We start from the raw sequence: 55521 nt of genomic DNA on the forward strand, positions 1-55521 counted from the left end.
TGGCGCCGACGGTCGGTGCCACCGCCGGCGCGGCGGCCATCGCCGCGGTCGCGGGCAGCCGCTTCGCGCCGGTGTGGTGGACCTGGTGGCAGGCCAGCGCGCTGGGTATGGCGCTACTGCTGCCGCTGATGCTGTCGATGACCGCGGTGCGCGTGCGCGCCGCCGCGGCGCGGCCGATGCTGGCGCCGCAGGCGGGCGCGCTGGCGCTGAGCCTGGCCATCGGCACCCTGGCGCAATGGCAGGGGCACGACCCGTTCGCCGCGATGTCGCTGCCGCTGGTGCTGCTGGCGCTGGCCGGCAACCCCTTTGCCACCGCGCTGCTGGCGCTGGTGGCCACGCTGTGCCTGCAGGCGCTGATGCTGCTGTCGCACCGCCATGAAGCGGTGCCGCTGTCGGCCGCGGTGATCATGGTGCTGCCGGTCTGCATCGCCTACCTGACCGAGCAGAACCGGCACGGCCGCGCCAGCCTGCGCAGCAGCGACAAGCGCTTTCGCCAGGCCATGGAGCATTCGGCCATCGGCATGGCGCTGGTCGACATGGACGGCCGCTGGCAGACCGTCAACCGCGCCATGATCGAGCTGCTTGGCTACAGCGCGGCCGAACTGCGCGAGCTGAGCTACCAGCAGCTGACCCATCCCGACGACCTGACCGGCGACCTGCGCCAGGTCGCCAACCTGTTGTCCGGCAAGGTCGAGGCCTATCGCCTGGAGAAGCGCTACCGCCACAAGGACGGCCACTACCGCTGGGTGCTGCTGGCGGTTTCGCTGGTGCGCGACGAACAGACCGGCGAGCCGCAGCACTTCATCACGCAGGTGGAAGACATCCACGCGCGCAAGCTGGCGCAGCAAGAGCTGGAACGGTTGTCGCGGCGCATCCAGCTGGCGGTCGAAGCCGGCGGCGTGGGCATCTGGGAATGGGACCTGGCCAGCGCCGGCATCACCTGGGATGCGCGCATGCATGCGCTGCACGGCACCGACCCGGCCGGCGGCGCGCCGCTGTCGGAGCAATGGATTGCGCTGCTGCACCCCGACGATGCCAGCCGCGTGCGTGGCGAGATGCGCCGCGCCATCCGCGGCGAGGCCGCGTTCGACACCGAATACCGCATCGTGCGCCCGGGCGGCGAGGTGCGCCACGTGCGCGCCATGGCGATGGTGGCCCGCGGCGCCGACGGCGCCGCCCACGCGCTGGTCGGCACCAACTGGGACACCACCGACCAGCGCCGGCTGACCGAGGCGCTGTTCGAGGAGAAGGAACGCCTGCATATCACGCTGCGCTCGATCGGCGATGCGGTGATCTGCACCGACGCCACCATGCACGTGACCTTCATGAACCCGATCGCGGAACAGCTGACCGGCTGGACCATGGCCGCCGCCACCGGGCTGCCGCTGGAACGGGTCTTCCGCATCCTCGACGAGAGCACCGGCGAGCCCATCCCGAGCCCGGTCGAGGCCTGCCTGCGCACGCTGACGCCGGCCTACCTGCAGGAGGGCGCGGTGCTGCAGAGCCTGACCGGCGAGCGCCACGACGTGCAGGACTCGGCCGCGCCGGTGCTGACCGCGCGCGGCGAGGTGCTGGGCGCGGTGCTGGTGTTCCAGGACATCACCGCAGCGCGCGCGCTGCAGCGCGAGCTGGCGCGCTCGGCCATGCACGATGCGCTGACCGGCCTGCCCAACCGCACCTGGTTCGAGAAGCGCCTGCGCGAGTCGTGCGACGCGGCGCGGCTGCATGGCCATCGCGCGGCGCTGTGCTTTATCGACCTGGACCGCTTCAAGATCGTCAACGACACCGCCGGCCACGGCGCCGGCGACGTGCTGCTGCGCGAGCTGGGCTACATGATCCGCAACCATGTGCGACCGGACGACGTGCTGGCGCGCCTGGGCGGCGACGAGTTCGCGCTGCTGCTCAAGGACTGCACCGTCGACCAGGCCGAGCAGGTCTGCCAGGGCGTGATCGACGCCATCCGCGGGCGCCGCTTCCCGTGGGAGGGGCGCGTGTACGACGTCGGCGCCAGCATCGGCATCGCCGCCATCGACCTCGACGTGCCGCCGGTCAGCGAGCTGATGAGCCGTGCCGACGTGGCCTGCTATGCGGCCAAGGCCGCGGGCCGCAGCCGGGTCTCGGTGTACCGCCGCGACGAGAGCGACGCGCGCCGCCACCACCGCGAGCTGGAAGTCGCCGCCGGCATCCATTCGGCGCTGGAAGCCAACCGCTTCCGCCTGTTCGCGCAGGAGATCCGCGCGCTGCAGCCGGAACCGGGCGAAGACGGCAGCGGCCATCGCCATATCGAGATCCTGGTGCGCATGGTCGACGAGCACGGCGAGCTGATCCTGCCCGGGGCCTTCATTCCCGCCGCCGAGCGCTACGATTTGATGGGCCATGTCGACCGCTGGGTCATCCGCAACGTGCTGCGCGGCTACGGCGAGCGGCTGCGCGCGGTGCCGGGGCTGTCGGTATCGATCAACCTGTCGGCCAACTCGCTGGGCGAGCCCTTCCTGCTGCCGTTCCTGCATGCCGAGCTCGAAGCCAGCGCGCTGCCCGCCGATCGCATCCGTCTGGAGATCACCGAAACCGCGCTGATCAACAACATGGCCGCGGCCAACCGCCTGGTGGCGGAGATGCGGCGCGCCGGCTGCACCGTGTCGCTGGACGACTTCGGCTCGGGCCTGTCGTCGTTCGCCTACCTGAAGCAGTTTCCGGTGGACTTCCTCAAGATCGACGGCAGCTTTATCCGGCAGCTCGCCGACAACGCGGTGGACCGCGAGATCGTAAGCTCGATCAACGACATCGGGCACCGGCTGGGCGTGCGCACGGTGGCGGAATGGGTCGAGGACGAACGCACCCTCGATGCGCTGCGCGCGATCGGCGTGGATTACGCGCAGGGCTATGCGATCGGGCGGCCGGTGGCGCTGGACGTATTCCTGGCCGGATACGCGCAGCGCAACGCGCAGGCCTCATAGCCCGCCGGACTGCCCACGCAGCGGCCGTGATACATTCGGCGCCTGTCCGCGTGGCCACCTGGCCGCCTGGCCGAAACCAAGGGGAACCCGTTGTCGCTCGTGTCCGACCCGATGCCGGCGCCGCTGTATGCGCGCGTCAAGCAGCACATCAGCAGCCGGATTGCTGACGGCAGCTGGCCGCCCCATCACCGCGTGCCGTCCGAGACCGAGCTGGTCGAGGCGCTCGGCGTCAGCCGCATGACCGTGCACCGCGCGCTGCGCGAGCTGACCGCCGAGGGCATGCTGGTGCGGCTGCAGGGCGTCGGCACCTTCGTTGCCGAACCCAAGCGGCGCACCGCGCTGTATGCGGTCAACAATATCGCCGACGACATCGCCGCGCGCGGGCACCGCCATCGCGCCCGCGTGGTCAGCCTGGCGGCCGAGCGCGCGGGTCCGGCGCAGGCCGCGGCACTGGAGGTCGCACTGGAGGCGCGGGTGTTCCATTCGGTGATCGTCCACTACGAGGACGACGTGGCGATCCAGCTGGAAGACCGCTATGTCAACGCCGCGGTCGCCCCGGACTACCTGGCGCAGGATTTCACCAGCGAAACCCCTTACCAGTACCTGTCGCGCATCGCCCCGCTGACCGAGGGCGAGCACGTGGTCGAGGCCGTGCTGGCGCTGGCGGAAGAGTGCGAACTGCTCGCCATCGAACGCGGCGAGCCGTGCCTGCTGATCCGCCGCCGCACCTGGTCCGCCGGCCGGGTGGTGACGTCGGTGCGGCTGGTGCATCCCGGTTCGCTGCATCGGCTGGAAGGCCGGTTCACGTCCTGATCCTTGCAGCGGCCGGCGCGCTGGCCCTTACGCTGCGCGGATCGTGATCACGACCACCGTCGCCGCGCTGCCTCTCGGGTCCAGGTAATCGAGCAGGCGGTTCTACGCCGACTGCCGCCGGTCGCGCGCGCATAAGCGCCTCAAACGACACAACTGCAACGAACGCCCTTCGGGAATACCCCGATTCAACCCAACTTGTATATACAGGAATATACATGCCTATGCGTTGACCCAAAGCGCGCGTTCCAGACCCGCAAGACCGAAGGAGTTTCCCGTGACCCAGACCCCCACCCAATCCACGCGTTTCCGCGACACCGAAATCCGCGCCCCGCGCGGCACCACGCTGACAGCGAAAAGCTGGCTGACCGAAGCGCCGCTGCGCATGCTGATGAACAACCTCGATCCCGAGGTCGCGGAGAACCCGAAGGAACTGGTGGTCTACGGCGGCATCGGCCGCGCCGCGCGCAACTGGGAATGCTATGACCGCATCGTCGAAGCCCTGACCCGCCTGGAAGACGACCAGACCCTGCTGGTGCAATCGGGCAAGCCGGTCGGCGTGTTCCGCACCCACCGCGACGCCCCCCGCGTGCTGATCGCCAACTCCAACCTGGTTCCCCACTGGGCCAACTGGGAACACTTCAACGAGCTCGACGCCAAGGGCCTGGCCATGTACGGCCAGATGACCGCCGGCAGCTGGATCTACATCGGCAGCCAGGGCATCGTCCAGGGCACGTATGAAACCTTCGTCGAAGCCGGCCGCCAGCACTACCACGGCGACCTGAAGGGCCGCTGGGTGCTGACCGCGGGCCTGGGCGGCATGGGCGGCGCGCAGCCGCTGGCCGCGACGCTGGCCGGCGCCTGCTCGCTCAATATCGAATGCCAGCAGAGCCGCATCGATTTCCGCCTGAAGACCCGCTACGTCGACGAACAGGCCACTGACCTGGACGACGCGCTGGCCCGCATCGACCGCTACACCTCGCAAGGCAAGGCGATCTCGATCGCGCTGTGCGCCAACGCCGCCGAAGTGCTGCCCGAACTGGTGCGCCGCGGCGTGCGCCCCGACATGGTCACCGACCAGACCAGCGCGCACGACCCGCTCAACGGCTACCTGCCCGCCGGCTGGAGCTGGGACGAATACCGCGAGCGCGCCCAGCGCGAGCCGGCCGTGGTGGTGAAGGCCGCCAAGGCCTCGATGGCCGCGCATGTGCAAGCCATGCTGGATTTCCAGAAGCTGGGCGTGCCGACCTTCGACTACGGCAACAACATCCGCCAGATGGCCAAGGAAGAAGGCGTGGCCAATGCCTTCGACTTCCCCGGCTTCGTGCCCGCGTATATCCGCCCGCTGTTCTGCCGCGGCATCGGCCCGTTCCGCTGGGCCGCGCTGTCGGGCGATCCGCAGGACATCTACAAGACCGACGCCAAGGTCAAGGAACTGATCCCCGATGACGAGCACCTGCACCGCTGGCTCGACATGGCGCGCGAGCGCATCAGCTTCCAGGGCCTGCCGGCGCGCATCTGCTGGGTCGGCCTGGGCCTGCGCGCCAAGCTGGGCCTGGCGTTCAACGAGATGGTCCGCAGCGGCGAGCTGTCGGCGCCGGTCGTGATCGGCCGCGACCACCTGGACTCGGGCTCGGTCGCCAGCCCCAACCGCGAGACCGAGGCCATGCAGGACGGCTCGGACGCCGTCTCCGACTGGCCGCTGCTGAACGCGCTGCTGAACACCGCCAGCGGCGCCACCTGGGTCTCGCTGCACCACGGCGGCGGCGTGGGCATGGGCTTCTCGCAGCATTCCGGCGTGGTGATCGTCTGCGACGGCACCGATGAAGCCGCCGCGCGCATCGCCCGCGTGCTGCACAACGACCCCGCCACCGGCGTGATGCGCCATGCCGACGCCGGCTACCAGATCGCCGTCGACTGCGCGCGCGAGCAGGGCCTGGACCTGCCGATGCTGCGCGGCTGACGAGCGTTCAAGAACCCAATGTTTGCTCCCCTCTCCCGCTTGCGGGAGAGGGGCAGGGGGTGAGGGGCGGCGTGCGCCAAGCATGATGACGCCCCACTTCGTGGAAACTCCCGCCCTCCCCCCCGCCCCTCTCCCACTTGCGTGGGAGAGGGGAGAAAACAAGCTGATTACACCAAGCCTCACCGGGAGACAATCCGCATGCCATCCAATACCACTGCGCCCGCCTACGATGGTGTAGCCGGCGCTCAGGCCGGCGCCCACAACCCAGCCCTGTCGCGCACCCGCGCCATTGCCGCCATCACCATCGGCAACGGCCTCGAGTTCTACGATTTCGTGGTCTACAGCTTCTTTGCCACGCTGATCGGCCGCCTGTACTTTCCCGTCGACAACCCCAGCGGCCAGCTGCTGATGTCGTTCGCCACCTTCGGCGTCGGCTTCCTGATGCGTCCGCTCGGCGGCCTGCTGATCGGCATGTATGCCGACCGTGCCGGGCGCAAGCCCGCGGTGGCGCTGACGCTGTGGCTGATGGGCCTGAGCTCGCTGATCTTCGTGGTCACGCCGCCGTACGCGCAGATTGGCATCCTGGCGCCGATCATGGTGGTGATCGCGCGGCTGGTGCAGGGCTTCGCCATCGGCGGCGAGATGGGAGCGTCGACCGCGCTGCTGCTGGAATACGCCGACGACCGCACGCGCGGCTTCTATACCGCCTGGCAGCCGTTCAGCCAGGGCCTGGCGGCGCTGCTGGGCGCCGTCACCGGGCTGGTGCTGAGCAACCTGCTGGCGCCGGCCGAGCTGGAATCCTGGGGCTGGCGCCTGGCCTTCCTGATCGGCATCCTGGTGATCCCGGTCGGCCTGCTGATCCGCCGCCGCCTGGAAGAGACCGCCACGCCCGCGCACCACGGCGAGCACGCCGCGCAATGGCCGCTGCTGCGCCAGCATGCGCGCGAGGTCTTTGCCAGCATCCTGCTGATGATCGGCCTGGCCTCTTCCACCTATATCGTCGTCTACTACCTCAGCAACTACGCCGTGAGCGTGCTGAAGATGCCGCTGTCGCTGGGCATCTGGGCGGGCTGCGTCGCCGCGGCGGTGCAGGTGGCGCTGTCGCCGTTCGCCGGCTGGCTGGCCGACCGCGTCGGCCGCAAGCCGGTGGTGCTGTGGTCGCGCGTGGCGCTGCTGGCGATGGTCTACCCGGCCTTTGTGCTGATCAATGCCGAACCCTCGCTGGCGCGGCTGCTGGTGGTGGTGGCATGCCTGTCGGTGCCGATGTCGATGACCGCGCCGGCATCGATGGTGCTGGTCAGCGAGGTGCTGCCCAAGCGCCTGCGCGCCACCGGCCTGTCGATCGCCTATTGCGTCGCCATCGCCATCTTCGGCGGTTTCGCGCAGTACTTCTCGACCCAGTTGATCCAGGCCACCGGCGACGCCAACGCCCCGGCGCTGTACGTGATCGGCTGCGGCCTGGTGTCGCTGCTCGGCCTGCTGATGGTGCCCGAAACGCTGGGGCGGCGGCTGAAATGAGCGACCTGGCAGACTTCGCGCCGGCCACCGACGCTGCCGCCGTCAGCGGCCACGAGATGGTCTGGCGCGGCCGCCGCGATACCGGCGAGGCCGGCGACACGCGCCGCCTGTTCGAGATCGTCGCCGGCCCCGCCACGCCGCGCACGCCCGGCGTGCCGGTGCTGCTGGGCTTCTGCTGCGACGCCGGCGTGGTGCGCAACCAGGGCCGGCCCGGCTCCGCCGCCGGCCCGCGCGAGATCCGCCGCGCGCTGGCCGGCGTGCCGGCGCACGGCATCGGCCGCCTGATCGACGGCGGCGACATCCACTGCGAAGGCGATGCGCTGGAGCCCGCGCAGCAGCGCCTGGGCCGCGCCGTGGCCGCCGAACTGGCGGTCGGCGCCTGGCCGCTGGTGCTGGGCGGCGGGCATGAAGTGGCCTGGGGCACGTGGCAGGGCCTGCGCCTGCACCTGGATGCGCGCGGCGACCGCGGCCGCGTGCTGATCGTCAACCTCGACGCGCATTTCGACCTGCGCGGCAGCCGCCCCGGCAGCTCGGGCACGCCGTTCGACCAGATCGCCGACGACTGCCGGCAACGCGGCCTGCCGTTCGACTACGCCTGCCTGGGCGTCAGCCGGCTGGCCAATACCGCCGCGCTGTTCGCGCGCGCGCACGCGCTGGGGGTGCGCCAGGTCGAGGACACCGACCTGCAGGAGCGCCACCTCGACGCGCGCCTGGCCGAACTGGAGCGCTGGGTCGCCGATGCCGACCACGTCTACCTGAGCATCGACCTCGACGTGCTGCCCGCCGCGGTCATGCCCGCCGTCTCGGCCCCGGCCGCCTACGGCGTGCCGCTGGCGGTGGTCGAGGCCATCGCCACGCTGCTGCGCGACAGCGGCAAGCTGCGCGTGGCGGACCTTGCCGAGTTCAACCCGCTGTACGACCGCGACGGCTGCGGCGCGCGGGTAGCGGCAAGACTGTGCTACCGGCTGCTGGGCGGCTGAACAAGCGGCACGGTCCTCGTCCCGCGACGGCTTACTCTCTCTTCCCTACCCACCGGCCCCTCCCCCCGGCCCCGCGCCCCCCCGGGGCGGGCGGGGGGGGAACCCCCGGGCCACCCACACCCCACCCCCCCAAAACCCCAGGGTTTACACCTAGAACGCCGTTCGGATTACCGAACGGGCTTCCGCCAGATCATCCGGTTTCCCGAACCGTGCGCCGGAATCACTTTATTTTCTCCTTTGCATTCAATGGCTTGCAGTGCTCCTGCGAGACCTCTGTGCTGGCACGGCGCGTGCAATATAGGCCGCCGCTCACAGCGCCAGACAGGTACGCCGGCACGCCCCCAGCGTCCCGGCCGATGCCGAAAAAACAAAGGAGGACACACCCATGACCGACCCCGCCTTGCCCACCCCCGTCGCCATCCCGGCGCACCCCCGGCACCTGTTGCCGCGCTGAACCCTGACACGGCCGGCCCGGCGCCCCGACGTCGCCCAGCCTTCCTGCAATACAGTCGCCCGTCCCTTCCCGGGAACGGTCGCACAGGCCTGATCCACGATGAAACTGAATCGACTGCCCACCCTGATCTTCATTGCGATGCTGCTAGGCGTGCTGGCCGGCACCGCCGCGCACAACCTGGCGCCGGATGCTGCCACCGCCAAATCGATTGCCAACCACCTGTCCATCCTGACCGACATCTTCCTGCGGATGATCAAGATGATCATCGGCCCGCTGGTGTTCGCGACGCTGGTGGCCGGCATCGCCAGCATGGGCGATGGCCGCGCCGTCGGCCGCATCGGCATGAAGGCGATGATGTGGTTCATCGGCGCCTCCGTCACCTCGCTGCTGCTCGGCCTGGTCATGGCCAACCTGCTGCAGCCCGGCCACGGCATGAACCTGGCGCTGCCGGCCGCGGACGCCAGCTCGAACCTGAAGACCGGGGCGCTGAACCTGCGCGACTTCATCGCGCACATGTTCCCCAAGAGCTTCGTCGAGGCGATGGCGAACAACGAGATCCTGCAGATCGTGGTGTTCTCGCTGTTCTTCGGCTTTGCGCTGGGCACCGTCAAGGACGGCGTCGGCAAGCCGGTGCTGCAGGGCATCGAGGGCCTGGCCGACGTGATGCTGAAGGTCACCAACTACGTGATGGCGTTCGCCCCGGTGGGTGTGTTCGGCGCGATCGCGGCGGTGATCACCGCGCAGGGCCTGGGCGTGCTGGTGGTCTACGCCAAGCTGCTGGGCAGCCTGTACCTGGCGCTGGCGCTGCTGTGGGTGGCGCTGATCGCCGGCGGCTACTTCTTCCTGGGCCGTGACGTGTTCCGCCTGCTCAAGCAGATGCGCGCGCCGCTGATGATCGGCTTCGCCACCGCCAGCAGCGAATCGGCCTACCCGAAGGTGATCGACCAGCTGACCCGTTTCGGCGTCAAGGAGCGCATCACCAACTTCGTGCTGCCGCTGGGCTACTCGTTCAACCTGGACGGCTCGATCATGTACACCTCGTTTGCCGCGCTGTTCGTGGCGCAGGTGTATGGCATCGAGCTGTCGCTGAGCCAGCAGATCACCATGCTGCTGGTCCTGCTTGTCACCAGCAAGGGCATCGCCGGCGTGCCGCGCGCCTCGCTGGTGGTGGTCGCCGCCGTGCTGCCGATGTTCGGCCTGCCCGAGGCCGGCATCCTGCTGGTGCTTGGCATCGACCACGTACTCGACATGGGTCGCACCGTGACCAATGTGCTCGGCAATGCGATTGCCACCGCCGTCGTCGCCAAAAGCGAAGGCGCCATCGGCGCGCCGGTAACGTCCGAGGAGGATGAACCCGCCGCGGATACCACCACCGGCCTGGCACCTGCCCAGGCCCTGGCGGCCAAGTAACACCGTCCGCCTGGCGTGCCAGGGGCCCGGTTGCCGATCAGGCAACCGGGCCTTTTTGCATTGCGGCGGCCGGCACCCCCCATTGGTGTGGTAAAAGTAGGCTCCCGCGCCCGGCTCCAGCCATTGCCGGCGCGGCGGCTATGCCACCTGCCTCGCCCAACACCTGATGACTGGCCCGTTACACCCTCCCGGCGATACCCCCCGCGCCCCCGCCGCCAGCCCTGCGGCTTCGGCGGCCTGCGCTGCCCCTGGCGCGGCCAACGGCGCGCGCCTGCCCCACGGCCTGCGCGGCGCCGCGCCGCTGCTGGCGCTGCTGGCGCTGGCCGTGCTGGTCGGACTGGCGGGCGCGCTCGGCTACCGCTACACCTATGACGGCGCGCTGGCGCGCCAGGCCGAACGCGGCCAGGTGCAACTGCGGCTGTACACGCAGGCACTGGAAAGCGAGCTGGCGCACTACGACTACGTGCCCGGCCTGCTGTCGCTGGACGAGCGCATCGCCGCGCTGCTGCTGCGCCCCGACGATGCCGCGCGCACCGCGCGCGCCAATGAATACCTGAGCGCGCTCAATACCCGCGCAGGCACGCGCGTGATCTATGTGCTGGATGCGCACGGCAAGGTGCTGGCCACCAGCAACTGGCAGCGCCCGGACAGCTATCTCGGCGAAGACCTGAGCTTCCGCCCGTATTTCCGCTCGGCCATGGAGGGCCAGCTGGGCCGCTTCTACGGCGTCGGCACCACGCGCAGCGAGTCCGGCTACTACCTGTCGGCGCCGCTGGGCGAGCGCGACAACCCGGTGGGCGTGGCGGTGGTCAAGATCGGCCTGGAGCCGCTGGAAAACCGCTGGCAGGGCGCCGACAGCCAGATGCTGCTGACCGACGAGAACGGCGTGGTGATCCTGGCCTCGGACCCGTCGTGGAAGCTGGCCGCGCTGCGCCCGCTGTCGGCCGAGGCGCGCGAGCGCCTGGCGCGCAGCCTGCAGTACAACCGGGCCCCGCTGCCGCAGCTGCCGCTGGCCCTGGTGCGCAAGCTCGACAACGGCAACGGCAGCAGCAGCGACGAGCTGGTGCGCCTGCGCCGCGGCCCGCCGATGCTGGCCCAGCATGCCGCGCTGCCCGGCACCGACTGGCAGTTGACGCTGCTGACCAATACCTCGCAGGCGCGCGTGGCCGCGCTCAACACCGCGGCGCTGGCCGGCGTGCTGACCGCCTTCGTGTTGCTGCTGGGCGCGGCCTGGAACGTGCGCCGGCGCATCATCAACGAACGCCTGGCGGCGCGCGCGGCGCTGGAGGCGGCCAACAGCGAACTCGAACGCAAGGTGGCCGAGCGCACCGCCGACCTGTCCACTACCAACCAGCGCCTGCAGGCCGAAGTCACCGAGCGCATCCGCGCCGAGACCGTGCTGCGCCAGACCCAGGACGGGCTGCTGCAGGCCGGCAAGCTAGCCGCGGTCGGGCAGATGTCGACCGGCATCGCGCACGAGCTGAACCAGCCGCTGGCGGCGCTGCGCACCATCTCCGGCAATACCGGCAAGTTCCTCGAGCGCGGCGACTACGCCACGGTGCGTGCCAACCTCGACACCATCATCGGTCTGGTCGAGCGCATGGGCCGCATCACCGGCGCACTCAAGTCGTTCGCGCGCAAGCCCGGCAACGGCAGGCGCCAGGCGAAACTCGCCGAGGCGGTGGACAACGCGCTGTTCCTGCTGCAGACCCGCGTCGAGGCGGTGCAGCCGGCGCTGCAGCGCGATGTCGACCCGGCGCTAACGGTAGTGTGCGACCCCAACCGGCTGGAACAGGTGCTGGTCAACCTGCTCGGCAACGCGCTCGACGCGGTGGCCGGCAGGCCTGGCCCGCGCATCGCGCTGCATGCGCACGTGGCCGGGGGCATGGTCCACCTGACCGTGCGCGACAACGGCGCCGGCCTGTCCGAGGAAGCCTTCGCGCGGCTGTTCGAACCGTTCTTCACCACCAAGCCCGCCGGGCAGGGGCTGGGGCTGGGGCTGACGCTGTCGGCCGGCATCCTCAACGAGAACGGCGGCAGCCTGTCCGCCACCAACCATCCGGACGGCGGCGCCTGCTTCACGCTGGTGCTGCCGCTGGCGCTGGAATCCCCTTCACAGGATGCCGAACATGCCGGCTGATCTGACCGTACTGGTCGTCGAGGACGATGCCGACGTGCGCCTGGGCTGCGAGCAGGCACTGCGCCTGGAAGGCATCGCCACGCGCGGCGTCGGCAGCGCCGAGGCCGCGCTGCGCGAGGCCGGTCCCGGCTACGCCGGCGTGGTGGTCAGCGACATCCGCCTGCCCGGCCAGGACGGCATGGCGCTGCTGGCGCAACTGCGCGCACGCGACCCCGCACTGCCGGTAATCATGATCACCGGTCACGGCGACGTCGGGCTGGCGGTGCAGGCGATGAAGCAAGGCGCCTACGACTTCCTGGAAAAGCCGTTCTCGCCCGAGCAACTGGTGGATGCCACCCGCCGCGCGCTGGAGCAGCGCCGGCTCGCGCTGGAAGTATCAGAACTGCGAGAACGGCTGGCCGGCCGCGAGAAACTCGAAACCCGCCTGATCGGCCATTCGCCCGCGGTCGAGCGGCTGCGGCGCCTGATCGCCGACCTGGCCGGCACCGACGCCAACGTGCTGATCCACGGCGAGACCGGCACCGGCAAGGAGCTGGTCGCGCGCTGCCTGCACGAGGCCAGCCAGCGCCATGCGCGCAACTTTGTCGCGATCAACTGCGGCGGCCTGCCCGAGCAGTTGTTCGAAAGCGAGATCTTCGGCCACGAGGCCGGCTCCTTCACCGGCGCCGCGCGCCGCCGCATCGGCAAGGTCGAGCATGCCGAAGGCGGCACGCTGTTTCTCGACGAGATCGAGAGCATGCCGATGCCGCTGCAGATCAAGCTGCTGCGGGTGCTGCAGGAACGCGTGGTGGAACGGCTGGGCTCGAACCAGCCGGTGCCGGTCAACACCCGCGTGGTGGCCGCCACCAAGGCCGACCTGCGCGCGCTGTCCGATGCCGGCCAGTTTCGCGCCGACCTGTACTACCGACTGAACGTGATCACGCTGGAACTGCCGCCGCTGCGCGAGCGGCGCGAGGACGTGCCGGCATTGTTTGAACATTTCGTCGCGCAGGCCGCGCTGCGCTTCGAGCGCGAAGCGGTGCCGGCCACGCCGGCGGAACTGTCGGCGCTGGTGGCCTACCCCTGGCCGGGCAACGTGCGCGAGCTGCGCAACCTCGCCGAGCGCCATGTGCTGGGCCTCGGCTGCAACCCCGGCCAGGGCGCCACCGCACCCGAGGCCATGCCGCTCGCGCAGGCCGTCGAGCAGTTCGAGCGCGCGCTGATTGCCGACGCCATGCGCCGCCACGACGGCAACCTGAGCCGCGCCAGCGAAGCGCTGGGCGTGGCCAAGACCACGCTGTTCGACAAGGTGCGCAAGCACGGATTGTGAAGCTGTGAAGCACCCGCTGAATTCAGCAAGCGCTGCAGACATTGCAGTCATGGGAACCATGACGATGCTGGCAGGTCTGCACTGACAACCTGATGTCATCACAACGCACTCAATGTGCGTTAAAAAACAAAAGCCCCGCAGATTTATGTTTTTTCCTACAGATACTTTGTCGTTTGCGGCATATTATTAGCTTCCAGCAAATCCAGCATCGAGACATCCAATACATTGGGATCGCGCTGCGCTTGCTGGAAATGCACAAAAGATCAAAACAACCACAAAAAGCAGCCTGGCCGGCGGGGGAGCGGGCCGGGCACACAGGGTCAGTCAACTGTTGGCAGTGACAAACGCGCGGCGCCAGTGCCAGGGGCCGCGTGCGCCATGAGGGCGCGACTGCCTATGGACTACGGGTGATGGGATGAAACTTGATCCGGCACTGGCTGAAAAGCCTTACTACAGCACGCGGACAGCGGCAAAACTGCTCAACGTCTCACTGGGCACCGTCCAGAAGATGGTCGAGCGCGGCGAACTGGGGGCCTGGAAGACCAACGGCGGCCATCGGCGCATCCATAAGGAAACCGTGCATCGCCTGCTGGCGACGCGCATCGGGCCCGAGTCGGCGTCGCCGCACGGGCTTGACCTGGTGGTGTTCCACCCCAACCACCAGGAGGCGCAGCGCATCCACGGCCAGCTCGCCAAATGGGGCCTTCCGCTCAAGAGCGTGGTGGTGGACGATGTGCTCGACACCGTCATCACCTCGGTCAGCGAGCATCCACGCGTGGTGCTCTACTACGTCGACGAGCTCAACGATGCCGAGTCGGCCACCGTCGAGAAGCTGCAGAACTTCTTTGCCAGCCAGCACGTCATCTTTGCCGTCATCACCAACCGCCAGGCCTATGACGGCGTGGCCGATGCCCTGCAGCACTGGGGCATCATGGTGTTCCTGAAGACGCCCTCGCTCGAAGAGGTCAAGGGCTTCCTGCGCGCGCAGCTGATGATGGGCCGCGCCGCCTGAAGCCCCGGGGCACGCCTCGGGTCACGCTTCAGGCCACGCTTCAGGCCACGCTTCAGGCCACGCTTCAGGCCACGGCCGCCGGCAGTGGCACTGGCCGGCCGGCGCCGCCGCCCTCCGCCTGCGCCAGCATCCAGCCGTACAGGTTGCGCGGGTCGGGCGGCATCGCCACCAGTTCCACCGCGGTGCCGGCGCGATGCGCCTGCGCCGCGGCATAGAGCCAGCGCAGCGCGGCATAGTCTTCCAGCGCAAACCCCACCGAATCGAATACGGTCACCTCGTCCGCCGCCGCGCGGCCCGGGGCGTGGCCCGCCAGCACCTGCCACAGCTCGGTCACGGGCGCGTTGGCGGGCAGTTGCTGGATCTCGCCCTCGATGCGGGTCTGCGGTTCGTACTCCACCACGATGCGGGCGCGGCGCAGGATATCGACATGCAGCTCGGTCTTGCCGGGGCAATCGCCGCCGACCGCGTTCAGGTGCATGCCGGGCCGCACCAGGTCCGGCGTCAGAATGGTGGCGCGGGTCTTGTCGGCGGTGACGGTGGAGACGATGTCGGCGCCGGCCAGCGCGGCCTCGATCGAATCGGCACGCCGGATCGCCAGGCCGGGCACGGCGGCAAGATTGCGCATCAGCCGCGCGCTGGCAGCGGGGTCGATGTCATAGGCGGCGATCTCGCGCACGCCCAGCATCGCATGGAAGGCCAGCACCTGGAATTCCGCCTGCGCGCCATTGCCGATCAGCGCCATGGTGGCCGCGCCCGGTCGCGCCATGGCGCGCGCCGCCAGCGCCGAGGTAGCCGCGGTGCGCAGCGCTGTGGCCAGCGTCAGGTCCGCCAGCATCAGCGGGAAGCCGGTTTCCACCTCGGCCAGCAGGCCGCACGCCATCACCGTGGGCATGCCGTGCTGGGCATTGCGGGGATGGCCGTTGACGTACTTGAAGGCATACTGGCTGCCGTCGCTGACCGGCATCAGCTCGATCACCCCGCGCGCCGAATGGCTGGCCAGCCGCGCGGACTTGTCGAAATCGGCCCAGCGCGCGAACGCCTGGCGCACCTGTACGGCCAGGTCGACGATGGCGGCCTGCGGGCCGATCGCGGCCACCAGCCGGGCGACGTCGGTGGCGTCGAGAAACAATGATCGGACGGTGTTCTTCATGACCCTCTCCCTGCGCTCAGGCGGCCGCCGCGGCGACGCCGCGACCGCTGCTGCGGTCCAGCCGCAAGGTCATGCAATAGGCGCCGCCGCCCGACAGCATGAACGGCGACAGGTCGACCTCATGCAACTGGTAGCCGCGCCGTCCCAGCTCGGTGCGCAGGTGCGGCGTGGTGCGGGTCATCACCACCTGGTCGTCCAGGTTGACCGCATTGACGCTGAAATGGCGCAGGTCGTCGGCGCTGGCCTCGATGCGCAGCCGCGCCGGCACGCGCGCGCGCAGCTCGCGCAGCGCCGCTGCGCTGAAGGCCGGCGGGTAGTACAGGACCTCGCCGCCCGACAGCGGGCAGAAGCACACGTCGAGGTGATAGCTCTGCTCGGTGGCCAGCTCCAGCGCCACCACGTCCTTGCCGAAATAGCGCGACACCACCTGCGCCGCCTCGTGCGACGAACGCGGTCCGAAGCCGGCCCAGAAATGGCCGCGCCCCGCGTCCCAGATGCAATCGCCGGCCCCTTCCTGGTAGCACCCTTCCGGCAGCAGCGCGACTTCGTCGAGCAGACCGCGCTCGCGCAGCTTGCCAAAGATGTCGGCAAACGGCGCTTCCTCGCCGCGGCGCTGCGGATAGCGGAAGCGCGCCAGCAACGCGCGCCCGTCCAGCACCACGGCGGCGTTGGCCGGGAACACCATGTCGGGCAGCCCCGGCGCGCCCGGCGCCAGCTCCACCGCGAAGCCCGCGCGCCCGAGCGCGTCGCGCAGCGCATGGAACGACTGCATCGCATTGCGGTGCATGCCGTGCGGATCGCGCGCCCACGCGGCCGGATCCATCCACGGGTTGATGCTGTAAGACACGTCGTAGAAGGTGGGCTCGACTAGCAAGATGGTCGGGGTCTGGATCACGGCGGCTCCTGGTTGGGGTGGCGGGGCGGGGGTTGCGTCTGGAAATCCATCGCTCGATTGAATTCTGGCGCAAGCCCGCGTTAGCCAAAAGCCAGCAAACTGCCCAGTTTGCGCCTACCATTAAGCAAAATGCCAGATGTCGCTGGCGCTTTGCCAATCACCCCCGCCCCGCCCCATGGATGCCACCGACCAGCAGCTGATTTCCCTCCTGCGCGACAACGCACGCACGCCGGTGACGGCACTGGCGCAGGCGCTGCGCGTGTCGCGCGCGACGGTGCAGAACCGCATCGACAAACTGGAACAGGAAGGGCTCATCGTCGGCTACACCGTGCGCCTGCGGCCCGAGGCCGAGGCGCACCGCATCCGCGCCTGGATGACGGTTGCCGTCGACGGCAACAAGACCCGCACCGTGCTGCAGGCGCTGCGCGGCGAGCCCAACGTGCAGGCGCTGCACACCACCAACGGCCGCTGGGACATCATCGCCGAGCTGCGCGCCGACACGCTCGAGGCCTTCGACCGCGCGCTCGACCGGATCCGGCTGATCGACGGCATCAGCGCCACCGAGACCAGCATCCTGCTGTCGACCTATAAATAGGGCCGCCGCGGCGCTACCTCTCGAGGGCGGGCTTGCCCTGCCGTGCCCTTGTGCGGTGCGGCATGCCCCATCAGCGGGATGCGCTGCACCAATGGCAACCCGATATATCACCCCGTGATATATTACGTGCACCATTCCAAAGCGCCCCCCGTTACAAGAATGCCAACCGCCCCCGTCTCCGCCCTGGCGCATAACGCCCGTGCCTGGCTGCGCACATTCGTTCCCTTGCCGGTCGCTGCCAGCCGCAAGGAGCGCCTCAAAAGTTGCTTCGGCGCGCTGCTGGGCCTGCTCTGCACCGAATGGATCAGCCACCAGACCCTGGGCGGCTTCAACCCCTGGTTTGTCGCGCCGATGGGCGCCTCGGCGGTGCTGCTGTTCGCGGTGCCGGCCTCACCGCTGGCGCAGCCGTGGTCGATCATCGGCGGCAACCTGATCGCCGGGGTGGTCGGCGTGGCCTGCGCGCGCTGGATCCCCGATCCCGGCCTGGCTGCCGCCGTCGCGGTCGCCGTCGCCATTGCCCTGATGTTCCAGTTCCATTGCGTGCATCCGCCCAGCGGCGCGGTGGCCATCACCGCCGTCTTCGGCGGGCCGGCGGTCAGTGCGCTGGGCTTCGGCTTCGTGGCCGTGCCGGTGCTGTTCAATTCGATGCTGATGCTGATGATGGCGCTGGCCTTCAACAACCTGTCGCGCCGGCGCTACCCGCATCGTCCGCCCGAACCCGCGGTTCAGCATGGCACCCGGGACTTACCGCCCACCCAGCGCGTCGGCGTGACCCGCGCGGACCTGGATGCGGCGCTGAAGGTGCGCGGCGAATTCCTGGATATCGAGGAAGACGACCTCGAGCAGATCCTGGTGGCGGCGCAGTTGCGCGCGTATCGCCGTCATTTCGGCAACGTGCTGTGCGGCGAAATCATGTCGCGCGACGTGATCACGGTGACGCCGGACCAGCCCGCGCATGAAGCCGGGCATCTGTTGTCGCGGCATCGCATCAAGGCCCTGCCGGTGGTGGACGCGACGCGCAAGCTGGTGGGGATCGTCACGCAAAGCGATTTTTTTGCGGCGCAGCGCGATACCGGGGCACGGCGTCTGGCCGGCACCGTGCGCAACCTGATGACGCATGCCGTGGTCACGGCGCGGCCCGAGCAGCCGATGGTGGAACTGGCGCAGGCGTTCTCCGACGGCGGGCTGCATCATGCGCCGGTGATCGATGATCAGCGGCGCGTGGTGGGGATGGTGACGCAGTCGGACCTGGTGGCGGCGTTGCTGAAGAGTGGGGTGATGGCGGTGCCGGATTAAGGGGTGGAGCGGCTTTTTGGCTTGCGGTAGGGCGTCGTGCTTGGCGGGCGCTGCTGTTTCGCCGGCGTAGCCGGCGAGTCACTTTTTGGCCGAGCGCCAAAAAGTAACCAAAAAGCGCGTCGCCTGTGCGGCTGGCAATCAATTTCACGGTGTTGGTGGCTCGGGCGGTGGTGCTTTCCGTTTGGGCGTGGGTGCCCGTTCGACCCTGCTACGCTATGTGAGTCAGGGATAGTGCCTGCGATCGCCCACTATTGGACAATCCCAATGAGGGTGTAGGCAGCCTGCTGCCGGCCGTATCGCGGGGACGCCTGCGGCTGCTGCGCAGGCTCGATTGCGCTGGCGGGTATTGGGCGTTTGCGCGAAGGCAGCCAAATGCGTCTGGCGATTCGCCAGCCAAGCTAACCGGCCGACAGCGCCAAGCGAGCGCAGCGATGCGTCCCGTGCCAGGGCCCACGCCGCGCGATAGGGCCGGCGCGCAGCGCAGCCGTAGGCGTTCCTACGGCAACGCCCGCAGCAGGGACCACCCACCGCTCTGGGCTCGTTCAACCTGCACTTCAACGCCCCTGCCACCGTGGTGCACCCCTGCGGCAGGCAGTCCCGCTATGCGAGGAAGCAAAGCCCCGTACGAAAACCCCCGGGCCCACTACGATAAGACATGCCGCCCGCAGGGCAGTAAACGCGCTTTTTGGTTACTTTTTGGCGCTCGGCCAAAAAGTGACCCGCCCAGCAGGGCGGAACCAGGCGGCCCAACAGCCGACAGCATGTCACCACCAGCACCACCCCCTTTCCCATCCCCCCACCCCCCATAAGCTATATTTACGCCGTCCCCGTCACACCCACCCCCCGGGGGACAGAACAGAGACCCCAACCATGAGCTCCGGCCAGTTAATCGAAAAAATCGCCGCCGTCTTCGCGCTGATCGTGCTGATCGGCGGCTCGCTGCTGGTCCTGGCGCCGTTCACCACCGCGCTGCTGTGGGGCGCGATCCTGGCGTTCAGCTCCTGGCACCCCTACACCGTGCTGTCGCGCTGGCTCGGCAACCGCCGCGGCCTGGCCGCGCTGATCTGCGTGCTGCTGGCCACGGTGATCGTGCTGGGCCCGTTCGTCTATGCTGGCGCCAGCTTCTCCGCGCACCTGGACGACCTCGCCGCGCTGGTCGACCGCTATATGGAGCAGGGGCTGCCGCAGCTGCCGCTGTGGCTGAGCAGCCTGCCCTATGTCGGCAGCTACCTGCAAAGCTCGTGGGACGGCCTGATCAATGCCGATTCCGAGATGGTCGCCAACCTGCGCAAGCTGATCGCGCCGGTCGGGCACGTGCTGCTGGGCGCGGGCCTGTCGATCGGGGCCGGGCTGGGGCAGCTGGCGCTGTCGATCATCCTGGCATTCTTCTTCTACACCGGCGGCGAGTTCGCCATTGCCTGGCTGCGCGCGGGCATGCGCCGCATCGCCGGCGAGCGCGCCGACCACCTGCTGGAGCTGGCGGGCAGCACCGTCAAGGGCGTGGTCTACGGCGTGCTGGGCACCGCCTTCATCCAGGCCGTGCTGGCCGGCATCGGCCTGTGGATCGCGGGCGTGCCGGGTGCCGCCATCCTCGGCTTCGTCACCTTCTTCCTGTCAGTGGTGCCGGTCGGCCCGCCGCTGGTGTGGCTGCCGGCCGCGCTGTGGCTGTACCACACCGGCGCCACCGGCTGGGCCATCTTCCTGGTGGTGTGGGGCGTGGGTGTGGTCAGCATGGCCGACAACATCGTCAAGCCGCTGCTGATCAGCAAGGGCACCGGCATGCCGCTGATCTGGATCATGCTGGGCGTGCTCGGCGGCGCGCTGGCGTTCGGCTTCCTGGGCGTGTTCATCGGCCCGACCCTGCTGGCGGTGGCCTATGCCCTGCTGCGCGACTGGACCATCGGCTCGCAGGGCGAGCTGCAGCGCGACCTGCAGCAGGGCGCGGCGCTGGCATCCGCGCCGGCACCGGCCGCTGCGTCCGCCCCGGCATCGGCCCCGGCCGTGGTCGACAACCCCGATGTGCCGCCGGCAGCCACCGGCAAGCGATCCGGCTGATGGCGGCACACGACGTACCCCCGGCCCCGCCGGAGACCACGCTGCCCGACACCTCGCCGGCCGCGCTGCACCGGCTGGTGGCTTGCGAATACTGCGACGCCGTCTACGAGCGCACGCCGATCGCACCGGGCGAGCGCGCGCTGTGCCTGCGCTGCGGCGGCCAGCTCTACCGCGAGAGCCGGCGCCACTACCACCGGCTGCTGCCGCTGGTGCTCACCGCGCTGATCTTGTTCCTGATCTCCAACGCCTACCCCATCGTCGAGATGGACCTGAAAGGGGTGCGCACCCAGACCACGCTGCTGGGCGCGGTGCAGGCGCTGTATGCGGACCAGATGGCGCTGGTGGCGGCACTGGTGTTCGCCACCACCATCCTGTTTCCGCTGTCCGAGCTGCTGATGATGACTTACCTGCTGGTGCCGATGGCACAGCACCGCATGCCGGCCGGCTTCGACCGCATCGTGCGCGGCATCCGCCAGACCCGGCCGTGGGGCATGATCGAGGTCTTCATGATCGGCGTGCTGGTGACGCTGGTGAAGCTCTCGACCATGGCGCGCGTGCTGCCCGGCATTGCGCTGTGGTCGTTCGCCGCGCTGGTGATCGTGCTGGCGGCGATGCTGTCGTTCGATCCGCGCGACCTGTGGCGCCACCTGGAAACGCCCGACGACAAGGCCGCGGCGGCCGACGGGGAGCGCCGATGACCCAGCCGCAGCGACCGCCACCGCCCGCCGGCCGCCTGGCCCGTCCGCGCCAGCTCGCGCGGGAGGTGGTGGCGGAACTGACCGACGACGACGAGAACACTCCGCTGCCGCAGGTGCCCACCGCCAGCCGGCTGGGCCTGGTGTCATGCCACGCCTGCGACCTGGTCAGCCCGCGCACGCTGGAAGGCTCGCCCTGCCCGCGCTGCGGCGCCAGCCTGCACCATCGCAAGCCCGACAGCCTGGCGCGCACCTGGGCCTTCCTGCTGGCCGCGTACATCCTCTATATTCCTGCCAACATGCTGCCGGTGATGGTGACCCAGTCCATCCTCGGCACGCAGCAGGACACCATCCTGTCGGGCGTGATCTACCTGTGGCTGTCCGGTTCGCACATGCTGGCCGTGCTGGTGCTGATCGCCAGCATCGTGGTGCCGCTGCTGAAGATGGTGATCCTGACCTTCCTGCTGCTGTCGGTGCATTTCCGCTCGAGCTGGCGGATCCGGCAGCAGACCCGGCTGTACGGCCTGGTGGAGGTGATCGGCCGCTGGTCGATGCTCGATATTTTCGTGGTGGCGCTGCTGGCCTCGCTGGTGCGGGCCGGGGCGCTGGCCACCATCATCCCCGGCGGCGGCGCGCTCGCCTTTGGCGCGGTCGTGGTACTGACCATGCTGGCCTCGCTCAGCTTCGATCCGCGCCTGCTGTGGGATTCGCTGGAACCTGACAATGCCCGACACTGACAACCAAGCCCCGGCGGGTGCCATGCCGCCCTCTCCGCCCTCTCCGCCTTCGCCACCCCCGTCCGGCCTGCCCCGGCCCGAACGGCGGCGCCGCGCGCGCTGGCTGCCCTCGCTGGTATGGCTGATCCCGATCGTCGCCGCGGTGGTCGGAATCTCGCTGCTGATACACACGCTGACTTCGCGCGGGCCGGAGATCACCGTCAGCTTCCGCACCGCCGAAGGCCTTACGCCGGGCAAGACCGCGGTGCGCTACAAGGACGTCGACATCGGCCTGGTCAAGTCGGTGCGCCTGGCGCGCGATCGCTCGCACGTGGTGGCGTCGATCGACCTGACCAAGGACGCCGAGAACTTCGCCGTCGCCGACACCCGCTTCTGGGTGGTGCGCCCGCGCTTCGCCGCCAGTGGCGTGTCGGGGCTGGAGACGCTGCTGTCCGGTGCCTATATCGGCGTCGACGCCGGCAAGTCGACGGACTCGGCGCGCGACTTCAAGGGCCTGGAAGTGCCGCCGGTGGTGACCACCGACGCCTCCGGCAAGCAGTTCGTGCTGCGCGCGTCCGAGCTGGGTTCGCTCGACATCGGCTCGCCGGTCTATTACCGGCGCGTGCTGGTCGGCCAGGTGGTGGCCTACCAGCTCGATCCCAACGGCCGCGACATCACGCTGCGCGTGTTCGTCAACAAGCCCTATGACAAGCTGGTCACCGCCGACACGCGCTTCTGGCATGCCAGCGGAGTCGACCTCAAGCTCGATGCCGGCGGGCTCAAGCTGTCGACGCAATCGCTGGTGACGGTGCTGCTTGGCGGCGTCGCCTTCCAGGCGCCGGACCACACCACCGCCACCGAGGCCGCCGCCGAGAACACCCAGTTCCTGCTGGCCGGCGACCAGGCCGAGGCGATGAAGGAGCCGGAAGAGCTGGCGCCGACGCTGGCGGTGCTCAATTTCGACCAGTCCGTGCGCGGCTTGTCGCCGGGTGCGCCGGTGGACTTCCGCGGCGTGATAGTGGGCCAGGTACGCTCGATCGGCATCGAATTCCAGCGCGAGAAGCGTGCCTTCCGCATGCCGGTGGTGGTCGAGCTGTACCCGTCGCGCATGGGCTTCCGCGAACGCGACGTCGAAGACCGCGAACGCGCGCGCAAGATCATCCAGGGGCTGATGCAGCGCGGCATGCGCGCGCAGCTGCGCACCGGCAACCTGCTCACCGGCCAGCTGTACGTGGCGCTCGACTTCTTCCCGAAGGCGGCGCCGGTCAAGGTCGACCTGGACGCGCCGATCCCGGAGTTCCCCACCACCCCCGGCGCCTTCGACCAGCTGCAGGCGCAGGTGGGCGACATCGTCAACCGCATCGACAAGGTGCCGTTCGACCAGATCGGCCAGGACCTGCGCACCACGGTGACGAGCCTGAACAAGACCCTGGCCACCGCCGACAAGCTGGTGCAGCAGCTCAACGGCGATGTCGCGCCGCAGGTGCTGGCCGCGCTGCAGGACGCGCGCAAGACCCTGACCGCGGCCAACGGCACGCTGGCGTCGGACGCGCCGCTGCAGCAGGATACGCGCCGCATGCTGCAGGAGCTGACGCGCACCGCCACGTCGCTGCGCACCCTGACCGATTACCTGGAACGCCACCCTGAAGCGCTGCTGCGCGGCAAGCCGGAGAAAGAATGATGAAGCGCCTTCCGCTCACGCTGGCCTGCGCCAGCTTCGCCGCGGCGGTACTGGCAGGCTGCGCCTCGCCCGAGCCGCGCTACTACACGTTGTCGCAAGGCCCCGCCGCCGTGGCGGCGCCAGCACCGGCAGCCGCACCGTCGACGGACACGCTGTGGCTGGAGGTAGCGCCGGTGCGCGTGCCGGAGCGCCTCAACCGGCCGCAACTGGTGGTGCGCGATGGCCAGAACGGAAGCGGCGGCGATGCCGGCGTGCGCCTGCTGGACCTGTCGCGCTGGTCCGCGCCGCTGCCGGACGAGCTGCGCGATGCGCTGTCGCAGCGACTGCAAGCCACGCTGGGCGCGGTCGACACCTACCAGCAGGGGCTGTCCGACGTGCAGCCGCTGTACCGCATCACCACTGAAGTGCTGCGCCTGGATGCCGACGTGGGCCAGCGTGCCGGCGCCACCATCAACTGGACCGTGCGCCGGCTGCCCGATGGCAAGGTGGTCAGCGGCAGGACCCAGGCCGAGCTGCCCGCGCCGGGCGCGGTCGACGGGGTGGTGGCGGCGTATCGCGAGATCGTCGCGAGCACCGCCAACGATATCGCGGCCGGCGTGCAGGCGCTGCGGCGCTAGCTGCCGCTGCGGACGGCCGCGTCGATGTCGTGCCGGGCGGCGGCCATGGCTGTCAGGCACTCGGCCGCGCCACCCCGCACCAGCCGCACCGGGCACGCCAGCATCAGGTTCTTGCCGAGCCCGAAGTCCTCGACGGTAAAGCCACGCGCATCCAGCGGCGTGCCGTCGGCATCGATGGCCATCGTGACGCGCTCGCGCAGCGTGCCGGTGTCGGCGCTGTAGCCCCACACGGGCTTTTGCAGCGCCACGGCAAAGCCGACCTCGAACGCCGTGCCGGAATCCGCTTCACCGGGGCCGCGGAAGTCATCCAGGTTGGCCATCACCAGGTCGGCGCGCCGCAGCAGCGCGATATTGGCGTTATAGATCCAGCGTGCGGTGTCGGGCCCGGACAGGCCTTCGGGCGCGGACTGGTCGAGCGGATACAGGCCGGTGAAGCCGTGCGTCGCGCACAGCGCCTTGAGATGCTCGCCCCAGGCGCGCGCGTCCTTGCGGAACACGTCAAAGCCGGCGAGGTAGATGGTGGTCATGGCACGTGGAAGCAGCGTGGCGCGGCGCTTGGCCGCGAGGCTTGCAGCATAACCCGCCGCCCGAACATCGCACAGCTTGCGCGCCCACGCCCGGCCGGGCGCCGGCGCGGGGCCGGCCCTTGCGCTAACATTGCCGGTCACGCCTCGACCTCCTCCTCCCCATGCCCGCTCCCCAGATCCTCCAGGTCGGCCCGCTCGCGCCGCCGGCCAATGCCACCCTGCAACAACAGTACGGCGCCGCGGCGCTGTGGCAGCAGGCCGATCCGCTGGCCTGGGCGCGCAGCGAGGGGCAGCAGGTGCGCGTGGTGGTGACCTCGGCGCGCCACGGCTGCAGTGCCGCGCTGATCGATGCGCTGCCGAGCCTCGAAGCCATCGTCAGCTTCGGCGTGGGCTATGACGCGATCGCGCTGGACGCAGCGCGTGCGCGCGGCATCCAGGTCAGCAACACGCCCGACGTGCTCAACGACTGCGTCGCCGACCTCGCCTTCGGGCTGCTGCTCGACGCGGCGCGCGGCATCGCCCATGGCGACCGCTTCGTGCGCGCCGGGCGCTGGCCGCAGGGCGGCTTCCCGCTGACCACGCGCGTCTCCGGCAAGAAGCTGGGCATCCTGGGCCTGGGCCGCATCGGCGAGATCGTCGCGCGGCGCGCGCAGGGCTTCGACATGGAGATCGCCTACCACAACCGCCGCCCGCGCCAAGGCGCGCCGTGGCGCTTCGAAGCGGACCTGAAGGCGCTGGCAACGTGGGCCGACTTCCTGGTGGTCGCCACCGTCGGCGGGCCTTCGACCGCGGGGCTGGTCTCGCGCGAGATCCTCGATGCGCTCGGCCCGCGCGGCATCCTGGTCAACGTCTCGCGCGGCAGCGTGGTCGACGAGGCGGCGCTGGTCGCGGCGCTGGCCGAAGGCCGGCTCGGCGGCGCGGGGCTCGATGTGTTCCAGGACGAGCCCAACGTGCCACCGGCGCTGCTGGCGATGGACCATGTCGTGCTGGCGCCGCACATGGCCAGCGGCACGCACGAGACGCGCGCCGCCATGACCGCGCTGACGCTGCAGAACCTCGACGCGTTCCTGGCCGGCGGCAAGGTGCTGACGCCGGTGCTCTAGGGCACCAACCGGCAAGGACCGCGTGCCTATACTGGAGGCACCGGCTCAGCCCACCCTGCGGGCCGGCGTCAGGAGGCATCATGGCACGCAAGTTTATCGATTGCCGCGAGTATCCGAGCGACACCCACTGCACGGTCGCGCTGAGCGCCGACAGCGAGGACGAACTGCTCGAAGCCGCGGTCCAGCATGCGGTGGCGGTGCACCAGCATCAGGACACGCCTGAGCTGCGCAGCCAGCTGAAATCCATGTTCAAGGAAGGCACGCCGCCGGCCTGAAGCCGGCAGGGCTGGCGCCGGGCAGGCGCCAGCCGTTTCCCTCCCCGGGGTTCATTCGCAGCCCCTGATACCGCACTTATGCCGGTTGGAATACCCCTGACACCCGTCATGGCGCATCATTGACGCCTCGCTATATACAGACGTATATTGCGCCTGACAGTCCACCCGCTCCGGCCTTGCCGCGCCAGCCCATGCATGCCGGCGGCCGCTTCCCGAGGATTCCGATGCCTGCCTTCCGTTCCCGCCGTCGCGGGCTGCTGCTGGCCGCCACGCTGGCGCTGGCCGCCCCGCCTGCCTTCGCCGCCGACCTGGTGGTGTCCGCCGCAGCCAGCCTGACCAACGCCTTCAAATCACTGGCCGAGTCCTACGAGCGCGCCCACCCCGGCACGCACGTGGTGCTGAACTTCGGCGCCTCCGACGTGCTGATGCAGCAGATCGTCAAGGGCGCGCCGGCCGATGTGTTCGCCTCGGCCGACCAGGAGGCGATGAACAAGGCCGAGGCCGAAAAGGTGATCGCGCCGGCCTCGCGGCGCAACTTCGCCGCCAACCAGGTGGTGCTGATCGTGCCGGCCGACAGCAAGCTGGCGATCGCCTCGCTGCAGGACCTGACGCGCCCGGAAGTCCGGCGCATCGCCTACGGCAATCCGGTCTCGGTGCCGGTGGGCCGCTACACCCGCGGCGCACTGGAAGCGGCCGGGCTGTGGGACGCGGTCGCCGCCAAGGGCGTGCCGGCGCAGAACGTGCGCCAGAGCCTGGACTACGTCGCGCGCGGCGAGGTCGAGGCCGGCTTCGTCTTCGCCACCGACGCCACCGTGATGCCCGACAAGGTCAAAGTGGCGGTGCGCGTGCCCAGCCGCACGCCGGTGACCTACCCGATCGCCGTCACCAGCCAGGCACGCCAGCCGAAGGAAGCCGTGCAGTTCGTCGACTATGTCGCCTCGCCGGAAGGCCAGGCCATCCTGTCGCGCTTCGGCTTCCACAAGCCCTGACGCCGCGCCGCGCACGCCATGGATGCCGTCTGGGTACCGCTGCTGCTGTCGCTGAAGGTGGCGGGCTGGGCCACCGCGCTGAACGCCGTGCTCGGCGTCGGCGCGGCCTGGGCGCTGGCGCGCTGGCGCTCGCCGCTGCGCGACGTGGTCGACGCGGTGCTGACGCTGCCGCTCGTGCTGCCGCCGACGGTGCTGGGCTATTACCTGCTGGTGCTGGTGGGACGCCGTGGCGTGTTCGGCGAGTGGCTGGCGCGGCTCGGCATCGAGCTGGTCTTCACCTGGCAGGGCGCGGTGCTGGCGTCGACCATCGTCGCCTTCCCGCTGGTGCTGAAGTCCGCGCGCGCCGCCTTCGAAGGCGTGGACCACCAGCTGGAGAACGCCGCGCGCGTGCTGGGCGTGCCCGAAGCCGGCATCTTCTTTCGCGTCACGCTGCCGCTGGCGGCGCGCGGCATCATCGCCGGCGTGCTGCTGGCGTTTGCGCGCGCGCTGGGCGAATTCGGCGCCACGCTGATGATCGCGGGCAACCTGCCCGGGCGTACCCAGACACTGTCGGTGGCCATCTATGAGGCGGTCCAGGCCGGCGACGACAACACCGCCAACCTGCTGGTGCTGGTGACCTCCGTCACCTGCGTGCTGCTGCTGGTGATTGCCGGACGCCTGGTGCCAGCGGCCGCGCGCCATCCCGCTGAACTCTACGAACGCCGGCGCTTGCGCCCGCGCGTCCGCTAACGCCAGCATCACGCATATCGCCATGAGCATGCACGTCAGCATCCGCAAGCAGATGGTCTCGGCCGACCGCCACTTCGGGCTCGATATCGAATTCGATTCGGCCAGCCGGCGCATTGCGCTGTTCGGCCCTTCGGGCGCCGGCAAGAGCCTGACGCTGCGCGCCATCGCCGGGCTGCTGACGCCGGACAGCGGCCGCATCGTGCTCAACGGCCGCACCCTGTTCGACGCCGACGCCGGCATCGACGTGCGTCCGCAGGAGCGCCGCGTGGCCTACCTGTTCCAGGAATATGCGCTGTTCCCGCACCTGACCGTGGGCCAGAACATCGGCTTCGGCCTGGCGCGCGGCTGGCGCAATCCGCGCCGCGGCGCCGCGCATCCGCAGGCGCAGCGCTGGATCGATGCCTTCGGCCTGGCCGACATCGCCGGCAACTACCCGGCGGAGATCTCCGGCGGCCAGAAGCAGCGCGTGGCGCTGGCGCGCGCACTGGTGGCGCAGCCCGACATCGTCCTGCTCGATGAACCGTTCTCGGCGCTGGATCCCGCGCTGCGCGCGCGCATGCGGGCGGAGCTGCGCACGCTGCAGGCCAGCCTGGACGTGCCGATGCTGGTGATCTCGCACGACCCGGCCGATGTCGAGGCGCTGGGCGACCACGTGCTGGAAATCCGCGAAGGCCGCATCTTCGGCAGCGGCACCAGCCGCCACCATCCGCCGGTCTACGCGCCGGTGCCGGCGCGCGTGGCCTGAGCCGCGCGCAGCAGGTCCACGTAGGTCGACATCCGCGCTCCTTTCGTTCAAGCCATCAGCAAACGCGCGGCAATCACCCACATGGTGATGCCGATCACCACCTCCAGCACCTGCCATGCCCGCGGCCGCGCGAACACCGGCCGCAGCAGTGCGGCGCCATAGCCCAGCGCGAAGAAGAACAGGAACGAGGCAGTCATAGCGCCTGCGGCGAATTCGCGCGCGTGGCCCGCGAACTGGGTCGACACCGAACCGATCAGCATCACCGTGTCGAGATACACATGCGGATTGAGCCAGGTGAAGGCCAGGCACACGGCCAGCGTCGGCGCCAGCGGCCGCGGCGCGGCATCGCTGGGATCCAGCACCGCGTTCGAGCGCCACGCCGCGACGAAGCTGCGCGCGCCATACCAGGCCAGGAAGGCCGCGCCGCCATAGCGCATGGCCTCGCCCAGCCACGGCAACGCGCGGATCATCACGGCAAAGCCCGACACGCCCAGCAGGATCAGCAGCGCATCCGACAGCGCGCACACCAGGCAGACCCAGAACACGTGCTCGCGCCGCAGGCCCTGCCGCAGCACGAAGGCATTCTGGGAACCGATGGCAAGAATCAGGGAAAGACCGAGGGAAAAGCCAGCCAGCGCGGCGTGCATTGCGAGGGAAACGACATGCTTTGGGGGCGGCTATTATTGCACGCCGCGGCACTCATCCCACTATGCCGAGGATCACGCTCGAGGCCTTGAAGATCGCCACCGCGGCCACGCCGGCCTGCAGTCCCAGCGCCTCGACGCTGCCGTTGGTGACGATCGCGGCCACCGTGCCGCCACCGTCGAGCTCGATCACCACCTCGGCGTTCACCGCACCAGGCATCACCCGCGCCACCACGCCCGCCAGCTGGTTGCGCGCCGACAGCCGCAGCCCCGGCTCGGGCAGCCCCACCAGCACCGACGATGCCTTGATCAGCGCAAACGCCTCGACGCCCTCGGCCAGCTCCAGCGTCTCGACGCTCTCGTGCGTGATGGTGGCGACGATGCGCTGCCCGCCGGCCAGCTCCAGCACCACCTCGTCGTTGACCGCGCCGCCCTTGACGCTGGCCACGCGCCCGAACAGCTTGTTGCGCGCACTGGTCTTGATCATCATTCGCCTCATCAGGTGGATATCGTCGGCCGCGCCCTCGCCCAGCCGCGACAACTGCGCGACAAAGCGCCGGTGCTCGTCCTCGAGCGCGCGATAGGTGCGGATCAGCTGTTCGCCGCGCGCGGTCAGGCGCGTGCCGCCGCCGCCCTTGCCGCCCGCGGCGCGCACCACCAGCGGCTCGCCGGCGCTGTTGTTCATCGCGTCGATGGCGTCCCACGCCGCCTTGTAGCTGATGCCGACGGCGCGCGCGGCGGCCGTGATCGAGCCGTGCGCGCCGATGGCGGCGAGCAGCGCGATGCGGTCCTTGCCGCCCCAGTCCTGCGAGCCGGAGCGGAACCAGATGGCTCCCTGGAGTTCAAGCATTGGGGGTCGGGCGCCGCTGGCCGGCACCGCAATTAAGTCCGAAACGCGGTTATGGTAATCCGATTTCGGGATCCGCCCCGCCAGTGAGCCGGTGATTCAGCCGGCCAGGTAGTGCGCGCGCAGCTGCGCGACGTCGACCTGCAGCGCGTCGCGCAGGTAGTTGCCGACGCTGCCCCAGCCCGCGTCGATGGCCTGCATCGACGCCTCGAGATAGCTGGCCCGGACTTCCAGCAGCGGCATCATCACCGCGGCATCGATGCCGAGCCCGCCCATCTGCGCCAGCGCGGCCGCATTGAACTGCGCGTTGCGCTGGTTCGATTCCAGGTAGTTGGCCAGGATGTCGTCCTGGCCGACACCCAGCGCGGCCAGCAACAGCAGCGCGGCAAAGCCGGTGCGGTCCTTGCCCGCGGTGCAGTGGAACAGCAGCGTCTGGCCGCCCTGCGCGGTCTGCATGAAGCCGGCGAAGGCGGCGCGGTAGCGCACCGGGAAATCGCGGTACACCTCGAGCATGAAGGCATCCATCTGCGCCGGCGTGCTGGCGCGCAGCCGCGGCATCAGCACATCCATCGCCATGCTGCCTTCCAGCACCGGCACCGCCTGCCAGCGGAAGCGCTGGCCGAAGGCCGCTTCGCCCGGCGACTTCTCGCCGGGCGAGCGGAAGTCCACCACCATGTCGAGCCCGAGCGCCTGCAGCCGCTCCAGGTCGCCATCGCTCGCCAGCGCCGGGTTGCCGCTGCGAAAGAGCCGGCCCTGGCGCACGCGGCGCCCTTGCGCGCCCACCAGTCCGCCCAGGTCGCGCGCGTTGCTGATGCGCTCGAATACCAGGTCCGGCACCTCCGGCATGTGCGGCACGGCGCCGGTCGCCGCCGGTGTTGGCGGCATGGCCGCGAAGGCATGCGGGCATGCCGCGCGTTGAAGCCACTTGAGCATTGTTCTTTCCAGTTTGTCGTTGCCGGGCGCGCCGGTGCCGCGTCGCTTCAGCGCTCGCGGTACGCCGGCACGTGCCAGCGCAGGATGCAGCCGGCGATATAGCGCCGGTCCAGCCGCGCCACCAGTTTCCAGACCGTCAGCGCGCCGGCGTCGATATCGACCCAGGCCCAGGGATGCCTGGGGTCGCCTTCCTGCACCAGTTCCACCGAACGGATCTTCGCATACCGTGCCAGCGCCTTGCGCAGCACCGCCGGGTCCAGCCCGGCCTTGAGACCGCGTACTAAAACCTTCATGGTCGGCTCCAATTATTTCAGATCACTCCGGCTCGTGTCTCGCGGAACCCGGAACGGCCCCGGTATCGGATCATGCGGACTGCCGCGCAGGCCTTGTGTGGCGAGCCTCTCACTGGTATGACGCGCGCGGCGGCCGGGGAATCCGGCGATCTGCCATCGCCTTGATCTTGCGCATGACGGGCGTAACTATCCAGCCTCGGTCCTCGACATCGCCCGCCGTCGGCCGGAGAATTTCAGATAGTCGAAACGACAAGGAGTGTCGGCGATGCGGCGCGTGCTGGCGCCGATCGGCGACAGCGTTACCAGCGCGATGCGCCGGTCTGCCTGGGCACCGAGACCTTCAACGGGCGGCAGTTCGCGCGCATCGGCATCCCGGTCACGGTCATCGGCTACGCCATGGTGCTGCTGTTCGCCGCGACCTACTGGCGCTGGCTTGGCTGGGTATAAGTAAAACCGCAAACCCGCGGGCTCGCGCGGGGCGCGCGGCGGCTGGCACAATACGCGCCATGAAAAGCCTCTGCTCCGCCCTGCTCAAGCTGCTATTGCTCGCCGCGATCGGCGGCGCGCTGCTGGCCGCCATCGCCCTCCTCGCCGCCAACCGGCAGTTGCCGTCGCTCGACGCGCTCACCGCCTTCCGCGATACGCCGGACTACGTGCCCATCGGCAAGATGCCGCGCGCGCTGACCGAGGCCGTGGTGGCGATCGAGGACGAACGCTTCTACCTGCATGACGGCATCGACTACGTCGGCGTGATCCGCGCGGGCGTCGCCAACCTGTCGGACGAGCTGTCGCAGGGAGCGTCGACCATCACCATGCAGGTCGCGCGCAATTTCTACCTGTCGCGGGAAAAGACCTACACGCGCAAGCTGTATGAGGTGCTGCTGTCGTACCGGATCGAGAAGGCCCTCAGCAAGGACGAGATCCTCGAGCTGTACCTGAACAAGATCTACCTGGGACAGGGCGCCTATGGCTTTGCCGATGCCGCGCGGACTTACTTCGGCAAGCGGCTGGACCAGCTGACGCTGGCTGAGTGCGCGATGCTGGCGGGCCTGCCGAAGGCGCCTTCGGCGAATAACCCGGTGGCCAATCCCCGGCGCGCGCGCCAGCGGCAGGTGTATATCCTGCAACGCATGCTGGAGCTGGGGCGGATCTCGCGCGGCGAGTATGACGGGGCGCTGCTGGAGCCGTTGCGGCTGCGCTGACCCGGGCCAGTCCGCCACGCGCCCCGGCTACTCCAGCATGCCCCGGTGCCGGCCCAGCGCCTCCCGCACAATTTCCAGCAGCCCGCTGCCGGCATCGGCATCGACATGCCCCAGCAAGGCCCGGCGCATGCGCGGCTCCCAGAAGCGCTTGATGTGCCCGGCAATATCCGCGACCGCCTCCTCGCGATCGGGCATGGCTTCGAAGAAGCTGCCGATCTGGTTGGCCATGGTGATGAGGTTGTCGATCTTCATGCCAGACTCACTTCGTGCTGCAGACGTTGGGGATGGGCGTACACCACGTGCGCGCCGGCGCGCACGAAGCCGGCCAGGGTGATGTCGGCTTGTTCGGCAAGCCGCACGGCCAGCGCCGTCGGTGCGGACACTGCTGCCAGCACGCCGGCGCCGATGGCGGCGGTCTTCAGTACCATTTCATAGCTTGCGCGGCTGGTCACCAGCACGGCGCCGCCGGAGATGTCCTCGCCGCTGCGGGCGAGCGCGCCCGCGAGCTTGTCCAGCGCGTTGTGGCGGCCCACGTCTTCGCGCACCAGTGATACATGGCCATCGGCACGCAGCCATGCGGCAGCGTGGGTCGCACCCGTGTGTTGCTGCAGCTCCTGCCGCAGTTGCAGTTGCACGAAGGCAGCCTGGATCACGTCGGTATGGAAGCTGGCATCGCTGCGCACCGGTGCCGGCAGGCGCATCACCTGTTCCAGCGATTCGGTGCCGCACAGCCCGCAGCCGGTGCGCCCGGCCAGCGAGCGGCGGCGGTCCTTGAGCCGCATGAAGGCTTCCGATGCGATCTCCAGCTGCACCGCGATGCCTTCCTCGCGCGTGTCGATTTCGATGTCATAGACATCGGCGGCACGGGTAACGATGCCTTCGCTAAGGCTGAACCCGAGCGCAAAGTCCTCCAGGTCGGCCGGCGTGGCCAGCATCACCGCGTGCGAGATGCCGTTGTACACCAGCGCGACCGGCACTTCCTCGGCCACTTCATCGGGGCTCAGCATCAGCTCGCCGCGGCGCCAGCGGCTGACCGCGAAGGTGCTGTGAGTGGCGGGCACGGCTTCTTCCGCCGCGGCCGGATCAACTTCCGGCGACTGCATGCAGCGCATCATCGCGTGGCCCTCCGCTCAGCCCGCGGCCTGCGCCGGGTCGGCGCTGGCCGCCTCCAGCAGCCGCAGCTGCGTGGCGTTGAAGTCCTGGTACTGGCGCTGCCATGCCGATGGCTGCGCCACCGGCAGCACCTGCACCGCGGTGACCTTGTACTCGGGGCAGTTGGTAGCCCAGTCCGAGTTGTCGGTAGTGATCACGTTGGCGCCCGACTCGGGGAAGTGGAAGGTGGTGTAGACCACGCCGGGTTGCATGCGCTCGCTGACGATGGCGCGCAGCACGGTGTCGCCGGCGCGGCTCTGCACCCCGACCCAGTCGCCGTCCTTGATGCCGCGCTCTTCGGCATCGTGCGGATGGATCTCGAGCCGGTCCTCGGCATGCCAGTGGACGTTGTCGGTGCGCCGCGTCTGCGCGCCGACGTTGTACTGCGACAGGATGCGCCCGGTGGTCAGGATCAGCGGGAAGGCGCGCGTGACCTTCTCGGTGGTGGGCACGTACCGGGTGATGATGAACTTGCCCTTGCCGCGCACGAAGGCATCGATATGCATGGTCGGCGTGCCTTCCGGCGCGTCGGCATTGCACGGCCACTGGATGCTGCCCAGCTGTTCCAGGCGCTGGTAGCTGACGCCGGCGAAGGTCGGCGTCAGCCGCGCGATCTCGTCCATGATCTCGGACGGATGCTGGTAGTCCATCGGGTAGCCGAGCGCATTGGCCAGCAGCATGGTGGCCTCCCAGTCGGCATAGCGCGCCTTGGGCGGCATCACCTTGCGCACGCGCGAGATGCGGCGCTCGGCGTTGGTGAAGGTGCCGTCCTTTTCCAGAAACGACGAGCCCGGCAGGAACACGTGCGCGTACTTGGCGGTCTCGTTCAGGAAGATGTCCTGCACCACGATGCATTCCATCGACGACAGCGCCTCGGACACGTGCTGGGTGTTCGGGTCCGACTGCACGATGTCCTCGCCCTGGCAGTACAGGCCCTTGAAGCTGCCCGCCAGCGCGGCCTCGAACATGTTGGGGATGCGCAGGCCCGGTTCAGGGCTGATCTCGACGTTCCAGGCGTCTTCGAACAGGCCGCGCACGGTCGAGTCCGACACGTGGCGATAGCCCGGCAGTTCATGCGGGAACGAGCCGATATCGCACGAACCCTGCACGTTGTTCTGCCCGCGCAGCGGGTTCACGCCCACGCCTTCGCGGCCGATATTGCCGGTGGCCATGGCGAGGTTGGCGATGCCCATCACGGTGGTGGAGCCTTGCGCATGCTCGGTCACGCCCAGGCCGTAGTAGATCGCGGCGTTGCCGCCGGTGGCGTACAGGCGCGCCGCGCCGCGCAGCTGGTCCGCGGGGATGCCGGTGACGCTTTCCATGGCTTCGGGCGAGTTCTCCGGCAGCGCGACAAAGTCGCGCCACTGCCCGAACGCGCGATCCTCGCAGCGCTCGGCGATAAAGGCTTCGTTGAGCAGGCCTTCGGTGACGATCACGTGCGCCAGCGAGGTCACCAGCGCGACGTTGGTGCCCGGGCGCAGCTGCAGGTGGAAGTCGGCGCGGATATGCGGCGAATCGACCAGGTCGATGCGGCGCGGATCGACCACGATCAGCTTCGCGCCGGCGCGCAGGCGCTTTTTCATGCGCGAGGCGAACACGGGGTGGCCATCGGTCGGGTTGGCGCCGATCACCATGATCACGTCGGCCTTCTCGACCGACTTGAAGGTCTGCGTGCCCGCCGATTCGCCCAGGGTCTGCTTCAGGCCGTAGCCGGTCGGCGAATGGCATACGCGCGCGCAGGTGTCGACGTTGTTGTTGCCGAACGCGGCGCGCACCAGCTTCTGCACCAGATAGCCCTCCTCGTTGGTGCAGCGCGACGACACGATGCCGCCGATCGAGTCCTTGCCGTGCTTTGCCTGGATCCGCTTGAACTCGGACGCGGCATAGTCGATCGCCTCTTCCCACGACACCTCGCGCCACGGATCGGTGATCCTGGACCGGATCATCGGCTTGAGGATGCGGTCCTTGTGCGTGGCGTAGCCCCAGGCGAAGCGGCCCTTGACGCAGGCGTGGCCCTCGTTGGCCTTGCCGTCCTTGTACGGCACCATGCGCACCACTTCATTGCCCTTCATCTCGGCCTTGAACGAGCAGCCCACGCCGCAATAGGCGCAGGTGGTCACGGTGCTGTGCGAAGGCTGGCCCAGCTTGATGATGGAAGTCTCGGTCAGCGTCGCGGTCGGGCACGCCTGCACGCAGGCGCCGCACGAGACGCAGTCCGACTCCATGAACGGCTGGCTGGTGCCGGGCGAGACGCGGGAATCGAAGCCGCGGCCGCTGATGGTCAGCGCGAAAGTGCCCTGGGTTTCCTCGCAGGCGCGCACGCAGCGGTTGCAGACGATGCACTTGGACGGGTCGTAGGTGAAGTAGGGATTGGACTCGTCCTTCTTCATCTGCGTGTGCGTGGCGATCGGGGCCGATTCCGGCCCGCCATCGTTGTAGCGCACCTCGCGCAGGCCGACCACGCCGGCCATGTCCTGCAGCTCGCAATTGCCGTTGGTGGGGCAGGTCAGGCAATCGAGCGGGTGGTCGGAGATATACAGCTCCATCACCCCGCGACGCAGGTCGGCAAGCTTGTCGCTCTGGGTCTTCACCTTCATGCCGGCTTCCACCGGCGTGGTGCACGAGGCCGGATAGCCGCGCCGCCCCTCGATCTCGACCAGGCACAGCCGGCACGAGCCGAAGGCTTCGAGGCTGTCGGTGGCGCACAGCTTGGGCACCGCGATCTGCGCCTCCATCGCGGCGCGCATCACCGACGTGCCGGCCGGCACGGTGACGCTGACGCCGTCGACCTCCAGGGTGACCATGTCGGTCGATGGGCTGGCGGGCGTGCCGAAATCAATCTCGTTGCGGGCGTTCATGGCGGTTTGTCTCCCGTGTCTCTGCCTGGCTCAGGCGGCCCTGGCCGGATTGGATGCGAGGCCGAAGTCCTCGGGGAATTCGTTCAGCGCGGACAGCACCGGGTACGGCGTCATGCCGCCCATCGCGCACAGCGAGCCGTTGAGCATGGTGTCGCACAGGTCGCGCACCAGCTGCACATGCCGGACCGGCTGTTCGCCGGCGATGATGCGGTCCATCACTTCGACGCCGCGGGTCGAGCCGATCCGGCACGGCGTGCATTTGCCGCACGATTCGATCGCGCAGAACTCCATTGCGTAGCGCGCCTGCTTCGCCATATCGACGGTCTCGTCGAACACCACGATGCCGCCGTGGCCGACCACGCCGCCGAACGCGGCATAGGCTTCATAGTCCAGCGGCACGTCGAAGCGCGACTCGGGCAGGTAGGCGCCCAGCGGCCCGCCCACCTGCACCGCGCGGATCGCGCGGCCGCTGCGGGTACCGCCGCCGTAATCGACCAGCAGCTCGCGCAGCGTGACGCCGAACGCCTTCTCCACCAGCCCGCCATGCCGGATGTTGCCGGCCAGCTGGAACGGCAGCGTGCCGCGCGAGCGGCCCATGCCGAAGTCGCGGTAGAACTGCGCGCCGCGCGCCAGGATCACCGGCACCGTGGCCAGCGAAATCACGTTGTTGATCACCGTGGGCTGGCCGAACAGCCCCTTCAGCGCCGGCAGCGGGGGCTTGGCGCGCACCACGCCGCGCCGGCCTTCCAGGCTTTCCAGCAGCGCGGTTTCCTCGCCGCAGACATAGGCGCCGGCGCCCTTGCGCACTTCGAGATGGAAGCGCCTGCCGCTGCCGCGGATGTCGTCGCCGAGCCAGCCCGCGGCGAGGGCGATGCCGATCGCGCTTTCCAGCACGGCGATCGCGTGCGGGTATTCGGAACGGCAGTAGATGTAGCCCTGCTCCGCGCCCACCGCCAGGCCGGCGATGGTCATGCCTTCGATCAGCATGAAGGGGTCGTCTTCCATCACCATGCGGTCGGAGAAGGTGCCCGAATCGCCTTCGTCGGCATTGCAGACGATGTACTTGATGGCGGACTGGGCGCCGAGCACCGTCTTCCACTTGATGCCGGTCGGGAACGCGGCGCCGCCACGGCCGCGCAGGCCGGAGTCGGTGACTTCCTGCACGATCTCGGCGGGCTGCATCGCCAGCGCGCGCTCCAGGCCGGCGTAGCCCTCGTGCGCGCGGTAGTCGTCCAGCGACAGCGGATCGGTGATGCCGACGCGGGCGAAGGTCAGGCGCTCCTGCCGTTGCAGGAACGGGATCTGCTCGGTCGGGCCGTGTGCCAGCGCGTGCGCGCCGCCCTGCAGCAGGCCGGCGGCGAACAGCCCCGGCACGTCGGCCGCGCCGACCGGGCCGTAGGCCACGCGGCCGGCATCGGTCTGCACCTCGACCAGCGGCTCGAGCCAGAACATGCCGCGCGAACCGTTGCGCACGATGCGCACCGTCTCGCCGCGCGCGGCGGCTTCGCTGGCGATGGCGCGCGCGACCTCGTCGGCGCCCAGCGCCAGCGCGGTCGAGTCGCGCGGCACAAAGAGAGTAGTGACCTTGCTCATGCCTGCGCCTCCGCTTCTGCCGGGGTCGACGGCGCGCGCAGCGCGCGCACCAGCGCGTCGAAGCGCGCCGCATCGACATAGCCGTGCAACTGCTCGCCCACCATTACCGCCGGGCCGCAGGCGCACTGGCCCAGGCAATAGACCGGCTCCAGCGTCACCTGCCCGTCCGCGCTGGTTTCATGGAAGCCGCAGCCCAGCGCGCGCTGCGCATGCTCGGCCAGCGCCTCGGCGCCCACGGCCTGGCACGCCTCGGCGCGGCATACCTGCACCACGTGGCGGCCGGCGGGCTGCTGGCGGAAGTGATGGTAGAAGGTGATCACGCCGTGCACCTCGGCGCGCGACAGGTTCAGCGCACGCGCGATCACGGGCACGGCGGTGTCGGGAATAAAGCCCTGGGTGTCCTGGATCTCGTGCAGGATCGGCAGCAGGGCGCCCGGCATGTGCTGGCGTGCCGCGACGATGGCGGCAATGTGCGCGGCATCGGCGGATGCCGGGGCACCGGGGGCACCGGGGGCACGGGGTGCGTGGGGGGCGATGTCTGGCATGGCGTCTCCTGTGAGGGCTCGCCAGGACCGGCCAAAGTGCCTGCCGGATCCCGCTTATATGCTATTTTTTTCCTATTTCCGGGCTATCGGATCGCCGTTTCGCCCGTTAGGCGGACTATATGAGAGTGACAGCGGCCCTTCAATAAGCTATTTTCTACATATGATCCGCATCTCGATCCAACCCCATCTGCAGATCCGGGACGACGCCCGGCCGGGCGCCGAGCCGCTGGACGTGTCCCGGCTGGTGGCCCTGCTCGGCCATATCGGCGACTCCGGCAGCATCAGCCAGTCGGCCCAGGCGGTGTCGCTGTCGTACCGCTATGCCTGGGGCATCCTGCGCGATGCCGAGGCGCTGTTCGGCGGCCCGCTGATCGACAAGACGCGCGGGCGCGGCAGCGCGCTGACGCCGCTGGCGCAGCAGCTGGTGTGGGCCAGCAAGCGGATCGGGGCGCGGCTGTCACCGACGCTGGACAGCCTCGCGTCCGAACTGGAGATCGAGCTGAAGAAGCTGATGGCGCAGCCGGAGGCGACGGCGCGGCTGCATGCCAGCCACGGCTTCGCGGTGGCGGCGCTGCGCGACTTCCTCGACGAGCAGCAGGTGCGGCACGACCTGAAGTACTGCGGCAGCGTCGAGGCCGTGGCCGCGCTGGCCGAGGGCGCCTGCGACATCGCCGGCTTCCATGTGCCGGTGGGCGAGTTCGAGCACGGCATGTGGCGCCACTTCACCACCTGGCTCAAGCCCGAGACCCACTGCCTGGTGCACCTGGCGGTGCGCAGCCAGGGACTGTTCGTGCGGCCGGGCAACCCGCTCGGCATCCACACGCTCGAGGACCTGACGCGGCGCGAAGTCCGCTTCGTCAACCGGCAGGTAGGCTCCGGCACGCGGCTGCTGCTGGACCTGATGCTGGCGGCGCGCGGCATCGACGGCGCGCGCATCGAGGGCTACAGCAATGGCGAATTCACCCACGCCGCGGTGGCGGCGTACATCGGCAGCGGCATGGCCGACGTGGGCTTCGGCGTGGAGACCGCGGCGCGGCGCTTCGGGCTGGCCTTCGTGCCGGTGATCAAGGAGCGCTACTTCTTTGCGATCGAGCGCGCCAAGCTGCGCAGCGCGGCGCTGGCCGGCGCGGTCGGGGCGCTGACCAGCGAGGCCTTCCGCCAGCGCGTCAACGCGCTGCCCGGCTATGACGGCACCCTGACCGGCACCGTGCAGACCTTGCCGGAAGCCTTCCCGGACTACCGCGACACGCCGCAGCGCTAGCGCCGCAGCAACGACAGGCGGTCAGGATGGCCGGCCCACTGCTCGTGGTCGGGCAGCGGTCCCTTCGCCTTCATCAGCGGCAGCCAGTCGGGCCGTCGCGACAGCTCGGCGTTGAGCGCCAGGAAATGGCGCTGGGCTTGCGGCAGGTCATGCTCGGAATAGATCGCGCCGACGGGGCACAACGGCACGCACATCGAGCAGTCGATGCATTGGTCGGGATCGATGGCAAGGAAGTTCGGCCCTTCGTGGAAGCACGACATCGGGCAGACTTCGACGCAGTCGGTATGGCGGCACTGGATGCAGGCATCCGTCACGACAAAGGTCATGGGGCAGTTACGGCACGGCAGGGAAACAGTGCGTGATGGTAAAGGCCGGCCGGGGCGCGTGGAGCACCCCGGCTTGTGCGACTTCTTCAAATCCGCTGAAGCGGCGGGGCGCCGCGCCCGCCCGGCACGCCGCGTCAGGCAGTCTCGCGCATCAGCTCTTCCTTGCGCGCGGCCATGGTCTGCGCCACATCGCGCAGGTCGACCTTTTCCTTGATCACGTTCTTGAACAGCTCGCCTTCCTCTTCCTCGACGTGGTGGGAAACATATTCCGACAGCACCGTGAAGCTGGCCTCGAGCATGTCGCCGGCGGGGTCTTCCTCGATCGCGGCGATCAGGTCCTTGGCGACCTGGTGCTCGACCTGGGCCTCGTCCAGCATGTCATCGATTTCTTCGCTGACGCCCCGCAACGCCGGGTAGAAAATTTCTTCCTCGATGGTGGCGTGCACCGTGAGCTGGTGGCACACGTCGAGCGCGATCGATTCCTTCTCGTCGCGGTCGTCGGTGTCCTTGAACGCCTTGAACTGCTTCTTGACCGCACGGTGGTCGTCCATCAAGGCACCGAGTGCCTCGGCCTGGTCTGCGGGGATCTTCGACTTGTCCACGGTTCTCTCCTGGTGGGGAGCCGGCACTCCGGCTTCGCCCCGCAAGGAAGGCAGATTCCGTGCCCGCGCCGCATCAGGCGCCGCGGCGCGCGCATGGCGGGCCGGCCTGCGTGTCATTGCAATTCCTGCGCGAAGCCTTGTAATTGTGCCCGCGACGGCGCGTGGGGCCGCGCATGGCATGCCCGCATCGCCTTTGCCCACGGGTATGGCGTTGCACCGCTTTGATGGAGAGGCGTGACGCGCGGCATGAAAGTTGCGGCAGCTACGGCAACCGTTGCGTTATCCCGCAACCAGCCGGAACAGAATCCTCTGCCCGGACCGCTCTCACCAGCGTGCGGCGCGCGCCGTCCGACACCATCATGCCGACCACCTTCCTCTACTCCAATTGCGCCGATGCAGCGTCGGCGGTCCAGGATGAACTGCAGGCCGCCAGCGCCGCCGGCTATGGCGTCGACCCGCAACACGTGTTCTGGGAGGCCGCCCCCGCCTCGGTGCCGGCACTGCAGCGCTCGCGCCTGCGCACGCTGCAGCAACAGGTGCAGCCGGGCGACGCGGTGGTTGCGCTGCGCCTGTGCAGCCTGGGCTGGAGCGTGCCCGAAGTGCTGGCCACGGTCCGGCGCTTCCGCCTGCTGGGCGTGGCGCTGTACTGCGTGCAGCTGTCGCGCGATGACCTCGCCAGCGCGACGCCGCCCGAAGCGGTCGAAGTATTGCGTGCGGTCGCGGCGCTCGAAGGTGCGACCCGCAGCGTGCGCGTGCGCGAAAGCCTGGCCGCGGCCAAGGCCATGGGGCGGCAGGTGGGCCGTCCGCCCAAACACACGCCCGAGCAGCGCCACGCGATCCTGAGCGCGCTGTCGGCAGGCTATTCGGTCAGCGAGACCGCGCGGCGCTTCAGCACCTCGCGCCAGACCGTGCTGCGCATCCGGGCGGCCGAGCCGCTGGCGCAGCGCGCGGCGGCCATCGCCCTGGCCGACGCCGAAGAATCCGCCACCGAAACGGCGACGGAATGAAACCCGCCGCCACAACGCGCGGCACGCTGGTGTCGCGCTCCGCTGCTTGCCCGGCCGCTTGCCCGGCTGCATTTGGCTGGCTGCCATGACCGACCTCCCGCCCAACGCCATCGACCTGCCCGCGGCACTGGTCGATGCCACCGCGCCGGCCGCGGCCACGCCCCTGCGCGCGCGCCTGGCAAGGCCTACCCTGCTGCTGGAAACGCTGCTGGCGACGCGGGTGGAACTGCTCAGCCGCGACCACGGCTGGCCGCCGCACACCCTGGCGCAGCGCCGCGCCGTGCTGATGCGGCTATGGGAGCAGCGCGCACCGGGACTGTTCGAGCAGGATGGCACCGCCGACAGCATCGAACGCTGCCTGCAGGCGGCGTTCGCCGAAGCGGCCGCCGGACGCCGGCTGGAAGCGGCGCTGCAGTTCAAGCGCGCCTACTACCTGGTGTGCTGCACGGCGTCGTCGGGCAGCCGCGCGAGGCTCCACGGCAACGGCGGCCCGGCCTGACTGCACGTGGCGCGGTCACGCGCAGACCGCGCGCAGCGTCTCGTCCCACTCCGCCACGAAGCGGCCGATGCCGAAGCGCTCGCGCGCCAGCCGGCAGCCGCGCTCGCCCCAGGCGCGCGCCAGTTCCGGATCGTCCAGCAGTTCGCGCATCACGCTGACCAGCACCTCGACGCGGGTATCGACATAGCCGTTGTTGCCGCTCTGGATCACCGTGGCCAGCTCGGTGGTGGCCAGGCCCACCACCGGCACCCCCAGCATCATCGCCTCCACCACGGCCAGGCCCAGGCTGGTGTAGCGGATCGGGTTGAAGAAGAAGCGGTAGCGCGCGACAAACGCCGCCAGTTCCGGGTTCGGTATTTCGCCCAGTCCCCCCGCCTCCTGCGCCGCCATCCCGACCAGGTCCAGAGGCACCTGCGCGCGCACGCGCGCGAACAGGTCGGCGCCGAGCCGGCGGCCGCGCCGCGACAGGTGGTTGACCACGCTGATGCCGCGCGCCAGTTCGCCGCTGTAGCGCACCGCCTCGTCGACCAGCACGCCGTGCTCGATCACGCGGCACGGCGTGACGCCGCTGTCCCACATCAGCGCGTTGAACGGCGTCACGTGCACCAGCAGCATCGACGCGTCCTGCACCGGATGGCGCGTGTTGGTCGGGTGTTCCTGCGGCGGATCGTGTTCCAGGTAGATCGCCGGCAGCGCGCGCTGCGCGGCGCTGAGCAGGTCTGCGCGGTCATGCTCGTAATGGTGGCGGTGCTGGTACAGCACGCAGTCGAAGCGGCCGGCCGGGACCGCGTCGTAAGGCACCTCGTGCACGTTGGCTCCCCACGGCAGCGCGCCGCCGGCGCCGGCATAGCCGGGGGTGCCGTCGGCGCGCGTGACCAGGTACAGCTCGTGCGGGATCTGCGACAGGTAATACAGGTAGTTCCCGTGCACGTGCCAGGTCAGGATGCGCAGCCGCCTAGCCATGGCCGCGCTCCTGGGCCGCCAGCGCCAGCGCGGCCTCCACCACGCTGGCCACGCTGATATTCGACGCGCACGGGTGCCCCGCGAGCGGGCAGCGCTGGTGCATGCACGGCCGGCATGCCGGCTGGTCGGCCAGCACGCGGTGCAGCGTGGTGTCGAGCGGCGCCCAGCGCGCGCTGTCGCTGCCGCACGAGACCACCACGCTGGGCGTGCCCACCGCCGCGGCGATATGCGAAGCACCGGTGTCATTGCACAGCAGCAGGCGCGCATCGCGGATCAGCGCGGCCAGCGTGCCCAGCGCGGTCTGCCCGCACAGGTTGACCACCGGCTTGCCCAGGCGCCGCGCCAGCTGCGCCACCAGCGCGGCCTCGTCGCGGCTGCCGGTCAGCACCACCTTCCAGTGGCGCCGCAGCGCGCGCCCGGCCTCGGCAAAGCGCTCCACCGGCCAGCGCCGCGACAGCATGCGCGCGCCCGCGTGCAGGCAGAAGTATTCGCCGGCAACCAGCCCATGCTCGGCGGCCAGCAGCCGCCAGCTGGCGTGGTCGAGCGGACGCAGCGGAAACGCCAGGCTGCGGTCCGCGCACGGATAGCCCAACGCCTGCATCAGCGCCAGCAGCCGCTCGACCTCGTTGCCCTGCGGCCACGGCACCAGCACGCCGGCGCGGCTGCAGCGCGCCGCGGCGGGGTCCGGACAGAAGCCGGCCATGCGCCGGGCGCCCAGGCGCTGCACCACGGCGTTGGTGAGCGCGCCGCTGCCGTGCAGCTGGATCGCCAGGTCGAAGCGCGCCGCGTGCGCGGCCGCGTAGAACGGGCCGGCCGCGGCTTCGGCGCAAGGTTGTTCCGGCATTCCCGGTGCGCCGGGAAATATCATCAGGTCATCCACCAGCGCACTGAAGCGCGACACGAACTCCTGTGCCCACGGCAGGCCGACCAGCGTGATGCGGGCCTCGGGCTCGCCCGCGCGCAGCGCCCGCAGCGCCGGCACCGCGCACAGCATGTCGCCGAGCTGGAGCGCGCGGAACACCGCGATGCGCCGCACGCGCGCCGGCGCCGCGCGACGTCGCGCCGCTTGCTGCGGGTGCCGCGCGAGGGGCAAGGCCGTGACCGGCTCGACGCGTGCGTTCATAGGAACACCACCCGGAACGCGAGCGCGCCGCGCAGCCGCCAGTACAGCGACAGCGGCGGTATCAGCATGGAGGTGAACGCCATCTCGGCCACATGGGCCGGCGTCAGCGCCGCGCCGCGCAGGCGCCGCGCGCACAATGCCGCGGTAAATCCGAACCACAGCAGGCCCGCCGCCGCGGCCACGGCCGGCGCGCCCGCCAGCCACGCGCTCGGCGCGGCCAGCAGCGCCAGCACCGTCACGTAGTAATGCCAGGGCGGCACGCGGCGAATGCGCTGCCGGTACAGGCGCGGATGCTTCTTGTACAGCAGCGCGTCGAAATACACCTTGGCCTGCGCCGCCACGCTGCTGCCCCATGCGGCCGGACGCACCGGATGCGCCACCACGGCCGCGGGCGCGCGCCCCACCGGGCAGACCTGCTCGATCAGCCGGAACTGCAGGTCCGAATCCTCGCGCCACGCGCGCGTGAAGCGCTCGTCGAAGCCGCCGATGCGCAGCAGCGCGTCGCGCCGGACGAAGCAATTGGCGGTGACGAACTCGGCGTGCGCAAGGCCGCCGGTATCGCGCTCGTGGTCGGTCGGCCGCGCCGGCAGCGGCACGTGCACGGTGCCGGCCACCGCGCAGCACTCCGGCTGCTCCGCCAGCGCCGCGCAGCCCGCTTCGAGCCAGCCCGGATCCGGCACGGTGTCGTCGTCGGTAAAGGCAATCACGGACGCGCGCGCGCGGCGCCAGCCCGCATTGCGCGCGCCCGACGGTCCCTGCGTGCCTGGCACCGGCACATAGCGCAGCGCATGGTGCGGATGCTGCGCGGCCATCAGCGCCACCAGCCGTTCGATGCGGGCCTCGCAGCCATCGTCGGCAACGATGATCTCGTACGCCTGCGCGGACAGGCGCTGCGCGCACAGCGCCTGCAGGCAGCGCGCCAGCAGCGCCGGCCGGCGCCAGGTGGGCACCACCACCGCAACCCTTGGCTCAGGCCTGTCCATGGGCGCCTCCCGTCTGTCCCTGGGCGCCTCCGGCGCCGGGTTTCTCCAGCAGGAACGGGCCGATCACCAGCGCGTCCAGCGGCGAGGTCCAGAAGCACTCGACCGCATCGCGCGGCGTGCATACGATGGGCTCGCCGCGCGTGTTGAACGAGGTGTTGACCAGGATCGGCACGCCGGTGCGGCGCTCGAACGCGGCCAGCAAATCGTAATAGGCCGGGTTCTGCTCGCGGCGCACGGTCTGCACGCGCGCGGTGCCGTCGACGTGGCAGACCGCCGGGATGCGCGCCGCCTGCTCCGGACGCACGTCGTAGATGAACAGCATGAACGGCGCTTCGCCGCGGCCGGGCTTGGCCGCGCTGAACCACTCCGGCGCGCGCTCCTGCATCACCACCGGCGCCACCGGGCGGAAGTCTTCGCGGTCCTTGATCTGGTTCAGCCGTTGCTGCATGCCGGGATCGATCGGCGAGGCCAGGATCGAGCGCGCGCCCAGCGCGCGCGGGCCGAACTCCATGCGGCCCTGGAACCAGCCGATGATCTTGTCCTGCGCCAGCAACTCGGCGGTCTGCCCGGCCAGGTCGTCGAGCCGGCGGTAAGGCAGCCTGGCCCAGTCGAGGAAGGCCGCGATCTCGTCCTCGCCATACGCCGGGCCCAGGTAGGCGTGCTCCATGGACCATTGCCGCGCCGGACGTCCGCGTTGCAGGAAGTCGATCCACAGCGCCGCGCCCAGCGCGGTGCCGGCATCGCCGGCGGCGGGCTGCACCCAGACCTCGTCGAACGGGCTCTGGTCACGCACGCGCGCATTCATCACGCAGTTCAGCGCCACCCCGCCGGCCATGGCCAGCTGCCGTTCGCCGGTGGCCTCGGCCAGCCAGGTGGTCATGCCGACCACGGTTTCCTCCAGCACCTCCTGCAGCGAGCGCGCGATATCGAAATGCGCGGCGCCGAAGTCCTCGCCGCGCTGGCGCGGCGGCCCCAGCAACGCTTCCAGGTCGGGCTGCGCCACGCGGTAACCGCCTTCGGCATCGCGCCGCACCATGTCGCGGAACACCCCAAGGTGCGCAGGCTTGCCGTAGGAGGCCAGCGCCATCACCTTGTACTCGTCCGACGAATGCAGGAAGCCCAGGTGGCGCGTGACGCGTTCGTACAGCAGGCCGAGCGAGTCCGGCAGGTCGATCTGCTTGATGCGCCGATACTCCTTGCCGTCGAACACGCCGTAGCTGGTGGTGGCGCGTTCGCCGCGGCCGTCCATGGTCAGCACCGCGCAGCGCGCGAACGGCGCCGCCAGGAAGGCGCTGGCTTCATGCCCCATGTGGTGCTCGACGAAATGCCAGCGGAACGGCCCGTCGTGGCGCACGCCGCGAAAGCGCGCGGCGAGGTGGTGCGGTGCGCCGCCGGCCAGTTGCCGCGGTGCGTTGACCACGTACGACAGGAACAGCGGATCCCACGGCGACTCGTGCCCGCTGGCAGCGCCGTGCGCTGACGGCTCCAGCGGCAGCGTCACGGTGGCGTCATGCCGGCGCGCGCCCAGCATCAGCGCGGGGTCGAACGCGTAGGCGACATGGTCGACCTCGCGCAGCGCGATGCCGGCCTCGCCCAGGCAATAGTCGATGGCGTGGAACGGCAGTTCCCATGCCGTGAACGGCACCGGGCGCTTGCCGTGCTTGATATGGGTGAAGCGTTCGTCTTCCGCCGCGGCGATGACCTCGCCATCGCGCACCAGGCAAGCGGCGGAGTCATGGTAGGCGGCGTTAATGCCAAGGGTGTACATGGTCGGCCTCGTCATGTGGGAGGTGGCGGGTTGCACTGTCGTCCGGCATCGCGGGCACGGCATCGAACTCGGCAGGCGCCGCTGCGGCCGCGCCCACGCCCGGCCACGGCAGTTCGACCGCGGGCATGCTGTCGGGATTGCCGCCCAGCAGCGCCAGCGCGGCCTGCACCGCGTGCGCGGCCGGCACGTCTTCCAGGCAGCGATGGTGTCCCTGCGGGCACATGCTCTTGTAGCAATAGCGGCACGGCACATCGGCAAACAGCGTGCGGTGCGGCACCTGCCACGGCGTGTGCTGCGGATTGGTCAGCGCGTAGAGGTCCACCACCGGCGTGCCCAGCGCGGCGGCCAGGTGGACCGGCCCGGTGTTGTTCGACACCAGCAGGTCGGCGGCTTCCAGCAATGCGCCCATTTCGCCCAGGCGCAAGGCGCCGGCGAGCGGCACCACGCGCGCGTGGCCGGCGGCGGCGCAGACCGCGCGCACGATGTCGTGCTCGGCGGCATCGCCGGTCACCAGCACGTGCGCGCCGGCCTTCACCGCCAGCGCGTGCGCCACCTGGGCAAAGCGCGCCGGCGGCCAGCGCCGCGACGGCGCGCTGGCGCCGGGATGCACCACCACCACCGGCCCGCTGCGGCCGCCGCGGATCGCGGCCAGGCGCCCGGCGAGCGCGGTGCGGTCCGCCGCCAGCACGCGAAAGCGCAGGCGCGTCTCGCGTGCGACGGCTCCCACCTGCGCCACCAGGTCGAGCTGGCGCTGCGCCTCGTGGCGCGGACGCTGGCCCGGCTGCGTGCCCGGCTCGGTGTCGGGGACCCAGTCGCTCAGCAGCGTGTAGGGGTTTTCGCGGCAGCAGGCCAGCCGCAACGGAATGCCCGCCAGCGCGCACAGTACCGCGGCGGGCAAGGGGCTCTGGCTGTAGACGGTAAAGATCACGGCCGCGTCGAAGCGAAAGCGCGCCAGCCAGCGCGCGCAGGCGGCAATCTCCGGCCCCGGCGCCGGTGCCGCCCGGGCCTCGGCATGCCTGGCCCAGGGCGCGTCCCAGGCCAGCACGCGGCCGACCATCGGCAGGTGCGGCGCCAGGGCCGCCGCGCTGTGCGAGGTCAGCAGCGTCAGCCGGCGCGCCGGCAGCGCATCGGCCAGGGCCTGCATCGCCGGCGTGCTCATCAGCACGTCGCCCATATTGTCGAGGCGCACGCACAGCACGCTGCGCGCGGATTGCCAGTTCATGGCGCCTCCGCACGGCATGGTGACGCGGCCGTCGATGCGGCGGCGCCGACAGGGTCCGCTGCGCGGGTGCGCGCAACCACCAGGCGCGCGGCGGCGTCGAGCGTGGGCACCACGTAGTCGGCCTGGCGCGCGGGCGAGAGCTGCCATTCGGTCTCGTTGCCGCAGTCGACCAGCACGGTGGCGCAGCCGGCACGGTTGCCGGCCTCGACGTCATTGAGGATGTCGCCGATCATCCAGGACCGCGCCAGGTCGAGCCGCCATGCCGCGGCCGCCTGCAGCAGCAGCCCGGGCATGGGCTTGCGACACAGGCACGCGCGCGCGTAGGGCGCCACCTGCCCTTCGGGATGATGCGGGCAATACAGGAAGCCGCTCAGCGCCGCGCCCTGCTCGGCAAACATGGCCGCCAGCCGTTCACGCACTGGCACCAGCTCGGCCTCGGTATGCAGGCCATGGGCCACGCCGGGCTGGTTCGTCACCACCACCAGCGGCAGACCCAGGCCGCCCAGCAGCCGCAGCGCGGCGGCGGCGCCTGGCGCAAGCCGCATGCGCGCCGGATCGACGTTGTAAGGGACGTCGTCCAGTACCGTGCCGTCCTTGTCCAGCAGCACGGCCGCGCGTAGCGGGGCGGCGAGGCTCATGGCCACGAGGTCTCCTTCATGGGCAGCACCATCACCTCGGGGATCACGGTTTCTTCCGGCTGCGTCAGCACGAAGCGCACCGCGTTGGCGACATTGGCCGGATCCTGCAGATTGCCCTGGTCGATGTCGGGAAAGCGGTCCAGCAGGAACGGCGTGCGCATGCCGCCCGCGACGATCGCCGAGACCTTGATCCCGTGCGGCCGCAGTTCCGCATGCAGCGCGTGCGAAAAGCCCAGCAACCCCCACTTGGTCGCGTGGTAGGCCGAGGCATTGGGCCACGCGCGCTTGGACGCGGTCGAGGCAATGTTGACGATATGCCCCCCGCCCTGCGCCTTCAGCACCGGCACGGCGGCATGCGCCATCAGGTAGGGGCCGTACAGGTTGACCATCAGCACTTTGCGCCAGGTCTCGGCATCGACCTCATCCACCGGCAGGGTGATGTCGATGGCGGCGTTGTTGACGATGCCGTCGAGGCGCGCGCCGCGCGCGCGCACGGCTTCGAAGGCGGCGCGCACGGACGCGGGGTCGGAGACATCCAGGTGCAGCGGCCACGCCTGCGCGCCGGCCTCGGCCAGCCCGCCGGCGCTGTCGCGCGCAAGCTTGTCGTCGATATCGGCCACGATCATGGCGGCGCCGGCCGCGCTCAGCGTGCGGCAGATGGCGGCGCCCAGGCCGCGGCCCGCGCCGCTGACGAGATAAGTGCGGTCCTGCAGCGGCATGGCGGCCTCGGTGTGCGCGGCGGGTCGTGGCGATTGCGAAGTTGGCATGGTGGTTCCCTGGCGATCGGTGTGGTGGACTGTGATTCGGACCACGAATCGGACCGAATCGGACAACGAATCGGACATCGGTGCTGGCACCTTGTCGGCTGCCGCATGCCGCGATCAGGACAGGCATGGCCAGGTGCGCAGGCTTGCTGCCAGTGCGAAATGTGTGCCAACAGTCCGGCGAACGCGGCTGCCGGATCAGCCGGCCGGCTGCGCGTGCATGCAAGCCCCTTGCGCCACCGCCCGCAGCAGCATCGCCACGCAGCCGGCAAAGGCCTCGTCGTACCACGCGTTGGCCCCGCTGACTGCGACCACGATGCCATCCACCACGGCGGCGCCGCCGAGCAGGGTGTCGTCGCTGCGCAGCCGGTGCGGGCTGCGGTGGACCACCTGCGCGCTGGCCATGCCGGTGCGCCAGCTCAGGCTGGCCTTGGCGCGCGCGTAGCGGCTGTAGTCGGCATCCCAGGCCTCGCGCGACGGCAGCGAATGCTCATAGAGGATCGCTTCCTCGAAGGCGCAATCGCCGGGCTGCAGCGTCGGATCCATCACGACCACATGCATGCAGCCGCTTTCGCCGACGGCCTTGTCGCGCAGCGAGGCCTGCAGCATTGGCAGCGCCAGCTCGAGCGCGCGCCGCGCCGCGGCGGGATCGCTGAACCGGCTGGCGCCGGCATGGGAGGCGCGGGGCGCCTGGCCCGCATCCGGGTTGGGTGGCATGGGCAGCTCCATCGATGGTTTGGGACGGCACGCCGCGCCGCCATCGCGTGCAGCGCGGCTTGCATCGGAGTCATCGACGCAGCAAACATCGGGCCGGTTGCAAGCCTGCTCTGGCTCGCGTCCAACCGCAAGGATCGGTAAGCGCAAATTACAAAGCGGCGGCGTAAGAATGACTAAACCGCGCGCGCACAGGCTGTCGTGCGTCTTCTTCGCAATGCGGTGAGCCTGGCTCCTCGAGAACCGCTATATCGCTTCTGCTTCGGTTCCCCGCCCGACGTGTTTATCGCCGGAATATTGCACAGGGGCGATGGCACGCTAGCTGCAAGGGCCACCACCTCCATACCGCCCGCGCTCGCGGTCACGGCGGCAAACCACCGGAGCCAACCATGCGCAAGATCGCGCTTATCAGCGAACATGCCTCGCCACTCGCCAGCGTTGGCAGCACCGACTGCGGCGGTCAGAACATCTATGTGGCGCATCTTGCAAGACAGCTTGGCAGCCGCGGCTACCAGGTCGATGTCTTCACGCGGCGCGACAAGGCGCTGCTGCCCGAGGTGGTGGCGTTCGCGCCCAACGTGCGCGTGATCCACGTCACGGCAGGGCCGCCGGTGCAGATCCCGAAAGAACAGCTGCTGCCCTATATGGAAGACTTCGGCGCGTTCCTGGCCGACTTCGTGCGCGGCGATGCCACCGGCTACGACGTGCTCCATGCCAACTTCTTCATGTCCGGGCTGGCCGCGCTGCGCGCGCGCCACACGCTCGGCATCCCGCTGGTGATGACCTTCCATGCGCTGGGCAAGGTGCGCAGGTTGCACCAGGGCAGCACCGACGGCTTTCCCGACGACCGCTTCGGCATCGAGGACACGCTGGTGCGCGAGGCCGACTGCGTGGTGGCGGAATGTCCGCAGGACCGAGACGACCTCGTCAATCTTTACAGCGCCGATCCCGCGCGCGTGCAGACCGTGCCGTGCGGCTTCGATGCGGCCGAGTTCGCGCCGGTGCCGCGCGACGCGGCGCGGCGCGCACTGGGCTGGCCGCTGCATGGCTTCCGCGTGCTGCAGCTGGGGCGGCTTGTGCCGCGCAAGGGCATCGACAACGTGATCCGCGCACTGGGCTGCCTGCGCCGCGACACCGGCCTCGACGCCACCCTGTACGTGGTCGGCGGCAACGCCGAGCAGCCGAGCGTGCAGGCCACGCCGGAAATCGGCCGGCTGCAGGACGTGGCCAGCGCCGAGGGTGTGGCCGAACGCGTGGTGTTTACCGGCCGGCGCGGGCGCGACACCCTGCGCCTGTTCTACAGCGCCGCCGATGTCTTCGTGACCACGCCGTGGTACGAGCCCTTCGGCATCACGCCGGTGGAGGCGATGGCGTGCGGCGCGCCGGTGATCGGCGCCGACGTCGGTGGCATCCGCTCCACCGTGGTGGATGGACACACCGGCTTCCTGGTGCCGCCCAAGGCGCCGGCGGCGCTGGCGGCGCGGCTGGCGCAGCTGGCCGCCAACCCCGCGCTGGCGCGCAAGCTGGGCGAAGCGGGCCGGCGCCGCGCGCAGGCGCATTTCACCTGGGCCGGCGTGGCCAGGCAGATGGAGGCGGTCTATGCGCACGTCTGCGCCGGGGTGCCGGCACTGCAGGCCGGGGCCCGCCGTGTCGCGGCCTGATGCGGACTCGACCGGCCGGCACGAGCAAGCAATGCAAGGAGAGCGGAAATGAAGGAAAGCGATCGCAAGCGCATCCTGGTCACCGGCGGCGCGGGATTTCTCGGCTCGCACTTGTGCGAGCGGCTGGTGCGCGCCGGGCAGGACGTGCTGTGCGTGGACAACTTCTACACCGGCACCAAGGAGAACATCGCGCATTTGCTGGGCCGGACCAATTTCGAGCTGCTGCGGCACGACGTCACCTTCCCGTTGTATGTGGAGGTCGACGAGATCTACAACCTCGCGTGCCCGGCCTCGCCGGTGCACTACCAGCACGACCCGGTGCAGACCACCAAGACCAGCGTCAACGGCGCCATCAACATGCTGGGACTGGCCAAGCGGCTCAGGGCGCGCATCCTGCAGGCCTCCACCAGCGAAGTCTATGGCGACCCCGAGCACCATCCGCAGCAGGAAGGGTACTGGGGCCACGTCAATCCGGTGGGCATCCGCTCCTGCTACGACGAAGGCAAGCGCTGCGCCGAGACCCTGTTCATGGACTACCACCGCCAGCATGGGCTGGACGTGCGCATCGCGCGCATCTTCAATACTTACGGGCCGCGCATGCACCCGGCCGACGGGCGCGTGGTCTCGAACTTCATCACCCAGGCGCTGGCGGGGCAGCCGCTGACGGTTTACGGCGACGGCGCGCAGACGCGTGCCTTCTGCTATGTCGACGACATGGTCGACGCGCTGGTCCGGCTGATGGAAGCCCCCGCCAGCGGCACGCCGGTCAACCTGGGCAACCCGCGCGAAAGCACCATGCTCGAGATCGCGCAGGCGGTGCTGCGCGCCACCGGCTCGCCGTCGCGCATCGAGATGCGGCCGCTGCCGGCCGACGACCCGCACCAGCGCTGCCCCGACATCACGCTGGCGCGCCAGCTGCTGGGCTGGGAGCCGCACACCGCGCTGGAAGACGGCCTGCGCCGCACCGTCGATTACTTTGCCGCGCGGCTGGCCGCGCAGGCGCATGCCGAAGGTGCGCCCGGCAACGTGGTGCCGGTGTCCGCCACCGCGCGCGAAGCGCGTGCCGCGCTCAGTTGACGGCGTACCGGGGCGCGCGAGGGGGCGGCATGGGCACGGCGATGGTGGTCGATCTCGCCGCTGCGGTGACCGTGATCTCGCCGCATCTGGACGATGCCGTGTTCAGTTGCGGCGGGCTGATCGCGGCCGCGCGCGCGGCGCGCGTGGTGACGGTGTTCGCGGGCGTGCCGCCGGCGGACATGCCGGCGCCCGACTGGGACCAGGCCGCCGGCTTCGCCAGCGCCGAGCAGGCGGTGCTGTCGCGCCGCCGCGAGGACAACCACGCGCTGACCATGCTGGGCGCGCACGCGGTGTGGCTGGAGTTCTGGGACAGCCAGTACGGGCGCCGCTATACCGCGCAACAGCTTGCCGACGCGCTGCACACCGTGCTGCTGATGCAGACCGAAGGCGTGGTGGTGGCTCCGCTCGGGCTGTTCCATTCCGACCATGCCCTGGTGCATGACGCCTGCCGGCTGCTGATGCTGGCCGCGCACGCGCGCGGCCCGGCATGGAACGGGCCGGCCGCCGCACCCGCCGCCGCGCCGCCGCCCGTGCAGTGGCTCTATTACGAGGACGCGATCTACCGCCGCATGCCGGGCCTGCTGCAGCAGCGGCTGGTGCAATGCCGGGACAGCGGCCTGTGCGCCACGCCCGTCAACCTGCCGGTGGCGCAGTACCTGACGCAGAAGAGCTACGCGCTCAACGCCTACCAGAGCCAGCTGCAGCTGTTCAGCGAAGACCGGCTGTGCGACCTGTGCGCCCCCGAGCGCTACTGGATGCTGCAGCCGGCCGGCCCCGCCCCTGAGCCTTGCCTGAGTCCTGCCTGAGTTCTGAGTTCTGCCAACAGCCATGCCGATACCAGCCACCGCTTCCGCTTCCCGCGCTACTCCGCGCACCCGCCCTTGCGACATCAGCGTGGTGGTGCTGACGCACAACCGGCGCGATTCGGTGCGCACCGCGCTGGCGCGCCTGAGCGCGCTGCCGGAACGCCCGCCCATCGCCGTGGTCGACAACGCCTCGGACGACGGCACCGCCGCCATGGTGCGCAACGAATTCCCGCACGCCGCGCTGCTGCGCAGCGCGCGCAACCTCGGCGCCGCAGGCCGCAACCTGGGCGCGGACTGGGCCCGCACCCGCTATGTCGCCTTCTGCGATGACGACTGCTGGTGGGCACCCGGATCGCTGTCGGCGGCGTGCGCCATGTTCGAGCGCCATCCGCGCGTGGCCGCGCTGACGGCGCGCATCCTGGTGGGCGAACACCGCGGCGAAGACCCGACCTGCGCGCGCATGGCGGCCAGCCCGCTGCCCTCGGCGATGCTGCCGGGCCGCGCGATCCTGGGCCTGATGGCGGGCGCCACCGCGTTCCGCACCGATGCCTTCCGCCAGGCCGGCGGCTACCATCCGCGCTTCTTCCTGGGCGGCGAGGAAACGCTGCTGGCGCTGGACCTGGCCGCGCATGGCTGGCAGCTGGTGTACGCGCCGCAGCTGGTGGTGCACCACCATCCCAGCCCGCTGCGCAACCCCGCGCAGCGCCGCTCGCTGCTGGCGCGCAATGCGATCTGGTCCGCCTGGCTGCGGCTGCCCTGGCAGGTGGCGCTGGGCGAGACCGCGGCGGCATTGCCGCAGCTGTGGCGCTGCCAGGGATGGCGCGGCCTGGTCGAGGTGCTGGGCGGCATGCCGTGGGTATGGCAGGAGCGCCGGGTGATCCCGGCGGAAGTGCTGAAGCTGCGCAGCCGCTTGCGCGAGCCGCGCGCCTGAGGCGCGGCCGCTGCGGTCAATGTGGCCGCGCTACGCTTCCTGCGCGTCCTGCGCGGAGCGCACCGCCAGCGAACGGATCGCCGCCACCAGCTCGCCCACCCGCACCGGCTTGGACAGGTGCAGCTGGAACCCCGCCATCAGCGCGCGCATGCGGTCCTGCGGCTCGGCGTGCCCGGACAGCGCGATCGCGGTCATGCGCTTGCCCAGCGGCACCTGCATCTGCGCCTCGAGCCGTCGCACCCGGCGCAGCACGGTGTAGCCGTCTTCCTCGTCGAGCGCGAGGTCGCACAGCAGCACCTGCGGCCATTGGCCGGGATGCGTACCCGCCAGCAGCGCGATCACGTCATCGCCACGCTGCTGCGCAATCGCATGGGCACCGTAGTCTTCCAGCGAGGCGCTCAGCACCTCGCGCGTGGGCTCGTCGTCGTCCAGCAGCAGCACGCGCAGGCCCTTGAGCGCCTGTGCATCGGGCGCCTCGGGTGCGGGCC

General features: G+C 70.0%; 52 protein-coding genes and 1 pseudogene (2 of these 53 cut by a window edge). 30 read left to right on the forward strand and 23 right to left on the reverse strand.

All coding sequences use genetic code 11. The features are described 5' to 3' along the window. The 9 genes from AC3FMM_RS04060 to AC3FMM_RS04100 form a co-directional block, all read left to right on the forward strand. Positions 1–2957, forward strand: partial view of a diguanylate cyclase gene (locus AC3FMM_RS04060; RefSeq protein ID WP_116313235.1) — the 3' portion only. Its footprint begins 427 nt before the window's first position; only the last 2957 of its 3384 coding nucleotides appear in the window; its start codon lies off the left edge, out of view; its stop codon occupies positions 2955–2957. Between the two features lie 111 nt (positions 2958–3068). After that, positions 3069–3770: a histidine utilization transcriptional repressor HutC gene (hutC, locus tag AC3FMM_RS04065; RefSeq protein WP_172581769.1), complete on the forward strand. Its 702-nt coding sequence runs from the start codon at positions 3069–3071 to the stop codon at positions 3768–3770. A gap of 274 nt (positions 3771–4044) precedes the next feature. Continuing rightward, positions 4045–5730, forward strand: coding sequence for a urocanate hydratase (gene hutU / locus AC3FMM_RS04070; protein WP_115679572.1), 1686 nt, complete (start codon positions 4045–4047; stop codon positions 5728–5730). A gap of 198 nt (positions 5731–5928) precedes the next feature. Continuing rightward, positions 5929–7248 (forward strand): MFS transporter, encoded by a 1320-nt coding sequence (locus AC3FMM_RS04075; protein ID WP_115708441.1) that lies wholly within the window; start codon positions 5929–5931, stop codon positions 7246–7248. Next, positions 7245–8228: a formimidoylglutamase gene (hutG, locus tag AC3FMM_RS04080; protein ID WP_473703885.1), complete on the forward strand. Its 984-nt coding sequence runs from the start codon at positions 7245–7247 to the stop codon at positions 8226–8228. Before AC3FMM_RS04075 ends, hutG begins: the two co-directional genes overlap by 4 nt. A 553-nt stretch (positions 8229–8781) precedes the next feature. Beyond that, complete coding sequence (locus tag AC3FMM_RS04085) at positions 8782–10092, forward strand: dicarboxylate/amino acid:cation symporter (protein ID WP_116312231.1); 1311 nt, start codon at positions 8782–8784, stop codon at positions 10090–10092. A gap of 166 nt (positions 10093–10258) precedes the next feature. Next, entirely contained in the window at positions 10259–12232 is a 1974-nt protein-coding gene (locus AC3FMM_RS04090) for a sensor histidine kinase (protein WP_488686151.1), read from the forward strand. Beyond that, positions 12222–13541 (forward strand): sigma-54-dependent transcriptional regulator, encoded by a 1320-nt coding sequence (locus AC3FMM_RS04095; protein WP_488686152.1) that lies wholly within the window; start codon positions 12222–12224, stop codon positions 13539–13541. The genes AC3FMM_RS04090 and AC3FMM_RS04095 overlap by 11 nt, the downstream gene beginning before the upstream one ends. Positions 13542–13956: 415 nt before the next feature. Continuing rightward, entirely contained in the window at positions 13957–14553 is a 597-nt protein-coding gene (locus AC3FMM_RS04100) for a helix-turn-helix domain-containing protein (protein ID WP_115679566.1), read from the forward strand. A gap of 64 nt (positions 14554–14617) precedes the next feature. Here the strand turns inward: AC3FMM_RS04100 and ocd are convergent, their stop codons facing one another. Beyond that, positions 14618–15703: an ornithine cyclodeaminase gene (gene ocd, locus AC3FMM_RS04105; protein WP_488686153.1), complete on the reverse strand. Its 1086-nt coding sequence runs from the start codon at positions 15701–15703 to the stop codon at positions 14618–14620. A gap of 16 nt (positions 15704–15719) precedes the next feature. After that, entirely contained in the window at positions 15720–16598 is an 879-nt protein-coding gene (locus tag AC3FMM_RS04110; protein WP_488686155.1) for a dimethylarginine dimethylaminohydrolase family protein, read from the reverse strand. A gap of 175 nt (positions 16599–16773) precedes the next feature. On the opposite strand from AC3FMM_RS04110, the gene AC3FMM_RS04115 reads away from it, so the two are divergent. From AC3FMM_RS04115 to AC3FMM_RS04145, 7 genes are all read left to right on the forward strand, one after another. Then, complete coding sequence (locus AC3FMM_RS04115) at positions 16774–17193, forward strand: Lrp/AsnC family transcriptional regulator (protein WP_115706124.1); 420 nt, start codon at positions 16774–16776, stop codon at positions 17191–17193. Between the two features lie 159 nt (positions 17194–17352). Then, on the forward strand, positions 17353–18489 hold the full coding sequence (locus tag AC3FMM_RS04120; protein ID WP_111518692.1) for an HPP family protein: 1137 nt from the start codon (positions 17353–17355) through the stop codon (positions 18487–18489). Between the two features lie 870 nt (positions 18490–19359). After that, positions 19360–20544, forward strand: a complete 1185-nt coding sequence (locus tag AC3FMM_RS04125) for an AI-2E family transporter (RefSeq protein WP_115708428.1) — start codon at positions 19360–19362, stop codon at positions 20542–20544. Next, positions 20544–21242, forward strand: coding sequence for a paraquat-inducible protein A (locus AC3FMM_RS04130; protein ID WP_115708426.1), 699 nt, complete (start codon positions 20544–20546; stop codon positions 21240–21242). The genes AC3FMM_RS04125 and AC3FMM_RS04130 overlap by 1 nt, the downstream gene beginning before the upstream one ends. Next, positions 21239–21976, forward strand: a complete 738-nt coding sequence (locus AC3FMM_RS04135) for a paraquat-inducible protein A (RefSeq protein WP_115708424.1) — start codon at positions 21239–21241, stop codon at positions 21974–21976. Before AC3FMM_RS04130 ends, AC3FMM_RS04135 begins: the two co-directional genes overlap by 4 nt. Further along, a complete protein-coding gene (locus AC3FMM_RS04140; RefSeq protein ID WP_115708422.1) occupies positions 21963–23636 on the forward strand; it encodes a PqiB family protein in 1674 nt (557 codons plus the stop codon). The genes AC3FMM_RS04135 and AC3FMM_RS04140 overlap by 14 nt, the downstream gene beginning before the upstream one ends. Then, entirely contained in the window at positions 23633–24253 is a 621-nt protein-coding gene (locus tag AC3FMM_RS04145; RefSeq protein WP_115708420.1) for a PqiC family protein, read from the forward strand. The genes AC3FMM_RS04140 and AC3FMM_RS04145 overlap by 4 nt, the downstream gene beginning before the upstream one ends. Here the strand turns inward: AC3FMM_RS04145 and AC3FMM_RS04150 are convergent. Continuing rightward, a complete protein-coding gene (locus AC3FMM_RS04150; protein WP_488686156.1) occupies positions 24250–24780 on the reverse strand; it encodes a nucleoside 2-deoxyribosyltransferase in 531 nt (176 codons plus the stop codon). The genes AC3FMM_RS04145 and AC3FMM_RS04150 overlap by 4 nt on opposite strands. Before the next feature lie 161 nt (positions 24781–24941). Here AC3FMM_RS04150 and AC3FMM_RS04155 point away from each other — a divergent pair, with 161 nt between their 5' ends. From AC3FMM_RS04155 to AC3FMM_RS04175, 5 genes are all read left to right on the forward strand, one after another. Further along, positions 24942–25883, forward strand: coding sequence for a 2-hydroxyacid dehydrogenase (locus tag AC3FMM_RS04155; RefSeq protein WP_115708419.1), 942 nt, complete (start codon positions 24942–24944; stop codon positions 25881–25883). 80 nt (positions 25884–25963) lie between these two features. Continuing rightward, on the forward strand, positions 25964–26158 hold the full coding sequence (locus AC3FMM_RS04160; protein ID WP_012351957.1) for a DUF1059 domain-containing protein: 195 nt from the start codon (positions 25964–25966) through the stop codon (positions 26156–26158). Positions 26159–26382: 224 nt separating this feature from the next. After that, on the forward strand, positions 26383–27147 hold the full coding sequence (gene modA / locus AC3FMM_RS04165; RefSeq protein WP_414249726.1) for a molybdate ABC transporter substrate-binding protein: 765 nt from the start codon (positions 26383–26385) through the stop codon (positions 27145–27147). 18 nt (positions 27148–27165) lie between these two features. Next, positions 27166–27876 (forward strand): molybdate ABC transporter permease subunit, encoded by a 711-nt coding sequence (modB, locus tag AC3FMM_RS04170; protein WP_115679551.1) that lies wholly within the window; start codon positions 27166–27168, stop codon positions 27874–27876. 22 nt (positions 27877–27898) lie between these two features. Next, on the forward strand, positions 27899–28621 hold the full coding sequence (locus tag AC3FMM_RS04175) for a sulfate/molybdate ABC transporter ATP-binding protein (protein WP_115679550.1): 723 nt from the start codon (positions 27899–27901) through the stop codon (positions 28619–28621). A 47-nt stretch (positions 28622–28668) separates the two neighbouring features. Here AC3FMM_RS04175 and AC3FMM_RS04180 read toward each other — a convergent pair whose 3' ends face one another. The 4 genes from AC3FMM_RS04180 to AC3FMM_RS04195 all read right to left on the reverse strand — a co-directional run bounded on the left by AC3FMM_RS04180 (position 28669) and on the right by AC3FMM_RS04195 (position 31338). Continuing rightward, on the reverse strand, positions 28669–29268 hold the full coding sequence (locus tag AC3FMM_RS04180) for a LysE/ArgO family amino acid transporter (protein WP_488686157.1): 600 nt from the start codon (positions 29266–29268) through the stop codon (positions 28669–28671). 52 nt (positions 29269–29320) lie between these two features. Then, positions 29321–30115: a TOBE domain-containing protein gene (locus AC3FMM_RS04185; protein ID WP_116312222.1), complete on the reverse strand. Its 795-nt coding sequence runs from the start codon at positions 30113–30115 to the stop codon at positions 29321–29323. Between the two features lie 96 nt (positions 30116–30211). Next, positions 30212–31045 (reverse strand): tyrosine-protein phosphatase, encoded by an 834-nt coding sequence (locus tag AC3FMM_RS04190; RefSeq protein ID WP_473703429.1) that lies wholly within the window; start codon positions 31043–31045, stop codon positions 30212–30214. A 47-nt stretch (positions 31046–31092) separates the two neighbouring features. Then, positions 31093–31338, reverse strand: coding sequence for an RNA-binding protein (locus AC3FMM_RS04195; RefSeq protein WP_326348616.1), 246 nt, complete (start codon positions 31336–31338; stop codon positions 31093–31095). A gap of 318 nt (positions 31339–31656) precedes the next feature. On the opposite strand from AC3FMM_RS04195, the pseudogene AC3FMM_RS04200 reads away from it, so the two are divergent. Both AC3FMM_RS04200 and AC3FMM_RS04205 read left to right on the forward strand, forming a co-directional pair. After that, positions 31657–31785: pseudogene (locus AC3FMM_RS04200) on the forward strand (anion permease); the annotation flags it as partial. Between the two features lie 59 nt (positions 31786–31844). Beyond that, entirely contained in the window at positions 31845–32540 is a 696-nt protein-coding gene (locus AC3FMM_RS04205; protein ID WP_116312220.1) for a transglycosylase domain-containing protein, read from the forward strand. A gap of 27 nt (positions 32541–32567) precedes the next feature. Here the strand turns inward: AC3FMM_RS04205 and AC3FMM_RS04210 are convergent, their stop codons facing one another. From AC3FMM_RS04210 to AC3FMM_RS04230, 5 genes are read right to left on the reverse strand one after another with little or no spacing between them, the layout of a single operon-like run. Then, positions 32568–32792 (reverse strand): formate dehydrogenase subunit delta, encoded by a 225-nt coding sequence (locus tag AC3FMM_RS04210; RefSeq protein WP_488686158.1) that lies wholly within the window; start codon positions 32790–32792, stop codon positions 32568–32570. Then, the gene (gene fdhD / locus AC3FMM_RS04215) at positions 32789–33655 is read right to left on the reverse strand and encodes a formate dehydrogenase accessory sulfurtransferase FdhD (RefSeq protein ID WP_116312219.1); all 867 of its coding nucleotides are present in this window, start codon (positions 33653–33655) and stop codon (positions 32789–32791) included. Before fdhD ends, AC3FMM_RS04210 begins: the two co-directional genes overlap by 4 nt. A 15-nt stretch (positions 33656–33670) precedes the next feature. Then, a complete protein-coding gene (fdhF, locus tag AC3FMM_RS04220; protein WP_115708370.1) occupies positions 33671–36550 on the reverse strand; it encodes a formate dehydrogenase subunit alpha in 2880 nt (959 codons plus the stop codon). Positions 36551–36580: 30 nt separating this feature from the next. Further along, positions 36581–38143, reverse strand: a complete 1563-nt coding sequence (locus AC3FMM_RS04225; protein WP_116312217.1) for a formate dehydrogenase beta subunit — start codon at positions 38141–38143, stop codon at positions 36581–36583. Further along, positions 38140–38688, reverse strand: coding sequence for a formate dehydrogenase subunit gamma (locus tag AC3FMM_RS04230; protein WP_116312216.1), 549 nt, complete (start codon positions 38686–38688; stop codon positions 38140–38142). The genes AC3FMM_RS04225 and AC3FMM_RS04230 overlap by 4 nt, the downstream gene beginning before the upstream one ends. A 160-nt stretch (positions 38689–38848) precedes the next feature. On the opposite strand from AC3FMM_RS04230, the gene AC3FMM_RS04235 reads away from it, so the two are divergent. After that, positions 38849–39949: a substrate-binding domain-containing protein gene (locus tag AC3FMM_RS04235; protein WP_115708364.1), complete on the forward strand. Its 1101-nt coding sequence runs from the start codon at positions 38849–38851 to the stop codon at positions 39947–39949. Here AC3FMM_RS04235 and fdxA read toward each other — a convergent pair. Further along, complete coding sequence (gene fdxA, locus AC3FMM_RS04240; protein WP_116312215.1) at positions 39946–40275, reverse strand: ferredoxin FdxA; 330 nt, start codon at positions 40273–40275, stop codon at positions 39946–39948. The genes AC3FMM_RS04235 and fdxA overlap by 4 nt on opposite strands. A gap of 134 nt (positions 40276–40409) precedes the next feature. Further along, on the reverse strand, positions 40410–40877 hold the full coding sequence (locus AC3FMM_RS04245) for a hemerythrin domain-containing protein (RefSeq protein WP_115708362.1): 468 nt from the start codon (positions 40875–40877) through the stop codon (positions 40410–40412). 359 nt (positions 40878–41236) lie between these two features. Here AC3FMM_RS04245 and AC3FMM_RS04250 point away from each other — a divergent pair, with 359 nt between their 5' ends. Further along, positions 41237–41884 carry a recombinase family protein gene (locus AC3FMM_RS04250; RefSeq protein ID WP_116313233.1) on the forward strand — a complete coding sequence of 216 codons (648 nt, stop codon included), beginning with the start codon at positions 41237–41239 and terminating at the stop codon, positions 41882–41884. 85 nt (positions 41885–41969) lie between these two features. Beyond that, positions 41970–42383, forward strand: coding sequence for a hypothetical protein (locus AC3FMM_RS04255; RefSeq protein WP_488686159.1), 414 nt, complete (start codon positions 41970–41972; stop codon positions 42381–42383). A 15-nt stretch (positions 42384–42398) separates the two neighbouring features. Here the strand turns inward: AC3FMM_RS04255 and AC3FMM_RS04260 are convergent, their stop codons facing one another. The 8 genes from AC3FMM_RS04260 to AC3FMM_RS04295 all read right to left on the reverse strand — a co-directional run bounded on the left by AC3FMM_RS04260 (position 42399) and on the right by AC3FMM_RS04295 (position 50561). Beyond that, positions 42399–43346, reverse strand: a complete 948-nt coding sequence (locus AC3FMM_RS04260; RefSeq protein WP_414249740.1) for a glycosyltransferase family 4 protein — start codon at positions 43344–43346, stop codon at positions 42399–42401. Beyond that, a complete protein-coding gene (locus AC3FMM_RS04265; RefSeq protein ID WP_414249847.1) occupies positions 43339–44340 on the reverse strand; it encodes a glycosyltransferase family 9 protein in 1002 nt (333 codons plus the stop codon). The genes AC3FMM_RS04260 and AC3FMM_RS04265 overlap by 8 nt, the downstream gene beginning before the upstream one ends. 125 nt (positions 44341–44465) lie before the next feature. After that, positions 44466–45452, reverse strand: coding sequence for a glycosyltransferase family 2 protein (locus AC3FMM_RS04270; RefSeq protein WP_116312213.1), 987 nt, complete (start codon positions 45450–45452; stop codon positions 44466–44468). Continuing rightward, positions 45439–47220, reverse strand: coding sequence for a carbamoyltransferase family protein (locus AC3FMM_RS04275; RefSeq protein WP_115708357.1), 1782 nt, complete (start codon positions 47218–47220; stop codon positions 45439–45441). Before AC3FMM_RS04275 ends, AC3FMM_RS04270 begins: the two co-directional genes overlap by 14 nt. Continuing rightward, positions 47201–48442 (reverse strand): glycosyltransferase family 9 protein, encoded by a 1242-nt coding sequence (locus tag AC3FMM_RS04280; protein WP_326348622.1) that lies wholly within the window; start codon positions 48440–48442, stop codon positions 47201–47203. The genes AC3FMM_RS04275 and AC3FMM_RS04280 overlap by 20 nt, the downstream gene beginning before the upstream one ends. Continuing rightward, positions 48439–49080, reverse strand: coding sequence for a D-glycero-alpha-D-manno-heptose-1,7-bisphosphate 7-phosphatase (locus AC3FMM_RS04285; RefSeq protein WP_326348623.1), 642 nt, complete (start codon positions 49078–49080; stop codon positions 48439–48441). Before AC3FMM_RS04285 ends, AC3FMM_RS04280 begins: the two co-directional genes overlap by 4 nt. Then, on the reverse strand, positions 49077–49847 hold the full coding sequence (locus AC3FMM_RS04290) for an SDR family oxidoreductase (protein WP_373429494.1): 771 nt from the start codon (positions 49845–49847) through the stop codon (positions 49077–49079). Before AC3FMM_RS04290 ends, AC3FMM_RS04285 begins: the two co-directional genes overlap by 4 nt. A 195-nt stretch (positions 49848–50042) precedes the next feature. Then, complete coding sequence (locus AC3FMM_RS04295) at positions 50043–50561, reverse strand: hypothetical protein (protein ID WP_414249741.1); 519 nt, start codon at positions 50559–50561, stop codon at positions 50043–50045. A gap of 386 nt (positions 50562–50947) precedes the next feature. Between AC3FMM_RS04295 and AC3FMM_RS04300 the strand changes: the two genes are divergently transcribed. The 4 genes from AC3FMM_RS04300 to AC3FMM_RS04315 are packed head-to-tail and all read left to right on the forward strand — an operon-like array spanning position 50948 to position 55033. Beyond that, a complete protein-coding gene (locus tag AC3FMM_RS04300) occupies positions 50948–52219 on the forward strand; it encodes a glycosyltransferase (protein WP_116312207.1) in 1272 nt (423 codons plus the stop codon). Between the two features lie 48 nt (positions 52220–52267). Then, positions 52268–53296 carry a UDP-glucuronic acid decarboxylase family protein gene (locus tag AC3FMM_RS04305; RefSeq protein WP_115679506.1) on the forward strand — a complete coding sequence of 343 codons (1029 nt, stop codon included), beginning with the start codon at positions 52268–52270 and terminating at the stop codon, positions 53294–53296. Positions 53297–53325: 29 nt separating this feature from the next. Continuing rightward, positions 53326–54102, forward strand: coding sequence for a PIG-L deacetylase family protein (locus tag AC3FMM_RS04310; RefSeq protein ID WP_326348625.1), 777 nt, complete (start codon positions 53326–53328; stop codon positions 54100–54102). A 22-nt stretch (positions 54103–54124) separates the two neighbouring features. Then, on the forward strand, positions 54125–55033 hold the full coding sequence (locus tag AC3FMM_RS04315) for a glycosyltransferase family 2 protein (RefSeq protein WP_116312205.1): 909 nt from the start codon (positions 54125–54127) through the stop codon (positions 55031–55033). A 30-nt stretch (positions 55034–55063) separates the two neighbouring features. On the opposite strand, the gene AC3FMM_RS04320 is transcribed toward AC3FMM_RS04315, so the two are convergent. Continuing rightward, on the reverse strand, positions 55064–55521 hold the 3' portion of the coding sequence (locus AC3FMM_RS04320) for an ABC transporter transmembrane domain-containing protein (RefSeq protein WP_115711553.1). Its footprint extends 2245 nt past the window's final position; 458 of the gene's 2703 nt are visible here — the last part of the coding sequence; its start codon lies off the right edge, out of view — the gene reads right to left on this strand; its stop codon occupies positions 55064–55066.

The organism is Cupriavidus sp. 207A1 (assembly GCF_057798955.1).

Excerpts from the sequence above, each read along its gene's own strand:
- hutC (WP_172581769.1), top strand. The coding sequence starts at position 3,069 with ATGCCGGCGCCGCTGTATGCGCGCGTCAAGCAGCACATCAGCAGCCGG.
- AC3FMM_RS04075 (WP_115708441.1), top strand. The coding sequence starts at position 5,929 with ATGCCATCCAATACCACTGCGCCCGCCTACGATGGTGTAGCCGGCGCT.
- hutG (WP_473703885.1), top strand. The coding sequence starts at position 7,245 with ATGAGCGACCTGGCAGACTTCGCGCCGGCCACCGACGCTGCCGCCGTC.
- AC3FMM_RS04085 (WP_116312231.1), top strand. The coding sequence starts at position 8,782 with ATGAAACTGAATCGACTGCCCACCCTGATCTTCATTGCGATGCTGCTA.
- AC3FMM_RS04090 (WP_488686151.1), top strand. The coding sequence starts at position 10,259 with ATGACTGGCCCGTTACACCCTCCCGGCGATACCCCCCGCGCCCCCGCC.
- AC3FMM_RS04095 (WP_488686152.1), top strand. The coding sequence starts at position 12,222 with ATGCCGGCTGATCTGACCGTACTGGTCGTCGAGGACGATGCCGACGTG.
- AC3FMM_RS04100 (WP_115679566.1), top strand. The coding sequence starts at position 13,957 with ATGAAACTTGATCCGGCACTGGCTGAAAAGCCTTACTACAGCACGCGG.
- ocd (WP_488686153.1), bottom strand. The coding sequence starts at position 15,703 with ATGAAGAACACCGTCCGATCATTGTTTCTCGACGCCACCGACGTCGCC.
- AC3FMM_RS04115 (WP_115706124.1), top strand. The coding sequence starts at position 16,774 with ATGGATGCCACCGACCAGCAGCTGATTTCCCTCCTGCGCGACAACGCA.
- AC3FMM_RS04120 (WP_111518692.1), top strand. The coding sequence starts at position 17,353 with ATGCCAACCGCCCCCGTCTCCGCCCTGGCGCATAACGCCCGTGCCTGG.
- AC3FMM_RS04125 (WP_115708428.1), top strand. The coding sequence starts at position 19,360 with ATGAGCTCCGGCCAGTTAATCGAAAAAATCGCCGCCGTCTTCGCGCTG.
- AC3FMM_RS04130 (WP_115708426.1), top strand. The coding sequence starts at position 20,544 with ATGGCGGCACACGACGTACCCCCGGCCCCGCCGGAGACCACGCTGCCC.
- AC3FMM_RS04135 (WP_115708424.1), top strand. The coding sequence starts at position 21,239 with ATGACCCAGCCGCAGCGACCGCCACCGCCCGCCGGCCGCCTGGCCCGT.
- AC3FMM_RS04140 (WP_115708422.1), top strand. The coding sequence starts at position 21,963 with ATGCCCGACACTGACAACCAAGCCCCGGCGGGTGCCATGCCGCCCTCT.
- AC3FMM_RS04145 (WP_115708420.1), top strand. The coding sequence starts at position 23,633 with ATGATGAAGCGCCTTCCGCTCACGCTGGCCTGCGCCAGCTTCGCCGCG.
- AC3FMM_RS04150 (WP_488686156.1), bottom strand. The coding sequence starts at position 24,780 with ATGACCACCATCTACCTCGCCGGCTTTGACGTGTTCCGCAAGGACGCG.
- AC3FMM_RS04155 (WP_115708419.1), top strand. The coding sequence starts at position 24,942 with ATGCCCGCTCCCCAGATCCTCCAGGTCGGCCCGCTCGCGCCGCCGGCC.
- AC3FMM_RS04160 (WP_012351957.1), top strand. The coding sequence starts at position 25,964 with ATGGCACGCAAGTTTATCGATTGCCGCGAGTATCCGAGCGACACCCAC.
- modA (WP_414249726.1), top strand. The coding sequence starts at position 26,383 with ATGCCTGCCTTCCGTTCCCGCCGTCGCGGGCTGCTGCTGGCCGCCACG.
- modB (WP_115679551.1), top strand. The coding sequence starts at position 27,166 with ATGGATGCCGTCTGGGTACCGCTGCTGCTGTCGCTGAAGGTGGCGGGC.
- AC3FMM_RS04175 (WP_115679550.1), top strand. The coding sequence starts at position 27,899 with ATGAGCATGCACGTCAGCATCCGCAAGCAGATGGTCTCGGCCGACCGC.
- AC3FMM_RS04180 (WP_488686157.1), bottom strand. The coding sequence starts at position 29,268 with ATGCACGCCGCGCTGGCTGGCTTTTCCCTCGGTCTTTCCCTGATTCTT.
- AC3FMM_RS04185 (WP_116312222.1), bottom strand. The coding sequence starts at position 30,115 with ATGCTTGAACTCCAGGGAGCCATCTGGTTCCGCTCCGGCTCGCAGGAC.
- AC3FMM_RS04190 (WP_473703429.1), bottom strand. The coding sequence starts at position 31,045 with ATGCTCAAGTGGCTTCAACGCGCGGCATGCCCGCATGCCTTCGCGGCC.
- AC3FMM_RS04195 (WP_326348616.1), bottom strand. The coding sequence starts at position 31,338 with ATGAAGGTTTTAGTACGCGGTCTCAAGGCCGGGCTGGACCCGGCGGTG.
- AC3FMM_RS04205 (WP_116312220.1), top strand. The coding sequence starts at position 31,845 with ATGAAAAGCCTCTGCTCCGCCCTGCTCAAGCTGCTATTGCTCGCCGCG.
- AC3FMM_RS04210 (WP_488686158.1), bottom strand. The coding sequence starts at position 32,792 with ATGAAGATCGACAACCTCATCACCATGGCCAACCAGATCGGCAGCTTC.
- fdhD (WP_116312219.1), bottom strand. The coding sequence starts at position 33,655 with ATGATGCGCTGCATGCAGTCGCCGGAAGTTGATCCGGCCGCGGCGGAA.
- fdhF (WP_115708370.1), bottom strand. The coding sequence starts at position 36,550 with ATGAACGCCCGCAACGAGATTGATTTCGGCACGCCCGCCAGCCCATCG.
- AC3FMM_RS04225 (WP_116312217.1), bottom strand. The coding sequence starts at position 38,143 with ATGAGCAAGGTCACTACTCTCTTTGTGCCGCGCGACTCGACCGCGCTG.
- AC3FMM_RS04230 (WP_116312216.1), bottom strand. The coding sequence starts at position 38,688 with ATGCCAGACATCGCCCCCCACGCACCCCGTGCCCCCGGTGCCCCCGGT.
- AC3FMM_RS04235 (WP_115708364.1), top strand. The coding sequence starts at position 38,849 with ATGATCCGCATCTCGATCCAACCCCATCTGCAGATCCGGGACGACGCC.
- fdxA (WP_116312215.1), bottom strand. The coding sequence starts at position 40,275 with ATGACCTTTGTCGTGACGGATGCCTGCATCCAGTGCCGCCATACCGAC.
- AC3FMM_RS04250 (WP_116313233.1), top strand. The coding sequence starts at position 41,237 with ATGCCGACCACCTTCCTCTACTCCAATTGCGCCGATGCAGCGTCGGCG.
- AC3FMM_RS04255 (WP_488686159.1), top strand. The coding sequence starts at position 41,970 with ATGACCGACCTCCCGCCCAACGCCATCGACCTGCCCGCGGCACTGGTC.
- AC3FMM_RS04260 (WP_414249740.1), bottom strand. The coding sequence starts at position 43,346 with ATGGCTAGGCGGCTGCGCATCCTGACCTGGCACGTGCACGGGAACTAC.
- AC3FMM_RS04265 (WP_414249847.1), bottom strand. The coding sequence starts at position 44,340 with ATGCTGTGCGCGGTGCCGGCGCTGCGGGCGCTGCGCGCGGGCGAGCCC.
- AC3FMM_RS04270 (WP_116312213.1), bottom strand. The coding sequence starts at position 45,452 with ATGGACAGGCCTGAGCCAAGGGTTGCGGTGGTGGTGCCCACCTGGCGC.
- AC3FMM_RS04275 (WP_115708357.1), bottom strand. The coding sequence starts at position 47,220 with ATGTACACCCTTGGCATTAACGCCGCCTACCATGACTCCGCCGCTTGC.
- AC3FMM_RS04280 (WP_326348622.1), bottom strand. The coding sequence starts at position 48,442 with ATGAACTGGCAATCCGCGCGCAGCGTGCTGTGCGTGCGCCTCGACAAT.
- AC3FMM_RS04285 (WP_326348623.1), bottom strand. The coding sequence starts at position 49,080 with ATGAGCCTCGCCGCCCCGCTACGCGCGGCCGTGCTGCTGGACAAGGAC.
- AC3FMM_RS04290 (WP_373429494.1), bottom strand. The coding sequence starts at position 49,847 with ATGCCAACTTCGCAATCGCCACGACCCGCCGCGCACACCGAGGCCGCC.
- AC3FMM_RS04295 (WP_414249741.1), bottom strand. The coding sequence starts at position 50,561 with ATGCCACCCAACCCGGATGCGGGCCAGGCGCCCCGCGCCTCCCATGCC.
- AC3FMM_RS04300 (WP_116312207.1), top strand. The coding sequence starts at position 50,948 with ATGCGCAAGATCGCGCTTATCAGCGAACATGCCTCGCCACTCGCCAGC.
- AC3FMM_RS04305 (WP_115679506.1), top strand. The coding sequence starts at position 52,268 with ATGAAGGAAAGCGATCGCAAGCGCATCCTGGTCACCGGCGGCGCGGGA.
- AC3FMM_RS04310 (WP_326348625.1), top strand. The coding sequence starts at position 53,326 with ATGGGCACGGCGATGGTGGTCGATCTCGCCGCTGCGGTGACCGTGATC.
- AC3FMM_RS04315 (WP_116312205.1), top strand. The coding sequence starts at position 54,125 with ATGCCGATACCAGCCACCGCTTCCGCTTCCCGCGCTACTCCGCGCACC.